General features: G+C 37.9%; 42 protein-coding genes and 1 tRNA gene (1 of these 43 running past the window's edge). 14 read left to right on the forward strand and 29 right to left on the reverse strand.

The window, feature by feature from the left end:
* Positions 1–107: 107 nt before the first annotated feature.
* Both E7Z78_RS04595 and E7Z78_RS04600 read right to left on the reverse strand, forming a co-directional pair.
* Positions 108–941 (reverse strand): undecaprenyl-diphosphate phosphatase, encoded by an 834-nt coding sequence (locus tag E7Z78_RS04595; protein ID WP_303724004.1) that lies wholly within the window; start codon positions 939–941, stop codon positions 108–110.
* 12 nt (positions 942–953) lie between these two features.
* Positions 954–1,877, reverse strand: coding sequence for a branched-chain amino acid transaminase (locus tag E7Z78_RS04600; protein ID WP_303724005.1), 924 nt, complete (start codon positions 1,875–1,877; stop codon positions 954–956).
* 118 nt (positions 1,878–1,995) lie between these two features.
* Here E7Z78_RS04600 and E7Z78_RS04605 point away from each other — a divergent pair.
* Positions 1,996–2,068: transfer RNA gene (locus tag E7Z78_RS04605), tRNA-Val, on the forward strand.
* A 271-nt stretch (positions 2,069–2,339) separates the two neighbouring features.
* Complete coding sequence (locus E7Z78_RS04610; protein WP_292804645.1) at positions 2,340–3,167, forward strand: F420-dependent methylenetetrahydromethanopterin dehydrogenase; 828 nt, start codon at positions 2,340–2,342, stop codon at positions 3,165–3,167.
* Between the two features lie 124 nt (positions 3,168–3,291).
* On the opposite strand, the gene hisB is transcribed toward E7Z78_RS04610, so the two are convergent.
* The 5 genes from hisB to E7Z78_RS04635 are packed head-to-tail and all read right to left on the reverse strand — an operon-like array spanning position 3,292 to position 7,071.
* The gene (gene hisB, locus E7Z78_RS04615; RefSeq protein ID WP_303724006.1) at positions 3,292–3,870 is read right to left on the reverse strand and encodes an imidazoleglycerol-phosphate dehydratase HisB; all 579 of its coding nucleotides are present in this window, start codon (positions 3,868–3,870) and stop codon (positions 3,292–3,294) included.
* Between the two features lie 39 nt (positions 3,871–3,909).
* Positions 3,910–4,113, reverse strand: a complete 204-nt coding sequence (locus E7Z78_RS04620) for a 4Fe-4S binding protein (RefSeq protein ID WP_303724007.1) — start codon at positions 4,111–4,113, stop codon at positions 3,910–3,912.
* Positions 4,114–4,122: 9 nt separating this feature from the next.
* Positions 4,123–4,815 (reverse strand): TOBE domain-containing protein, encoded by a 693-nt coding sequence (locus E7Z78_RS04625; RefSeq protein WP_303724008.1) that lies wholly within the window; start codon positions 4,813–4,815, stop codon positions 4,123–4,125.
* Between the two features lie 57 nt (positions 4,816–4,872).
* The gene (locus E7Z78_RS04630) at positions 4,873–6,435 is read right to left on the reverse strand and encodes a flippase (RefSeq protein ID WP_303724009.1); all 1,563 of its coding nucleotides are present in this window, start codon (positions 6,433–6,435) and stop codon (positions 4,873–4,875) included.
* 51 nt (positions 6,436–6,486) lie between these two features.
* Positions 6,487–7,071: a flavodoxin family protein gene (locus tag E7Z78_RS04635; protein ID WP_303724010.1), complete on the reverse strand. Its 585-nt coding sequence runs from the start codon at positions 7,069–7,071 to the stop codon at positions 6,487–6,489.
* 94 nt (positions 7,072–7,165) lie between these two features.
* On the opposite strand from E7Z78_RS04635, the gene E7Z78_RS04640 reads away from it, so the two are divergent.
* The gene (locus E7Z78_RS04640) at positions 7,166–8,017 is read left to right on the forward strand and encodes a phosphoserine phosphatase (protein WP_303724011.1); all 852 of its coding nucleotides are present in this window, start codon (positions 7,166–7,168) and stop codon (positions 8,015–8,017) included.
* On the opposite strand, the gene E7Z78_RS04645 is transcribed toward E7Z78_RS04640, so the two are convergent.
* The 4 genes from E7Z78_RS04645 to E7Z78_RS04660 all read right to left on the reverse strand — a co-directional run bounded on the left by E7Z78_RS04645 (position 8,014) and on the right by E7Z78_RS04660 (position 26,890).
* Entirely contained in the window at positions 8,014–8,295 is a 282-nt protein-coding gene (locus E7Z78_RS04645; protein WP_303724012.1) for a zinc ribbon domain-containing protein, read from the reverse strand. The genes E7Z78_RS04640 and E7Z78_RS04645 overlap by 4 nt on opposite strands.
* 59 nt (positions 8,296–8,354) lie before the next feature.
* Entirely contained in the window at positions 8,355–9,596 is a 1,242-nt protein-coding gene (locus E7Z78_RS04650) for a bifunctional 5,6,7,8-tetrahydromethanopterin hydro-lyase/3-hexulose-6-phosphate synthase (RefSeq protein WP_303724132.1), read from the reverse strand.
* A 52-nt stretch (positions 9,597–9,648) separates the two neighbouring features.
* On the reverse strand, positions 9,649–11,472 hold the full coding sequence (locus E7Z78_RS04655) for a threonine--tRNA ligase (protein WP_303724013.1): 1,824 nt from the start codon (positions 11,470–11,472) through the stop codon (positions 9,649–9,651).
* Between the two features lie 271 nt (positions 11,473–11,743).
* Positions 11,744–26,890 carry an Ig-like domain repeat protein gene (locus tag E7Z78_RS04660; protein WP_303724014.1) on the reverse strand — a complete coding sequence of 5,049 codons (15,147 nt, stop codon included), beginning with the start codon at positions 26,888–26,890 and terminating at the stop codon, positions 11,744–11,746.
* Between the two features lie 304 nt (positions 26,891–27,194).
* Here E7Z78_RS04660 and cfbB point away from each other — a divergent pair, with 304 nt between their 5' ends.
* Positions 27,195–28,544: a Ni-sirohydrochlorin a,c-diamide synthase gene (cfbB, locus tag E7Z78_RS04665; RefSeq protein WP_303724015.1), complete on the forward strand. Its 1,350-nt coding sequence runs from the start codon at positions 27,195–27,197 to the stop codon at positions 28,542–28,544.
* Position 28,545: 1 nt separating this feature from the next.
* The gene (locus E7Z78_RS04670) at positions 28,546–29,592 is read left to right on the forward strand and encodes an oligosaccharide repeat unit polymerase family protein (protein ID WP_303724016.1); all 1,047 of its coding nucleotides are present in this window, start codon (positions 28,546–28,548) and stop codon (positions 29,590–29,592) included.
* Between the two features lie 44 nt (positions 29,593–29,636).
* On the opposite strand, the gene E7Z78_RS04675 is transcribed toward E7Z78_RS04670, so the two are convergent.
* Entirely contained in the window at positions 29,637–30,539 is a 903-nt protein-coding gene (locus E7Z78_RS04675) for a restriction endonuclease (protein WP_303724017.1), read from the reverse strand.
* Between the two features lie 113 nt (positions 30,540–30,652).
* Here E7Z78_RS04675 and surE point away from each other — a divergent pair, with 113 nt between their 5' ends.
* Complete coding sequence (gene surE / locus E7Z78_RS04680; RefSeq protein WP_303724018.1) at positions 30,653–31,432, forward strand: 5'/3'-nucleotidase SurE; 780 nt, start codon at positions 30,653–30,655, stop codon at positions 31,430–31,432.
* On the opposite strand, the gene E7Z78_RS04685 is transcribed toward surE, so the two are convergent.
* Positions 31,421–31,564, reverse strand: a complete 144-nt coding sequence (locus tag E7Z78_RS04685; RefSeq protein WP_303724019.1) for a hypothetical protein — start codon at positions 31,562–31,564, stop codon at positions 31,421–31,423. The two genes, surE and E7Z78_RS04685, sit on opposite strands and share 12 nt — an antisense overlap.
* A 74-nt stretch (positions 31,565–31,638) precedes the next feature.
* Here E7Z78_RS04685 and E7Z78_RS04690 point away from each other — a divergent pair, with 74 nt between their 5' ends.
* The gene (locus E7Z78_RS04690; RefSeq protein ID WP_303724020.1) at positions 31,639–31,836 is read left to right on the forward strand and encodes an LSM domain-containing protein; all 198 of its coding nucleotides are present in this window, start codon (positions 31,639–31,641) and stop codon (positions 31,834–31,836) included.
* A gap of 70 nt (positions 31,837–31,906) precedes the next feature.
* On the opposite strand, the gene E7Z78_RS04695 is transcribed toward E7Z78_RS04690, so the two are convergent.
* Complete coding sequence (locus tag E7Z78_RS04695; protein WP_303724021.1) at positions 31,907–32,911, reverse strand: methanogenesis marker 12 protein; 1,005 nt, start codon at positions 32,909–32,911, stop codon at positions 31,907–31,909.
* A 99-nt stretch (positions 32,912–33,010) separates the two neighbouring features.
* Positions 33,011–34,003, reverse strand: a complete 993-nt coding sequence (gene ilvC, locus E7Z78_RS04700) for a ketol-acid reductoisomerase (protein ID WP_303724022.1) — start codon at positions 34,001–34,003, stop codon at positions 33,011–33,013.
* A gap of 205 nt (positions 34,004–34,208) precedes the next feature.
* On the opposite strand from ilvC, the gene E7Z78_RS04705 reads away from it, so the two are divergent.
* Positions 34,209–39,218, forward strand: coding sequence for a hypothetical protein (locus E7Z78_RS04705; RefSeq protein WP_303724023.1), 5,010 nt, complete (start codon positions 34,209–34,211; stop codon positions 39,216–39,218).
* A gap of 117 nt (positions 39,219–39,335) precedes the next feature.
* Here the strand turns inward: E7Z78_RS04705 and E7Z78_RS04710 are convergent, their stop codons facing one another.
* From E7Z78_RS04710 to E7Z78_RS04720, 3 genes are read right to left on the reverse strand one after another with little or no spacing between them, the layout of a single operon-like run.
* On the reverse strand, positions 39,336–39,863 hold the full coding sequence (locus tag E7Z78_RS04710) for a carbonic anhydrase (RefSeq protein WP_303724024.1): 528 nt from the start codon (positions 39,861–39,863) through the stop codon (positions 39,336–39,338).
* Positions 39,864–39,867: 4 nt separating this feature from the next.
* Positions 39,868–40,353 carry an acetolactate synthase small subunit gene (ilvN, locus tag E7Z78_RS04715; protein ID WP_303724025.1) on the reverse strand — a complete coding sequence of 162 codons (486 nt, stop codon included), beginning with the start codon at positions 40,351–40,353 and terminating at the stop codon, positions 39,868–39,870.
* Complete coding sequence (locus E7Z78_RS04720) at positions 40,354–42,048, reverse strand: acetolactate synthase large subunit (protein ID WP_303724026.1); 1,695 nt, start codon at positions 42,046–42,048, stop codon at positions 40,354–40,356.
* Between the two features lie 96 nt (positions 42,049–42,144).
* Between E7Z78_RS04720 and E7Z78_RS04725 the strand changes: the two genes are divergently transcribed.
* Together E7Z78_RS04725 and E7Z78_RS04730 are read left to right on the forward strand one after the other, a co-directional pair.
* Complete coding sequence (locus tag E7Z78_RS04725; protein ID WP_303724027.1) at positions 42,145–42,477, forward strand: DUF2085 domain-containing protein; 333 nt, start codon at positions 42,145–42,147, stop codon at positions 42,475–42,477.
* Positions 42,467–42,715, forward strand: a complete 249-nt coding sequence (locus E7Z78_RS04730; protein WP_303724028.1) for a zinc-ribbon domain-containing protein — start codon at positions 42,467–42,469, stop codon at positions 42,713–42,715. Before E7Z78_RS04725 ends, E7Z78_RS04730 begins: the two co-directional genes overlap by 11 nt.
* Here the strand turns inward: E7Z78_RS04730 and argF are convergent.
* The 3 genes from argF to purD all read right to left on the reverse strand — a co-directional run bounded on the left by argF (position 42,712) and on the right by purD (position 45,853).
* Positions 42,712–43,620: an ornithine carbamoyltransferase gene (argF, locus tag E7Z78_RS04735; RefSeq protein WP_303724029.1), complete on the reverse strand. Its 909-nt coding sequence runs from the start codon at positions 43,618–43,620 to the stop codon at positions 42,712–42,714. The genes E7Z78_RS04730 and argF overlap by 4 nt on opposite strands.
* 63 nt (positions 43,621–43,683) lie before the next feature.
* Complete coding sequence (locus tag E7Z78_RS04740; RefSeq protein ID WP_303724030.1) at positions 43,684–44,424, reverse strand: TMEM175 family protein; 741 nt, start codon at positions 44,422–44,424, stop codon at positions 43,684–43,686.
* A 118-nt stretch (positions 44,425–44,542) separates the two neighbouring features.
* Positions 44,543–45,853, reverse strand: coding sequence for a phosphoribosylamine--glycine ligase (gene purD, locus E7Z78_RS04745; protein ID WP_303724031.1), 1,311 nt, complete (start codon positions 45,851–45,853; stop codon positions 44,543–44,545).
* Between the two features lie 95 nt (positions 45,854–45,948).
* Between purD and E7Z78_RS04750 the strand changes: the two genes are divergently transcribed.
* The 4 genes from E7Z78_RS04750 (at position 45,949) to E7Z78_RS04765 (ending at position 49,018) form a co-directional block, all read left to right on the forward strand.
* Complete coding sequence (locus E7Z78_RS04750; protein ID WP_303724032.1) at positions 45,949–46,605, forward strand: carboxypeptidase-like regulatory domain-containing protein; 657 nt, start codon at positions 45,949–45,951, stop codon at positions 46,603–46,605.
* A gap of 106 nt (positions 46,606–46,711) precedes the next feature.
* Positions 46,712–48,085 carry an MATE family efflux transporter gene (locus E7Z78_RS04755; protein ID WP_303724033.1) on the forward strand — a complete coding sequence of 458 codons (1,374 nt, stop codon included), beginning with the start codon at positions 46,712–46,714 and terminating at the stop codon, positions 48,083–48,085.
* Positions 48,072–48,488: a MarR family winged helix-turn-helix transcriptional regulator gene (locus E7Z78_RS04760; protein ID WP_303724034.1), complete on the forward strand. Its 417-nt coding sequence runs from the start codon at positions 48,072–48,074 to the stop codon at positions 48,486–48,488. The genes E7Z78_RS04755 and E7Z78_RS04760 overlap by 14 nt, the downstream gene beginning before the upstream one ends.
* Positions 48,485–49,018, forward strand: coding sequence for a nitroreductase (locus E7Z78_RS04765; RefSeq protein WP_303724035.1), 534 nt, complete (start codon positions 48,485–48,487; stop codon positions 49,016–49,018). Before E7Z78_RS04760 ends, E7Z78_RS04765 begins: the two co-directional genes overlap by 4 nt.
* A gap of 148 nt (positions 49,019–49,166) precedes the next feature.
* On the opposite strand, the gene argS is transcribed toward E7Z78_RS04765, so the two are convergent.
* The 8 genes from argS to hisD all read right to left on the reverse strand — a co-directional run.
* Entirely contained in the window at positions 49,167–50,867 is a 1,701-nt protein-coding gene (gene argS / locus E7Z78_RS04770) for an arginine--tRNA ligase (RefSeq protein WP_303724036.1), read from the reverse strand.
* A gap of 18 nt (positions 50,868–50,885) precedes the next feature.
* Positions 50,886–51,311 carry a signal peptidase I gene (locus E7Z78_RS04775; protein ID WP_303724037.1) on the reverse strand — a complete coding sequence of 142 codons (426 nt, stop codon included), beginning with the start codon at positions 51,309–51,311 and terminating at the stop codon, positions 50,886–50,888.
* Between the two features lie 5 nt (positions 51,312–51,316).
* Positions 51,317–52,591 (reverse strand): glutamate-1-semialdehyde 2,1-aminomutase, encoded by a 1,275-nt coding sequence (gene hemL, locus E7Z78_RS04780; RefSeq protein WP_303724038.1) that lies wholly within the window; start codon positions 52,589–52,591, stop codon positions 51,317–51,319.
* A 9-nt stretch (positions 52,592–52,600) separates the two neighbouring features.
* Positions 52,601–53,230: a cobalt-precorrin-8 methylmutase gene (locus E7Z78_RS04785; RefSeq protein WP_303724039.1), complete on the reverse strand. Its 630-nt coding sequence runs from the start codon at positions 53,228–53,230 to the stop codon at positions 52,601–52,603.
* Between the two features lie 51 nt (positions 53,231–53,281).
* Complete coding sequence (locus E7Z78_RS04790; protein WP_303724040.1) at positions 53,282–54,475, reverse strand: aminoacetone oxidase family FAD-binding enzyme; 1,194 nt, start codon at positions 54,473–54,475, stop codon at positions 53,282–53,284.
* A 6-nt stretch (positions 54,476–54,481) separates the two neighbouring features.
* Positions 54,482–55,801 carry an aspartate--tRNA(Asn) ligase gene (gene aspS, locus E7Z78_RS04795; protein WP_303724041.1) on the reverse strand — a complete coding sequence of 440 codons (1,320 nt, stop codon included), beginning with the start codon at positions 55,799–55,801 and terminating at the stop codon, positions 54,482–54,484.
* 351 nt (positions 55,802–56,152) lie between these two features.
* Positions 56,153–56,698: a DapH/DapD/GlmU-related protein gene (locus E7Z78_RS04800; protein WP_303724042.1), complete on the reverse strand. Its 546-nt coding sequence runs from the start codon at positions 56,696–56,698 to the stop codon at positions 56,153–56,155.
* Positions 56,699–57,671, reverse strand: the 3' portion of a protein-coding gene (gene hisD / locus E7Z78_RS04805) for a histidinol dehydrogenase (RefSeq protein ID WP_303724043.1). The gene runs 305 nt beyond the window's last position; only the last 973 of its 1,278 coding nucleotides appear in the window; the start codon falls outside the window, past its right edge — the gene reads right to left on this strand; the stop codon is at positions 56,699–56,701. It lies immediately after the preceding gene.

Consider the following 57,671-nt stretch of genomic DNA (forward strand, 5'->3'; position numbering starts at 1 on the left):
CCAATTAAAACTCGATGTAACAATATTTTAAAAAAAATCAAACAAATCTGCCAAAATTTAATTTTGGCGGACACCCTAAAAAAAAAGTTAGATGTATAAGGATACATCTAGAATATGTGAGCGATTGAGCCCATGAATACTATTAAACCCATCAGCCAACAATAGTAGGCAAATATATCAAGGTTCTTATTCTGTATTAAATCAAGCATCCATTTAATAGCCATGTAACCTGCAATAATGGCCGCTACGAATCCCAGGAATACCGGTAGGAAGTTTGCATCCATTGCAGATCCAATGTCCTTAACTTGCAATATAAATGCTCCAAAAATTGCTGGAATGGATAATATGAAACTGAATTTAGCGGCAAATTCCTTGTCAAGTCCGATTGTTAAACCTGCAGCGATTGTTGTACCGGAACGTGAAAGACCCGGCAGAATCGCACATGCCTGACCCAATCCCATGAACAATGCTTCCTTTTTAGTGATTGTATCATAATTGATTTCACCGCTTGTCATTCTTTGGGACAGGTAAAGGATTGTTCCTGTTACAAATAGGAAAAATGCCGGAACGTACAGTGCACCTGAAAACAATGCATCCACAGAGTCCTCAAACAATACTCCAACAATTCCAACAGGGATTGTGGCGAGAATCACATACCATGCAAGCCTCTTGTATGGATCTGAGTAGAACCCTTCCTTGAATCTTCCCTGAAGGATGTCGCCTATGCTTAGCCACCAGGACTTGAGCATCTTGTAGATGTCATACCTGAAATACCACAGGACTGCTATCAATGTTCCTAAATGCAGGAATGTGTCGAAAGCGAGTGAGCTTTCAACACCTAAAAGATTTTGAATAAATACCAAATGGGCGGAACTGCTAACCGGCAGGAATTCAGTTAATCCCTGAACTATACCGATTATAATTCCCTGAAGTATATCCATTGTCTACACCGCTTAAATATAACTTAACCAACCGTATTTGTCTTCTGCTTTTGCTTCAACAATGTCAAAGAATGTTTTTTGTATTTTTTCTGCTACTGGTCCTCTTTTACCGATTCCAATTGTTCTGTGGTCGATTGAACGGATTGGTGTTACTTCTGCAGCGGTTCCTGTGAAGAATACTTCGTCAGCTATGTATAATCTTTCTCTTGAAATTGTTTCCTCAATAACTTCATAACCAAGGTCACGTGCAATTGTCATTACGGAATCCCTTGTGATTCCCTTGAGGTTGGAAGATGACATTGCTGGAGTGTATAGCTTGTCCCCTTCAACTAAAAAGATGTTTTCTCCGCTTCCTTCTGAAACGTGTCCTTCATAGTCAAGCATGATTGCTTCGTCAAATCCGTTGTCGAGTGCCTCGAGTTTTGCAAGCTGTGAGTTCATGTAGTTTGCACCACATTTTGCAAGTGTCGGGAAGGTGTCAGGTGCTGGCTTTCTCCAGGAGGACACTCCAATGTCCACACCGTTTGCCATTCCTTCCTCTCCGAGGTATGATCCCCATTCCCATGCAGCAATTGCAACATTGACCGGACATCCTAAAGGATTTACTCCAAGTTCTCCATATCCTCTGAATACGATTGGGCGTATGTAACATCCGCCTAGGTCGTTGACGCGAAGAGTCTCAAGGATTGCTTCTGCGATTTCCTCTTGGGTGAAAGGAATGTCCATCTTGTAAATTTTTGCTGAATCGAATAATCTTTGCACATGCTCTTCCAGTCTGTACACTGCAACCCCGTTTTCATTGGAGTATGCACGAATACCTTCAAATACGCTAGTTCCATAATGAACCACATGTGAAAGTACTGATATGTTTGCATCTTTCCAATCTACGAATTCTCCGTCTATCCAAACTTTTGTTTCTTTGTCATCCCACGCCATTTTATCACGTCATTTTTTTATATGTTATTATATATTGTTATTATTTTATAAAATTTTTTAGTTGAATTTTCAAAAATAGAAAGGTTTATATAATAGTAAATTCATAATATTGTTTGTTGGTTCCGTGGTCTAGTTGGTATGATACCTCCCTTACAAGGAGGGGATCACGAGTTCGAGTCTCGTCGGAACCACTCACATTCTATTTTTACTAAAATTTTAACTACTTTCATGATAATTTTATAGCTGTTTTACATTAATTTAATAGTGAAATTACTGCCTTTAAATTAATTTTTATGACAAGAAATTTAGCTAAAATTATGTCAACATTCAATAATCCAATAGTTATTTTATTTCACTGAACAATATTTAGAAAAAAAATTAATTATTGATTAAAATTTTTAAATAATAAAATTTAAATAGTTTTCTAATTAAAGTTTAATATATCAAATAAGGAGATTAATTATGGTAGTTAAAATTGCTATTATTAAAAGTGGTAATATTGGTACTTCACCAGTAATTGACCTATTGTTAGACGAAAGAGCAGACAGACCAAACATCGATGTTAGAACCTTTGGATCTGGAGCAAAAATGAACCCAGAACAAGTAGAAGACGTTGTACCTAAAATAGACGCTTTCGAACCTGACTTCGCAATCTTCATTAGCCCAAACCCAGGAGCACCTGGTCCAGCTAAAGCAAGAGAATTATTATCTGAAAAAGACATCCCTGCTATTATCGTTGGTGACGCACCTGGTAAAGGTAAAAAAGATGAAATGGACGAACAAGGTCTCGGTTACATCATCGTTATGTCCGACCCAATGATCGGTGCAAAAAGAGAATGGTTAGACCCAACTGAAATGGCTATTTTCAACTCCGACATCTTAAAAGTACTCGCAGAAACCGGTGCATTAAGATTAGTCCAAAAAACCATTGACGACGTAATCGCACAAGCAGAAGCAGGTGAAATCGAATTACCTAAACTCATTATTACTGCTGAAAAAGCTGCAGAAGCTGGCGGATTCGCAAACCCATACGCAAAAGCAAAAGCTATTGCTGCATACGAAATGGCTGGATCTGTTGCTAACTTAGACATGAAAGGATGTTTCATGACCAAAGGTTACGAAAACTTCATTCCTTTAGTAGCTGCTGCTCACGAAATTGCTGCATGCGCTGCTAAATTAGCTCAAGAAGCTAGAGACATTGAAAAAGCAAATGATACTGTTTTAAGAACCCCTCACATGAAAGAAGGAAACCCAGGTTGTAAAACAGACTTAATCTCAAAACCAGAATAAGTAGCAAACCGCTACTTTTTCATTTTTTCTTTTTTTTACAAAACTTAACGCCACAAAAAAACAGACTATTTCTTAAAAAAATAATTTAATTAAAAATAATAAAAAAAGATAACTAATTGGTTAGCTATAATACTCCTTTTGTAGAAGGAATCTGATCATGTTCTATTTTGATTGCTTCCTTTAAAGCCTTTGCGAAAGCCTTGAAAACGGCCTCTGCCTTATGGTGGTCATTTGCACCCTCAACTGTTCCGTAGATGTTGAGCTTTGCTGAAGCGGCAAATGACTCGAAAAAGTGAATGACTATATCAGCGGTCATGTCACCAATCTTCTCGTTTTTAAAGTCCAGTGTCATGTTGCAGTAGCTTCTTCCGCTAATGTCGATTGCCACTGTTGAGACTGACTCGTCCATAGGCACTATCGCATGTGCCATCCTTTTAATTCCCTTCTTGTCGCCGATTGCTTCAAGGAAAGCTTCACCAAGAAGGATTCCAACATCCTCTATTGTATGGTGGTCATCAATTTCAATGTCCCCGGTTGCCTTGATGTCCAAATCTATCATGGAATGCTTTGAAAATGATTCAAGCATGTGATTGAAGAAGTTGACTCCAGTGTCAATGCTGTACTTACCTTCCCCATCAAGATTCATTTTTATTGTTATATCTGTCTCTGATGTCTTTCTTGAAACATTTGAAATTCTAGTCATAGTTTAACCTATCGAATAATTGATTTTACATTAAAGGATTTAAGGTTCTTCACCCGGACGTATGATTGTAATACAGTCTGTAGGGCATTTCATTGCACATATTGTACAAACATGACAATATCTTAAATCCAATATACGTGCAACGCGACCAACCTTCCAAATTTTAGCGGATTTGGGGCAAATCTCGGCACATTCTCCGCAACCTATGCATTTCTCCTCATCAACTAAAATCTGTAACGGCATAATTATCACTTATAACTTTAAAGTTGCAACGGACATTGCTTTAAATCCAACATAGATGTCTTTTCCAATGCTGAGATTCAATTCCTTTTCAGCGGAAACTGTAATGTCAGAACATAAGACAACTCCGCCAACATCCACCTTTACACGGATGATTTCGCCTTCAAGCCTCATCTCAATGATTTGGCCCTTAAGGATGTTACGGATACTTGAAGCCTGCGGCTCAAGCATAAGGAAGATGTTGTCATAACTAATCAAGGCCAGGATATGGTCTCCAATCTCATAATTCCTGTTCAATGGAGCATTGACCTGGAAGCTTTCCATCTTAATGGTCATTACACCCTTAACGTCGTTGATGTCAACTATTTCAGCTTCAATCTCGTTGACATCCTTGTGAAGCTCCATGATGGCGTTGATCTTTTTACATTCCTTAAGGATAGAGTAACCTTCCTCGGTTAGGGCGGTTCCTCCACCTCCACCTTTTCCACCTTTTGTTGTATTTACAATTTTAACATCAAGTGTCCCTTCAATCTTTTCAATGTAGTTTAGAGCTGTCCTGTATGAAACCTTTATTTCCTTAGCAGCGCTTGTTAAGGAACCTGTTTCCAAAATGGACTCGAGCAGCTGGTATTTTTTACTGTCAAGTAAAAAAGAGTTTCCATCCACATTGATTTTATATTCGACACCTGCACTTACATCAGCCATATTATAAGTCCCCCGAAATATAATGATATTATTTATCTATTTTATATTTTAAATAGTTTAGTCTCTGAATTCCAATCTCTCAATGAAACTTAAAACCTTATTGACTATTTTAGCCAACGGCCCTAATCTTGAAGAGAAGCGTCTTAAACTTTCAATTTCCTCTTTCTTGAAGAACTTGACCAATATCAATGCAAAGAAATAAACGATTACGCAGGCGAAAATTCCAGGGAACAACCATAATGTGGTTTTTGGAATAACGAAAAATGCAAAAAGGCCCATTATCAATGATGAAACTATAATTTTGACTATGGAAGCGGTAGGTGCCTTTGTCTTGGTTAGTCTGAATACGAAATAGACACACGGTACCATCATCAAAAGACATGCAACGCTTGTAGCCAATGCCCCTCCTGCAATGCCCATGCTTGGAACCATGATCCAGTTCAGGATACCTGTGACGATAGCTCCGCCAACAAGAATGTACATTGGTATTCTAGGGTTTCCGATTCCCTGAATGATGCTTGTTGAGATTGCGAATATGGAATAGAATGTCATACCTATTGACAGTATTGCCAATGCGCTTGCACCTGCAACATAGGCAGGGTTCTTAAAGTACAGGATCCTCAATGTAGGGGACGCGAACATTGCAAGTCCAACACACATAGGAACAACAAACAGCAGGGAAAGCTTGTATGCTTCTGAAACATATTTCTGCAGGGTTTTAGTGTCTTTTAATTTAAACGCTTCAGATGATGCCGGCAGGATTGTGGTTGCAATGGATATGGAAATGATTAAAGGCAGGCGTGCAATAGGATCAGCTGCTGCGAAAAATCCGATATCGTCAAATGTCAAGAACCTTCCCATGACTATTGTGCAGATGTTATAGATGAGCATCTCTGCAATGGCTGTAATGATAACAGGGATTGAGAACTTGACAAGTGTTCCGGCAAGCTTCATCTCGTCCTTGCGGGTGAATACAAAGTCCTCGCTTGCAGGAGGTATCAATTTGCCCATGTGGAACTTGAAGATGTAAACTGCAGCAACAACAGAGAGGGAATAGCCTAGAACTGTACCCCATAATGCCCCGACAGTGGATAATCCTATGAGAACGAATGCTGTTGCAAAGAGAATCATTCCCAACTGTTCAACGGCACGGGTGTATACGATATACTCCATCTTGTAGACGCCCTGAAATGCGCCTCTGAATGCGCCGACAATTACGCTGAATGGTGTGATTAGACCAACAATCTGCAAGGGAATCAATGCTGCAGGCTTGCCAAGGTAGTTATAGGCGAGCCATGGGGCAACGACAAAAATCATGAGTACCCCAAAGAAGAATCCCAAAAAGACCATTATCTTCAAGGCTGTGTAAATCGTTTGCCTTGCCATATCCTTCTCGTCAACGGCCTCATACTCTGCAACGTACTTTGCTATTGCAGGAGGAAGGCCTCCAGCGGACAAGGTCTGGAATATTCCCTGAAACGGCAGTGTGATTCCCAATATACCATAAGCAGTAGGTCCTAAGAGTATAGCCATAAGAAAACGGTATACGTAACCTCCAATACGGAAAATTATGTTACCTATGAGAATTATCAAACTGCCCCTTACCAATTTGTTAGCCATAATATAACCTTAAAAAAAGTTTTTTAATCTATTTTAACTTGATTATAATATTTAAATATATTTATTTAAGAAATTTTCAAATTCCCTTACAGTCCTCTCCAATGACTCCATGCCGTAAGTGTCTTGCCTTATTTCATCAATTGAGTCCTGTGACCAGAAGGATGCTCCCAAATTAGATCCGAAAGGCCCTCCGCTGACAGGGATTATTCCATGTATCATGAAGTACGTTATATTTGACAGATGGGCGAAATCCTGCCCTCCTGTGCGGTCGCCTCCAACGGCAATGCTCATGCCTATCTTTCCCCTGAGGAGATTGTAGTCAACGGCCTCAAGTGCACGGGTCCTGTCCGTGATGATTGACATGTTTGATGAAACCGAACCTGACTGGACAGGTGTTGCAAGGATTATGCCGTCTGCATCCTGAAGGTTATCATAAACCTCACCCATGTCATCCTGAATCACACATTTCTTATGCTCCAGACAGTAATCGCAATGCATGCAGGGCTTTAAATCCTTTCCATGGCAATTGAAAGAAACTGTTTCAAATCCATGGCTTTCAAGTTTGGCCAATGCCTCAGATAAAACATAGTCTGTGGTGCCGTTTCTCGGACTTGCACAAATTCCAAAAACTTTCATGAAGATAATTTTAGAGAAAATAATTAAAATACTTTGGCAAATATTTATTAGATTAAAGAAACAAAGTTATAATGTTAATAATTAGGGGAAAACTATGAGATATGGGAACGGCATTGTGAAAAAGTATTCTAGGGAATACAATAGGACACTGAAAAGCGGTGAGAAAAAGAAATATACCACAGAACAAATCCAAATCACTGTGCCAAAAAATGAAGACATATATGAAAATAAGGAACCAGTTCTCATAATCCCTAGTTCGGAAATCGAGGAATTCAAAAACAGAGAGGACGAAATCGGTGCTTTAAGAGTGGCTAACTATTTATATGTTGAGGAAGTGAAGGAATTGGAAAGGAAATTAAGTGAAAACAATAATTCATCTGCTTTGGAATATGAAAAGGAAATCGAAGATTTGAAAGCGGAACTAGCATCAAAAATTGAAGCTTTATCCGAAATGGAAAACAAGTATGAATCACTCCACCAAAACAACATAGACACTCTTAAAAAGGAAAACGAAACCATCAAGGATAAGCATTCCAAACTAATTATAGAAAACGAAAACCTCAAGACAAAATTCGTCAACATCAAAACCGAAAACGAGAACCTTAAAACCAAGTACTCAAGCATCAAGGAAGAAAACAAGAACCTTAAAACCAAATGGTCCAACCTTAAAGATGAGCATGCAAGCATCCGCGAAAGCTACCACAACGTTTCAGCAAAATACGATAACCTGAAACAGGAAAACCTCAACACCAAAACAAGCTATGCGGAAATCTTTGAAATGAATGAGGATTTGGAAAAAGATTATGAAAGCCTACGCTTGGAATACAATGATCTTGTTGACAAATACAACGAGTTAAGCGATGAGCTATATAAAGTAAAAACAGAAAAAAGCCATGATGAATTCATAGCCAATAAGGTTAGAGAGTTTATATTGAACAAAAGCTAGAGAGTTTTATAATCGTCCTGAAATTCAGGATTCCACCTTTTCAAACCCGGAATGAACATGGCAGTGATTCCAGTAGCTTGAGTTTCAGCAAGGTCTGGGTTTTTCTCCATCATTTCTTTAGTTTTGCGGATAATCATCTCTTGAAGGGTTATGTCCGGTTCGGTGAACTCACCATTCTCAAAACATTTTTTACAGTAATCAGGATTTAGACTTCCATCCCTGTTTGTACCGTAATCTTCTTTTACGATTGGCTGTCCGCATGAGTTACAAAATCCCATAATTTACACCTTTTTTTAAAAAAAATAGTAAAGGTAAATTAGAAGTTAATCTAATTTACTTATTCGTCTTTAACTTCAATGTTTTCGTCTTCATCCATTGCAAGTCTCATGTTGTCTGGATCTGGGTCGAAATGTTCTAAGAAGTCTTGTGCAGCTCTTCTTACATCTCTTGAACCGATGATGTATCTACCTGCAATGATGATGTTAGCGCCTTTTGTGATTGCTTCTTCAACGTTGTTAGGTTTGATACCACCTGCAACAGCAACTAAACCTTTAGCGCCGAGTGCAGCTTTGATATCCTTAATGTTACCCCATTCGGTCATGTCACTGGTGTCTTCACCGTGTTCTGCCCTGTAGGTTTCCATGTCAACGTTTCTGTGTAACAATACAATGTCTGGTTTTAAGTCTTCAGGCAATTTTGCCAGTTTTTTCTCAAACTCAGCAACGTTCATCATATCAAGGATGGAGTAGATACCTTGTTTTTGGGTTTCATGAATTGCTTTTGCGATAGATTCAACGGTACCGAGACCGGAAATAGCTACTGCATCAGCGGTTTCATCTGCTGCCATTTTAACTTCCACACGACCAACGTCTAAAGTTTTTAAGTCAGCAATAATGAATGCATCTGGACGTAAAGCTCTGATTTTTCCGATAATTCCAACACCGAATTTTTTAACAAGTGGAGTACCTGCTTCGAGTAGGATCCTGTCGTTGTCTGGTAAGTCGTTGATGATTCTTTCCATTGCTTGTTCGTTGTCAAGGTCAAGTGCAACTTGCAAGTATGGTGGGCTCCAGAGTTTTTTGACTTTGAATCCCATGATTGGGTGAGTTCCACGGTCTTTTTCTGCAAGCACTTTTTCGATGGATGGGTATCCTTCCATTGCTCTTCTGATTGCCAATTTGGTTGCTCCGTAATTGTATTGGTAGATTTTTCTGTAATCTTCCGCTGAAGGGTCAATGAATACGCTTACGTTAATTACAATGTCTTCTACTATGTCTTTTGGGATGTATCCATCTTCAACTGCATCTGCAACTGCTCTTGCAACTGCGGTTTGTGCAGGTCCAAATATTTTACTTGCGTCGTCTAAATCTCCAACAGTTACTTTAGGAATGATTAAAGTAGCTGGTTTGGTCATTAAATTAGGTCTAATTACACTTGTTAGTGGAGTGTGGCCTACGGAAAGGTTTGATAAACCATTAGCGAAAGCTTGACCGACTGGTCCTTGCTTGTCACCGATTAATAAGTCAACGTGTGCTAATTCAGGGCCGTCTCCAATAAGAGCTTCTCCTATTCTATACATTGGGTCCATTAAATTTCCTCCATATTATACTATAATTTTTATTTTTAATAAACTATTGGAAGTTAATCCTTCTTGAGATATCTTTTGGTAAAGGTAATCTTCTGAATGGTTTTCCTTCACATTTAGCATTAATTTCATTTATTAAGTCATCAACTGTCATGTCAACCTTTTCGCCGGTTTCACGTACAGTCACTTGGAATTTGCCTGATTCGACTTCCTTGTCTCCTACAACAAAAATGTATGGTATCCATTCTTTTGATGCATTACGGATTTTCTTACCTACGCTTTCATCCCTGTCGTCAATGTCAACACGGATGTTTGCTGCATTGATTTTGCTGTATAGCTCTTCAGCGAATTCCTTGTGTGCTTCACTGATTGTCAAGATCCTTGCTTGGATTGGGCTTAACCATGTTGGAAGCATTGGAGCTTTCTCATCGAGTTCGATTGCGGTTTTTTCAAGCATTGCACACAATACCCTTTCGATACTTCCGGTTGGGGAAGTGTGAAGGATTGTTGGGTTGTGCTGTTTGCCGTCTTCACCAAGGTAGGTGATGTCGAATCTCTTACCACTTTCAACGTCTATTTGAACGGTTGGGTTTTCGATTGGGCGTCCTAATGCGTCAATGTTTGCAAGGTCGATTTTACATACCCAGTAATGGTGTCTTTCAGGTAAGATCTCCAAGAGGATTGGTTTGTTGAATTTTCTTGCAATCTCATACATCCATTCCTCGTTTTCTTCAAAGAAGTCCTGGGTTGCCCTGAAAATCACTTCAAAGTCAAGGTTCAAGTCCACACCGGTCTGCATACACATGTCGGTTTGTTGGGAGAATTCCTCAAGTGATGCATGTACGTCTGTACAGAATGAGTGGCAGTCAGGCATTGTGAATGCCCTTAACCTTTTAAGTCCGACAACTTCTCCTTTTTTCTCATAACGGAAACTGTATCTGGTCAATTCGAAGATTTTTGCCGGGAAGTTTTTCCAGGTAAGGTATGAATCGCTCATTAGTCTGAATGCACCGAAACATGCCGCAAATCTGAGCATGAGGTTTTTCTTGGTGTCGGTTCTGTATTGTCTTTCACCGAACTTGTATGCATGCTCGTAGATTGCCTGATTGTCCAAGTCATAGAAGATTGGGGTTTCGACAGGCATTGCACCACGGTCTACGGTCAGGTCATAAACGTAATCTGATAAAAGGTCTCTTATGAGTTTTCCTTTAGGGTACCATCTGAGGTTACCGACATCAGAGGCCGGTTCATAGTCACAGATTTCCTTTTCACGCATGATTTTAACGTGTGGCGGTTCGCCTTCATCGGATGCTCCACGTCCAAGCTCATAGTCTACAAGTTGCTTGAATGCATGGTTTTCAAAGTTAAAGTCATCGATTTGAGTGATTTTGTCCCCTTCAAGAATTTGCCATTTGGAAGGTTTTCTTTCGACTTTAGCCTCTTCCTTGTCGGCTGTTATTGATCTTGAAAGTTCGCTTAACGGGTGTCCTTTACAGGAAATCTCAAAAGCCTTATACCATCCGAAAGGTACTCTTTTAACGCTTAAGTTTTCAGCTAAAAGTGCCTGTTCCGCATCCTTGAGGATTTGAACGGCAACTTTTGGAGAGCTTAATGATGAAGATAAGTGAGCATATGGATATAAAACAATATTTTCAGCATTAACTTGATCATTAGTTTTTAAAACTTCTTTAACTAGATTTTCAACAATACCTTCTGGATTATTTTCGTCGTCTTTTTCAACAGCTGTAAACACTACTAGGGAATCGTCAAAGGAGCCTTCTTTTTTGGCTTCCTCAATTTCCTCGGCTACAGGTGTTTCTTTTTTCACAGTGTAGTTTAAATAATCAGAATGAATAAGAAGTATTCTCATTTAATCACCAATATATTAATGATTTAATTTCTATTTTTAATGTTATATAAAAATTAGTAATGGCGAAAAGATCGGGAAAATCGGATGAAAAATAATGTGTATTTAATTGGTTTTATGATCAATTAAATTGAAATGATGTTAACAACATTGCTAATTGTTGATTGAAAATTAATTTTAATTAAAGTATAGATAAATATTGAAATTAAGGAATCTGCTAATCTACATGAGTAGCATTAAAAAATAAAAAAAGTATAGAGATTAATGAAAATCTCTATTTTTTAACTTTGATTTTTTTGGTCACTTTATCTTTGCCATAGTAGACTTTGTATTTGTACTTTTTGCCTTTTTTAAGCTTTTGCATCACTTTCTTCTTGATAGTGAATTTAGCTTTACCTTTCTTGTTGGTTTTGGCAGTGTACTTTTTACCCTTGAATTTAAGTTTGACTTTCTTGTTCTTGAGAACTTTTCCGTCAACCTTTTTCAACTTAACGTAGAGGTTAAGTTTCTTGGATTTTTTAGCCTTCTTGTTTTTGGCCTTGATAACGTGTTTTACTTTAACCTTACTGGTTACTTTAACTCCTTTGTATGTCGCTGTGACAGTGTATTTCTTAGGTTTTACCTTAGTGTTGAGTTTCAAGGTTGCGTATCCTTTGCTGTCAGTTTTCACATTATAGTTTTTACCATTGTAGTTGATTGTCACATACTTACCAGCAGCAGCCTTACCGTCAAGGGTCAAGCGTACCTTGTAGGTTGCCTTGCCGGAGTAAACAACTTTAATGTATTTGTTTTCACTGAGTTTAGGAACAGGTTCCTTAAGTTTTAAGGTAGTTGATTTGGAAATACTGTTGTATTTGCTGTCACCAGAGTATTTTACAGTAACATTGTGATTTCCTGGAGCAAGTCCTGGAACAGAAATCTTAGCTGTACCGTTTTCAACAGGAACCACATATTTCTTGCCGTCAACGTCCACTTCGAAGTAACCTGTAGCATCGCTAGGCAAGTCAATGCTGAAGGTAGGGTTTGTAGTGGTTGCGCCTTCAGGTATTGTGATACTGTTTTCATCGGCATTTGCAGGAACTGTAAATTCAACTGTCTTGGTTGCAGGATCATAGAACTCATCACCGGTGTAGGTAACGTTAGCAGTGTAGTTTCCAGGTTCAAGACCAGGAACTGTTATGCTTGCGGTACCGTTTTCAACTGGTGCGTAGTAATGTTTGCCGTCAATGTCAACTAACAAGAGACCGGTTGCATCACTAGGCACGGTAATGTTGAATACCGGAACAGTAGTGTTTTCAGGAACAGTAATGTTAATTACTACTGTCTCATCTTCAACGTTGACCACTAATGTAGCATTTTCTGAATCTGCATAGTCATCTGTGCCAATGTATTGCACTTTGACAATGTAAGTACCGTTGTTTTTGAATTTTTCACCTGAAATGACTATGCTACCAGTGTATAGAGAAATTTCCTCATTATAGTATAACTCATCATCAATCCAAAGGGATACATTACCTTTGCTTACCATTGGGTTGATAGTGTATACTACTTCAACCTCACGGTCAACGACTGTGTTGAGTGTTTCATCTCTAAGAGTAATTTCAGTAGGTGCCTTAGCGGCAGTAAATGCTTTATCAGCAGAGCCATTAGCGTATTTGTCATCACCAAGGTATTCTACAGTAATGACTTGTGTTCCTGCTTCGGAAATGCCCACATCAATGGTTGCTTGACCGTTATCAAGTTTGTAAGCAACTTTATTGAATATGATATATCCTGTAGCGTCTCCGTCAGCAACAGTCACAGTAGCATGAACTAAGTTTCCAACAACAGGGTTTTCAGGATCGGAAATTATGATTTCAGGAGCAACTTTAACCACATCGAATGAGTTGAGGTCTGATGCGATTTCATAATTGTCATCACCAGCATATGTTACCTCATAGGAGTGGTGGCCAGCAGCCAAGCCGGTTACGTTAACACTTGCAACACCATTAGTTAATGTAATTTCACCGATGATTTCACCGTCAACAACTACAGTTACATTACCTGTAGCATCAGCAGGTGCTTGAACAGTGATTGTTACATTTTCACCAACTTTAGCGTTTTCAGTCACGTTTGAAGTGAAGGTAGGGTTAGCTTTCACTACTTTGAATGAAATTGCAGCTTCACTTCCATTGTATAAATCATTTTCGAGATTTTTAATAGTGATTGTGTATTCACCAGCAGCGAGGTCAGTCAATTCAATGCTATCTTCATCATAAGGAACGACTATCACATTACCGTTGAATGTTACGATAATGGATTGATCTTCTGTTTTATTTTTAATTTCATAAAGAACTTCGCCAGTTCCAGGATAGACAAAATCATCAATTTCAACAATGGTTACGCTTGAAGCGGCCTTGCCGACAGTGAATTCACCCATCGCAAGGCTTCCTTTATACTCGTCACTTTCCTCGTTTTCAATGTAGATTTCATAATTACCAGGTGTTAAACCTTTAATAGTAATGAGACCATCTTCAGTTACCATTTCTGGTTCAATTATTTCATCCGCATGGTAAACTATGATTTTAACATTGGTTTGATTATCAACATTGTATAAAATCATTACCTCTTCACCATAAGTCACATTGTCAATAGGATCAATTGTGACAGTGGAATCCGCCTTGCCGACAGTGAAGTAACCCATTGTATAGTTAGATTTATACTCGTCATTTTCCTCATTTTCAATCATGATTTGGTAATCGCCAGGTTTTAAACCTTTAATACCAATAATACCATCAGCAGTTTCCATTACAGGAGTAATTTCACCACTATTATCATAAACTGTGATTTTAACATTGGTTTGATTTTCAACAGTGTATAAGATAAATACTTCTTCACCATAAGTCACATTGCCAATAGGACCAATTGTAACTTTGGAATCAGCTTTATCGACCTTGACAGTGGTATTAACAATGCCGGATGCATTGTAGTTGCTATCACCATTGTATCTAACTCCAATGGTATGATTGCCTGTTGTCAATCCAGGAATTATTGCCATAGCCATTCCATAACTCTCATCAAGAGCTACGGTTTGATTTTCAACACCATCAACAAATATGGTAACATTACCAGTAGCGAAATTATCACCAATGTCTACTAGAACAACAGCATATTCTCCTAATGTTATTTCAGGTGTGCTCTCACTAATTTCAGGAGTTACACTTGATTTAGGAATGTTTAACACTTTGGTTGCATTTGACTTGAGATAGTTGTCATTTCCTAAGAAAGTTACAGTGATGTTGTAGTCACCAGCTGTCAAGTCATAGATATCAAATGAATAGGTTCCATTGGTAATTTCAACAACAGAAACTGTACCATCATTATCAATTGAAAGGTAACCGGAAACATTATTAGAAACAGTAACATTTACAGTTGCACCACCCATTACACCAAGGGCACCTTCAACTTCAATAGTTACAGTGGTTTCAGCCTTAGCAACATCGAATGAGTTGACGTCAGTTGCAGAGTTATAATTGTCATCACCAGCGTATGAAACGTCATATGAGTGGTGACCAGCAGCTAAACCAGTTACATTAATAATTGCAGTACCATTAACTACAGGAACTTCAATAGCGACAATTTCACCGTCAACAGCTAGAGACACATTACCGGTAGCGTCAGCAGGTGCAATAACAGTGATTGTTACATTTTCACCAACTTTAGCGCCAACATCCACTTCAGAAGTGAATCTAGGGTCAGCTTTCAATACTTTGAATGTTATGGATGATTCACTTTCATTGTATAAATCATCATCGAGATTTATAATAGTGAGTTTGTATTCACCAGCAGCCAAGTCAGTCAATTGAATGCTTTCATTGTCATATTGGACTTCTATTTCAGCACCGTTGAAGGTTAGGATAATAAGTTGTTCTTCTGTTTTATTTTCGATTTCATAAAGAACTTCGCCAGTTCCAGGATAGACAAGATCATCAATTTCAACAATGGTTACGCTTGAAGCGGCTTTGCCGACAGTGAAGTAACCCATCTCATAGCTTTCTTTATACTCGTCACTTTCCTCGTTTTCAATCATGATTTGGTAATCGCCAGGTTTTAAATCTTTAATACCAATAATACCATCAGCAGTTTCCATTACAGGAGTAATTATGCCAGTATTATCGAAAACTGTGATTACAACATTGGTTTGATTATCAACAGTGTATAATATAAATACATCTTCACCATAAGTCACATTGTCAATAGGGTCAATGGTTACTTTGGATCCAGCCTTGCCGACATTGATAGTATGAGCAACAATATCGGATGCATTGAAATTGTCATTACCATTGTATTTAACTCCAATGGTATGATCGCCTATTGTCAATCCAGGAATTGTAACAAGAGCAGTTCCATAATCATCAAGGTCTACTGTTTGATTTTCAACACCATCAACAAATACTGTGATATTACCAGAGACAAAGTCATTGTTCATGTCTACTAAAACACTAGCATCTTCTCCCAAGGTTACTTCAACAGTAACATCAGTGATTTCAGGAGTTGCGGATGATTTAGGAATGTTTAACACTTTGGTTGCATTTGACTTGAGATATTTGTCATTGCCTAAGAAGGTTGCGTTGATGTAGTATTCACCAGCTTGCAAGTCATAGATTTCAAATGAGTATGTTCCATTGGTAATTTCAACAACAGATATCACACCATTATTATCAATTACAAGATAACCAGCAGCATTATTGGAAACTGTAACATTTACAGTAGATCCGCCCATGACACCAATTTCAGACTCATTAACCTTAATAGTAACGGTGGTTTCAACCTTTTCAATTGTGAAAGTAACTTGAGCTCCATCTTCCTCATAGTTAGGGTCATTCACTTCAACACTGAACAAGTGGCCTACAGCATCTGAGAAACCGTCTAACGGTAAAGTGTAGACGCCAGTGGTTTCATTAACTACAAACTCATCAATAGGTACAGGAGTACCGTCCATGAATGCGGATACACTTGAAGGGTCAACATCAGCAGGTAATGTGAAAGTAATGTTGATTGGACTTTCAATTACTTTATCACCGATTACTTCAGGTTCTTCAATATCTAAAGCAGCCTTGTTTACTGTGAAGTTAATCTCTTTATAATCACCATAATACTCATCGCGTGCATCAAAGGATACAAATGCAGTGTAGTTACCAGCATCCATATCAGTGATTGTTACGAGAGAAGGAAGACCGGATTCTTCACGTGTAATGTCAACAGGTTCCATTCCATCGATAGTTATATGGTAAGTTCCTGCAGGACCGATGATGCTGATTTCAGCTTCAGGGTAGGTTCCTGTGATTTCAACATTGAATTCAGGAGTTACTAAATATTCAAATTCATCAGTTGTGATTGTTTCTAAGCTGTATCCTTCATCAGCGATGTCAACGGTTGCGTTGTAGATACCTGGCTTATCAAGAGTGATAGTGGCATTACCTACACCGTTTACGACTTCAACTTCAACAGGAGTGCCGTTGATGTTTACAGTGTATGTGCCGTCAACAGGGGAAGTGATTGTTATAGGAATAGCTTCGCCGAATTCGTTGATGTTTGGAATGTCAACAACAATGTCTTCAGGATCAATTACTTTAGTGTTTATAGTAACGTTAAAGATAGCTAAGTCATCGAAGTAGTCATTATCACCATCGTAAACAGCTTGGAAAGTGTAGTTGCCCACATCAGGTTGATTGTCGATGACAAATGTTCCAATACCGTTTTCAACTAGGACATTGATTACATCATCAACTACAACAACGCCGGTTAATGGTTTGCCATCACTGCCAGTTAAATTGATAGCGATTTCAATTACATCACCATATTCAGCAACAGTGAGTTCAGTGATGTTCAATACTGATTTTCCTTTTACAAAGAATACGGATGAGTTGATTGCAGGGTTATAGCTAGGGTCGTCAAACATTGCAACAACAGGGTATTGGCCATGAGTTAAACCTTCAACGGTTAAGTTACCTTCACCATTTTCAACAGGAACAGCATATTCCTTGTTGTTGACGATTACAGTTACAGTGGAGTTTAAACCTTGGTCATTGACACCGATTAAGGTTATCCATATTGTAGCGTTTTCGCCTTCAAGTGTGTCCATAGTCAATACAGTAAATTCGGTTATGTTTGCTTTTGGAACATCTAAGATACCAGTGAATATTTCAAGGTTTTCAGCATCATAGTTGGTTGAAACAACTTTAGGACCTGCGGTTCCAATATAATATGGTATTGTGTATAATCCGGTTTCATCATCGTATAATGGAACATCCTCAATTACAGTGCCGTCAACTGTGAATCTGAAACTAGGATCATAAATCATATTGCCATTGTCATCTGTTAATGTAGCATTAAGTATGTATATATCACCTAAATCAGTGTCATCCCATGTTTTGTTATCCAAGATTGTTGCATTGATGATTGAAGAATCAACGGTACCATCCATTACATAGATTGAGTTACCGACAGTAGCGGTATTATCTTTTATTGTGGATTGTTTAATGTCTAATTCTGCACCATCATTTACGAATATTGCTCCACCATAATCAACAGCAGAGTTTTCAGTGAAAGTGGAAGTATATACAGTAGTGTCACCAAATGCTGCGATTGCACCACCGTTTAAAGCAGCGTTTTCAGTGAATGTGCTGGCAACTGTTAATCCAGCATTGTCATTTACAAATATTGCTCCACCGAATCCATTGGCAATGTTGCCTGTGAATTCACTGCCAGCAACGGAACCAGGATTAGCATCCCAGAATACTGCTCCACCGTTAGCTCCTGCTTCGTTTTCAATGAATGTGGACTCGAATATTGAGCCTGCTGCTCTTTGCCATGAAACAGCTCCACCGTTTTGACCAGCAATGTTTTTGGTGAATGTGGATTCTCTGATTATTGCAGGATGACTGCTGTACATCGCAACAGCTCCACCCAGTTGATTTGCAGTGTTGTCGGTGAAATTGGATCCTTCAATAGTACAATCCCATCCAAACAAGAATACTGCACCACCGGATGCATTAGCAGTGTTGTCTTCAAATGTAGAGTTAATAATTTTACTGTCATCTCCAGCCAAGTAAATAGCACCACCATTGTAAGCAGTGTTATTGTAGAATCTGGAATTTGAGATTATGTGATTGGTATATGCACCGTTGGAATAGATTGCTCCACCCCAGTCAGCAGAACTAGTACTGTCCATATCTGCATAACCGTTGGTGAAAGTCACATTGTCAATAGTGATTCCATTAGTATTCAATTGTAAAATTCTAGCGGTATCGTTACCGTTGATTGTGTATCCGTTACCGCTAATAGTTATTGCTTTATCAATTACAATACCATTAATTAACGCATCGTCAATACCTTCAACAAAAGTGAAGTTATATGATAAGGACAATTCGTTATCAGCAGCATTTACTTTATTTTGCAAGTCAGTGAATGTTCCTTTAATGTTTTTAAGTGTACCTGTTTTGACAACTAAGTTTTCTTCCTCATTGTAGGTAATGTTTACTACAAAGAAACCAGCATTATCATTTTCATAAACTGCTTGGTATAAACCTGAAGTGGAATTGAATTTAGCTTCGAGTTCTGTTTCATTCACAACAAATACGAAATTGATATCCTTGATTAGGTTATTATTATCATCAGTCACTTTAGCAGTAATTAAAGTCTCGCCAGTGAATGTAACTGTTTCATTGTTTAAGATAACAATATTCATTTCTGATTCAATAGTACCGTAGTAGTTTGCTATATCAGGGCTTGATCCGCTTACAGTGTTATTGGATAAAACTAAAATACCATCGTTTGAAATAGCATTACCCCAAGGAGCAGTGTTGCCGCTGAATGTTGAGTTAGCAACAGTTAATTTTCCTACTGTGTATCCATAGATTGCTCCACCTTCACTGGATGCTGTGTTGTCAGTGAATGTACAGTTTTCGATTATTGAATCACCATCTACACGGCTTAAACTTACAGCCGCACCGACATTAGCTGAGTTTCCAATGAATGTTGAATCAGTTATTGAAACAGAAGACTGAGCAGGGTGAACGATAATAGCTCCACCTTGTGTATTGGATGTACCAGAACTACCAACACCTAAACCTTTATTGTTTTCAAAGGTACAGTTGTCTACTTCCAGTTTTGAGGATTCAACAAAGATTGCACCACCGAAGGTAGCGTTGTTTCCTTCAAATTTAGAGTTCTTAATTGATAATAAGTAAGATTCATCGTTCATGTATCCGAGAGATGAAATAGCTCCACCCCAGGAACCAGTGTTGTTAGCGAAGTATGAGTCTTCAATGAATGTGTAACCAGAAGTTACTACAACACCAACAAGCAAGTCACCATCGTTACCGTTACGGATGACAATGTCCTTAAGGTTATTGGTTATGTTACTGTTTGAAATGGATAAATCACCTTTCAAGTTGTAGATTGCTGCTCCACCGTTATCATCGTTTTTGGTACGGAAAGTAATGTCGTTACTATCCAATACTGAATCCATAACATCCACAGTACCTTCAGAGTAGATTGCTCCACCACGATAGGTTGCGGTGTTGTTGTATAGCACAACATTTTGAGTGTTCAGGAATGAATCAGCATCAACATATATTGCACCACCATAATCAGCACGACCGTTTGTTAATGTAGCATCATCTATTTTGAATATAGCACCATTGGTTACATTAAATATCCTTGCAGAGTTATTAGCGTCTATAGTGTAGTCATTACCGAGAACATATAAGTTTTTATCGATTACAACACCATTAACTAAGTCAGCATCATAATCAGAATCATATTTGAAGTCATATGGTAAGACCACTAAACCAGTTTCATCGTTATCGATTATGTATTGTAAATCAGTGAAAGTTCCTTTTTTAGGACCGATAGTCAAGTTATATAATTGTTCAATAGGATTATAATAAGTGTTTCCAGTCCATGATGCATTAATCACATAATTACCAGCAGGTAAATCTGAGATAGTTAAACTACCGATACCTTTAGTGATTTTAACTGAATATGGAACATTATTGACGGTTATTGTGAATTTTGAAGAACCAGATGGGGCGGAAATAGCAGTTTCACCTTCCTTACCGGTCAATGTAATGCCGATTACAACATCATCCTGATCGGTGACATTTTCATATTCGACTTCTAATGTAGCATTGAGTTTTATAGCGGTGATGTATGGTGACTCAAATGTTATGTTAGTGAATAAGTTTTTAGTTTCAGGACGCAAAGTAGGAGCACCTGATTTAACTACTTTCACATTGGCCTTATGATATAATCCGTCGGTTTCATCATATTCTAAATTGAGAACGCTTGTACCGAATCCTATTTTAAGTATTTTATCAGATGTGACGATGACATTTCCATTATCATCAGTTACTTGTGCATAGAAGTCTGTAATTTTATCATATATATTATATGTTGCATTCTCGTTATCCAAAACAGTGATAATGACCTTGGAAGCGATTACACTAGCACTAGTAATAGCACCTGCCTCGTCAATGTTGTTTTTAGATAATGAAAGAGTTTTTAAATTAAATATTGCACTTCCAAATACACCGTCGTTGCCTGTGAAGTTGGAATTGGAAATTATGGTTTCAGCAGCATCATTATTTACCAAAATCGCTCCACCTTTTTCGGTTGCAACGTTATCGGTGAAAATACAGTTGTCGATTTCTACTGTATTGGATGAGCTTATTACATTAGTGTTTATGGCTCCACCGTTTTCAGCACTGTTTCTTGTGAAATTGGATGAAGTGATGCTAATTGATGCAACTCCATTGGAACAGATTGCAGCACCGGAATTCTTACTTGTACCTTCACTACCAGTACCTCTTCCTTCGTTTTCTTCAAATTTGGAACCTGTTACAGTCAAGGTTGTTCCTTCAGTTCTGATTCCTGCTCCGACATATGCGATGTTGCTAATGAATTCAGAATCTGAAACTTCCAATGAACCGCCTTTTGCAAAGACTGCTCCACCATAGATACCGATGTTGTTTTCAAACAAGGTTCCGGTAATTTCAGTGTTGGAATTGATAAGGTTTACAGCACCATTGATTACTTTATTGTCGCTGCGGTCAAGAGTTCTATCACCATTGTTGGTTATGTAACTGTCTGTTATAGTGACTGTTGAATCAACAGCATGTATAGCGGCACCACCAAGTTCATTAGGGTTGCTGCCAGTTAAGTCAAATACATCGTTTGAGTCAAGAGTACAGTTATCAAGTACTAAAGTGGAAGCGTCAACATAGATTGCACCACCGTATTCGGCATAACCGTTTACTAAGCTAGCATCAGTTAATGCGAGAGTATTGCCTCCAGTCACTTTAAAGATACGAGCAGCATTATTACCGTTAATTGTGTATCCATCACCATCAATAGCAATGTCTTTATCAATTACGATACCATCGACTAAGTCAGCATCAAATTCAGGGTCGTATGTATAGTCACCATCTAAAACAATAGTCTTACCGGTTTCAACATTAGCAATCATGTTTGCTAGGTCGGTGAATGTTCCTTTAATGTATCTTAAAGTTGCAGTTTTAACGACTATATTATTTGTAGTAGTATAAGTCATGTTTACAACATATTCACCAAGAGTGGTTGGATTATATGTAGCTTCATAATATTTTGTTTCTGGATTGAATGTTGCTGCAACTTCAGTAGTGCCAACTAGGAATTTAAATCCAGAATCAGTAATGACATTACCATTATCATCAGTGACAGCAGCATAAAGCTCAACTTCAGAGTTAATGTCTTGAGTTTTATTATCCATCACAGTAATGTTGATTTGAGAAGTGAGTGTCCCTGCTTTGACGAGAATTTCTGAATCAACACCAGTAATAGTGTTACCAGATAATTCTAAATTACCTTTGTTTAATGTAATGGCATTTGCTTGACCATTAGCAGAGTTATTGTCAAAGTAAGAATTGGACACAGTATTAGTTAAAGCATAGAGTACGATTGCACCGTAGTTAACTCCAGCATAGTTGTTTTCAAATCTACAATTATCAATAGTAGCAGATACAGTTCCATCTTGTACATATACTGCACCACCATTGTATTCAGCTTTGTTTGCTGTGAAATTAGAGTTGGTTAAGGTTAATTCGTTTTCAACCCAAATTGCTCCTCCACTACTCCAAGTTTCTTTATTAGGCATTTCAGTACCAGTCACTTCATTTGCAATGAATTCAGAATTGTCAACAGTTAATGAACCAGTGGATCCTTTAGAACAGATTGCACCACCTTGATAGTCAGTGTTTCTTTCGAATTTAGAGTTAGTAACAGTTGTAGCTGTACCTTGTGAAGTGTGAACTGCTCCACCAAGCATTACAGCATCATTACCAATAAATTCAGTGTTGTCAATGTTTAAGGTGTAACCTTCAATATCGATTGCTCCACCTTGTCTAGCCTTGTTGTTTTCGAATTTGGAGTTTTTGATTGTTATAGTGCCTGAACCTTCAGCACCTATAGCACCACCCCAACGACCGTAGTTGTCGGTGAAGATACAATTATCAAAACTAGCACTGGTTGAAGTGCGTACAGCACCATAAACAGATTTATCTATAAGATCTGCTGCACCATTGTTTGTAAAGTTAGTGTTAGTTGCAGTTAAAGCTGCTGTAGCATAAATTGCCGCACCACCATAACTATCTGAATAATAACCATCAGCAATTGTTACATTATCAATAGTAGTAGCAGCAGTTACTTTGAATATTCTTGCAGTATTATTACCACTAATAGTGTATCCGTTACCATCAATAGTTATTGCTTTGTCTATAGTGATACCAGCAATTAAATCTGCATCAAATTCAGGATTGTATGCATAGTCACCATCTAAGACAATAGTGTCACCAGCTTGAGCACCAGCAATAATGTTTGCCAGGTCAGTGAATGTTCTGTAAACATTAAGAGTACCGGTTAAAACTTCACTTGTATCTTCAAGGTTAGTTGATACAACAAATGTGCCTGATTCGGTAGGTGTGAATGTAGCGGTGTATAAACCAGCTGTATCAATATCAATGCCATCAACTACTTTGTCACCGACAACAAATCTGAATTTATAATCAAAGATTAAGTTATCATTATCATCAGTTACTGTAGCATTGAGAATGAATGGACTCATATGAATATTGTAAGTTGCATTATCTAAGATTTTGACTTTCAATGGAGTTATTACACTAGTACCAGCTTTAGTTAAGATTTGTGCATCATCACTGCCAGTAATAGTATTATTGGATAATGCTAATGTGTTATCAGAAGCATATATATAAATAGCATTTGTGTTAGCTACATTAGCTTCATTATCAGCGAATACTGAATTGGAAACACTAGTATTACCACTAGATATTATTGCCCCTCCAGATGTAGTAGCAGTGTTTTCTATAAATTTAGAATCATCAACAGTTAAGCCTGCGAATCCTTCATTTTCAATTGCTCCACCATATGCAGCAGTGTTATCAGTGAATTCTGAACCAGTCACAACTAAATCAGAGTAACCACAGAAGTATACTGCACCACCGTCTGAAGCGGAGTTGCCTGTAAATGTTGAATCGGTGATTTCTAAATCAGTTGTTAATGTATTGGACCAGTAGTATACTGCACCACCATTAGTAGTCGCAGTGTTTTCAATGAAAGTACAATCATCAATTATTGAATCTTCATCAGCACCAGCTAAACTTACAGCACCACCCAAATCAGCAGTGTTGTTAATGAACTCTGATCCTTTAATGTCAGCGGAAGCATTAGTGCCCATCACTAAAATTGCACCACCTTGACTGTTTGAAGTACCTGGACTTCCAGGACCGATACCACTATTATTGTAGAATTTACAATCTTTTACAACAAGAGGCGCACCACTATCATAAATAGCGGCACCAAAGATTGCCACATTGTCTTCAAAAGTAGTGTTTTCAACAGTTAAAGTTTTATCTGTTTCAGTTTGAGTTATAGCTCCACCATAACGTCCATAGTTGTTAGCGAAGTAAGAGTTAGTAATTGTGGTTTCGCCCATAGCGACAACCGCTCCATCAAGAACATTACCGTTAACATAGTCCTTAAGGTTATCAATAACTTGAACGTTGTCTAATGTTGCGATTCCTCCGTTGTTAAATAGAGCTGCTCCACCTTTATCTTCTGTACTTCCTCCATCTCGTTTACTGATGTAATTTTCTTTAATGATGGAATCGGTTATTTCAACAGTACCTTCAGAGTAGATTGCTCCACCACGGTATACAGCAGTGTTATTAATTAACTCAACATTTTTAACAACTAATGCATTTGCGCTTTCTACATAGATTGCACCACCATAGTCGGCATTACCGTTTTTGAGAATAAAGGTGTCAACTGTTAATGTGGCACCGTCATTTACTGAAAAGATTCTGCCGCTGTTAGCAGCATCAATGTATGAAATAATACCATTAGTGTTAGCAAAACCACGGATGGTTAAATCATTTTCAATAATAATACCATCGGCAAATGCTTCTTTTTCCTTATCAGATTTAGTTATTTTAGAAGATCCAATGTATACATCTCCACCATTTACCAATGCAATAAGGTCGGCTAATTGAGTGAAATTAGTTAAACTTGCTTCATAAACGGTACCTTTGTTATCAATAGCATATTCACCTACATTAGTGAATGTGTAAGTGTAATCTTTACCTAGAGTTACTTGACCCTTGTTATCGATAGCGGAAGTACCATCACCAACAATATCAGCACCCCTTAAAGTTAATGTTTTATCTTCATTTACAGTGAATACTTTACCACTGTTGGAAGTTATAGTATAACCATTAGTGTTTATAATTACATTACTATTGATGATTACACCATCAGCAAAAGTATCATATTCTGATTCCAATTTGGTAATGTCATTGGTTAAAAATATTGCACTTGTAGTTCCACTATCAACCATAGCTTGCAAGTCAGTGAAAGTAGCAGCTTGAGAATAAACACTACCTGAAGTCACTTTAGGCACTTGACCTTCACCAATATAAACATTAGAACTAGAAACACCTGCAATATCTTTTGCATCATTATCATAAGTGTTATTGGCCACAGTGAGTGTTCCTTTGTTGTTTAAATTGATGATAGTGTTTTCGAATGAAGAGCCAGTGATTTCAGCATTTTGAATATGAACACAGTCTTTTCTTGTATTGAGATTGTCTTTGAATTCAGAATCTTCAATTACAATATTTTCAGTGCTGTATATTGCAGCACCAAATCCTCCACGGTTATTAGTTTTACCGTTGAATGTTTCAGAGTAACTTGCTTGTGCAGTGTTATTGATAAAAGTACAGCGGGTTACTTTAGAATCTGTATTGGATATAGCTCCACCAATTACACCGGAGTTGTTTTCAAAAATACAGTCCACAATTACTGAATCACCGTTTGACTCTTGTGCACAGATTGCACCACCGTTAGCATAGTTAGAAGTAGTACTTCCACTGCCTCTAGCCTTATTGTCCCTAAAGGTACAGTTGGAAATAGTGTAAACATTACCTACAAAGTCTATAGCTCCTCCGTTGAATGCAAAGTTATCCACGAAAGTGGATCCAACAACACGCAATATTGCATTTTCGCCATTGCTCAATATGGCTCCACCGTATGAACCGCTATTCTTTTCAAAGTATGAATCACTTACTGTTAGAGAACCTGTACTTGAAACAGCAGCACTGCTTAAATCACCAGTGTATGTTCCTGTTCCTCCACGGTGAACAATATCTTTTAAGTTGTTGGTTACTGTAGCACCTGACAAGAGGATTGTACCACCATTAGAGTAAATTGCAGCTCCACCATATCCGTTTACAGTTCTGTCAGTCAAATCGTTTCCCTCAAAGGTAGAACCAGTTATACTCATTGAACCTGCATTATTGTATATTGCCCCACCACTTTTCTCAGCAGTGTTGTTTAGGAAATATGAGTTAACGATTGTAGCAGATCCGCCATCGTTATAAATAGCTCCACCGTATTCTGAGTTACCGTTAATCAAGGTCACACCAATTAATGTCAGAGTGTAACCTGAATTAATTCTAAAAATTCCACCAAGATTGTTAGCATCAATTTTGTGATTGTTACCGAGTATGGTAACATCTTTTGTAATTGATATATCGTTTTCTCCCTCAACACGGGCATAGTCCTTGTCCATCATGACCATACCGGTGTTAACTGAGGTTTGAAGTTCGGTGAAATTACCGTCTCCATCTGCAGACAGCACTTCTGCGTCATTGCTGGCCGTTGCGACTTCGTCAACAGCGTCAGCTGAAACTACCTCATCGATAGTAGCTTCTTCCACAGACAGTACGTCTGAGTCTGAAGTATTATCTATATCCGCTGCAGAAGCAGCAGAAATTCCTAATATCATTACCATTGCTAGTAACAATATTATACTTTTCGATTTCTTCATTTACGCAACCTCATATTTAGATTTAATCCATAATTGATTATATAACAATGATAGATTAACCATATATATTTAACTTCCACATTATATTTAAATTATACTAAATGATTTTCAACTTTTTGTGTTAAAGATAATGATTTATTTTAAAAAAAAGGTATTTTTATTAAATACATTCATATTTTTAGGGCAAGGTTTCTAAATTGTGTTTAACAATAGGCTAAAAATGAGTAAAACTGTTTACATCGACAAATGGGTGTAAAAAATAGTATACATTAAAGATTTATTTATTACTATATAATATATTATTATGAGAATAATTTTAGCAGGAACCGGAAGTGCAGTGGGAAAGACCACAATCGCAACCGGAATAATGAAGGCCCTAAGCGAAAGATATGATGTCCAGCCATTCAAGGTCGGACCCGATTACATCGACCCATCATACCATACATTGGCCACCGGAAACACTTCAAGAAACCTCGACTCATTTTTCATGAAGGAAGGCCAGATCCGTGACTCCTACCTTAAGGCAATGGAAAAGAAAGACATTGCAGTGATTGAAGGTGTCAGGGGATTGTATGAGGGAATAGACTCAATCAATGACATTGGAAGCACTGCAAGTGTTGCAAAGGCACTTAAGGCACCGGTCATACTGATTATAAACTCAAGAAGTTTAGTGAAAAGTGCAGCCGCACTGGTATTGGGATTTAAGGCACTTGACCCAGAAATAAACATTGCCGGAGTGATCCTCAACAAGGTCAAAAACAGGGCGCACTATGAGAAGACCAAAAGGTCAATTGAGGAAATAACAAAAACCGAAGTCATCGGAGGAATCATTCGTGACGACGGCATCTCCATTGAGCAGAGGCACTTGGGCCTTGTTCCTGCACGTGAAAGGGAAACCTCAATCAAGTTCATTGACATCTGGTCAAAAACCATTCAAGAATCCATCGACTTGGACAGATTGGTTGAAATAGCCAAATCAGCACCTAAACTGACCTCTGAAACGATTCCAATTTGGAATAAATTAAATAAGCAGCCCGTCAGGATTGGTGTTGCCTATGATGAGGTGTTCAACTTCTACTATAAGGAAAACATTGAGTCACTGGAGGCCAACAACGCTAAAATAGAATATTTCTCACCACTGAACGATGAAAACCTTCCGGATGTTGACGGATTATACATAGGCGGAGGATATCCTGAACTCTTCTCCAAGGAACTCGCCGCAAACACACAAATGCTTAAGGACATCAAGCAGTTCCATGAGGAGTCAAGGCCGATTTTTGCCGAATGCGGAGGTCTAATGTATCTTATGAACTCAATACATGATGATAAGGTGGTTGACATCTACCCCTACAAGGCAGTCTTGACAGACCGTGTGCAGGCACTCAAATACACAATAGCTGAAGTGCAGGAGGACAATATCATCTCCAAGAAGGGAGAGGTCTTCCATGGCCATGAATTCCATTACTCAAAGGTCATCGTTGATAAACTAGAAAATCCACTGGCATTTAAGATAACAAGAGGAAAGGGTTCATATGAGCTTCAGGACGGTTTTATGGAGAAAAACACACTTGCAAGCTATGTCCATACACATGTTGCCGCAATGCCTGACTTTGGGGGAAACCTGACAATTTCAGCCAGTGACCTTGGGGATTAAAATGAAAAGCAAAATCGATTATTTCAATCCGCTGATACTTGTAGTGGGGATACTGGCGTTTCTTGCAATGGGATATGTGGGATCATTCAACTACCGGTTTGAAGACCCGTTAAAGCTTGAAGTGATACTGACAGTCATTTTCGCATGCATAGTGTTCATTGCCGGCTACTTCATCGTTGAGCGCAAGATTGACATCAAAAGCCATTATGACTTTGATTTTTTAAGCGAAAAGCTGATATTGGGATTGGCAGTCATTGCACTAGTTCTACAGGCGTTAAATCTTGTCTTACTTGGCGGAATACCACTTTTCAACAGCACCCTAAAGGCCAATGCCACAACAAACATCTGGAGAATAGCCTATCCATTATTTTTAATCATGATTAACCTGCTTCTTGCAAAACACTACAACAGGAAATATTTAGGTCTTGTACTTGCAGGAGCACTTATTTTTGGCCTTAACGGATACAGGACATCAGTATTGGGAATCATGGGAAGCTCATTCATCACACTTTACTACTTAAATAAAATATCAAGAAAGGTTGGTGCAGCGTTCATTGCATTGATTGTCATCGGACTGATGGCTGTCGGCTATATCGCCTCACAGTCAATCACTACCCAGCACTGGACACTCAACCCATTGGAACTAGTCTTTTACCGTGCCGCTTTTACATTGGAAGTGTTTGAAAAGATAATACCATTGGCAGGAACTACAAATGGGCATATATTAGGCATGATTTTCTCATCAGGAAGTCCAAGAACATTTGTCGGCGAATACGTCCTGCACTATACAGTGTGCCTTACTTCAACACTGTTCGGACCGGTGATGCTTGATTTCGGATACATCGGACTTGCCATTCAGATGATTTTTATGGGAGCATTTCTCGGATTGCTCAACAAGCTAAAAAAAGGATTTGGAATCGGAATATACTCAATAATACTGACTCACACCATAATATGGATTGAAACCGGACCTACAGACATCATGATCTGGTTCTTGTACCTGATAGGACTGATTTATGTAATAATTTCCTTAAAAAAAAGAGAGTGAAAATGAGAAATTAATCTCATTTAACTTTTAAACCACAATTTAATCTAAACAAAGATTAATAAAATCAATATGATTAATGAAATGAAGAATATGAATGTTCCTTTTACAATAAAGTCACTGTTCCTGTCGGTGTAAAGGGATAAACCGTAGGACAATGCCAAAGCAACAACCATCTCAATCAAACCGGTCATTCCGGAATCCATTCCAAGCAGGCTGCCTGCAATGAATGATATTATGTATGAGAACACCACAACCAGTATGATTAAAACTATAGGGTTTTGGATAAGCTTAAACACCAATGAGTCAGGGCCGAAACTGCTTGCTCTTGCATTGTAATTGTAGAGATTGGTCTGTGCGTAAGGGTCCCTTGCAGGAGCTCTAAACCTGTTGAGCAACTGGGAGCTTATTGGGGTGTGGACCTCATCAACCTGCCTGTATAAAGTGTTCTTGTAAACGTGAGGCTGCGCATCCCTTCTCTGCATAAGATATTCCATGTCAGAAGCGTCATAAGTGTATTCAGGATATTCATCCTCGATGTATTGTGATGCTCCGCCGTCATAAGGTGTGTTGTCCAGTGTTGTCTGGTTGGTCCTGTCCTGGTACTTGCGTGCAAGCTCAAGCAAACCGTCCCTGTCAACCAGTTTGATATTTTTCCTCAAGGCATAGTTCTTGGCCTGCTCTGAGAAATAGGATGAAGATACAATAAGCACTTTGGAAGCCTTGATTGTTGATTGAACGTCTTCCATTTCCCTCAGGACATCGACACCTATCTGAAATTCCTTGTCATAATTTTTACATGCTACAACTACTCCAAAATCCCCAATTGTTGTGGGTAGAATAGCATATATGTCAATAACTTTTTGTGAGGTTTTAAAATTCTTGTAAACCTTAAAACCTGAATCCTCCATTACTTTTGCTACGAAATTAATCAATTGTGGTTTTTCCAAGTTTCCACCCTTAGTGTTTTTTTACAATAATATTATATTTTATAAATGAAATTGTTATTAAAGTTTTTTATAATGCAAAAATTATTTTAACAAAGTGCTATCTTATTAAATATATGAAAGCATTAATAAGCAATGATGATGGAATAACCGCTTCAGGAATACTTGCATCAAAAATGGCGGTTGAAGAGATATGTGAAACCTATGTGATTGCTCCTGAAACTCAGCAGAGTGGAATAGGTCATGCATTAACATTATATGAACCATTAAGAGTGAATGAACACACATTGAAAGATGGAAGTAAAGGCTATGGTGTTACCGGAACACCGACAGATGCCGTGACACTTGCTCTTTTTGAAATCATGGACGAAAGGCCTGACATAATGATTTCAGGAATAAACACAGGATTCAACATCGGAAAGGCGGAGCTTACAACATCAGGAACCCTTGGAGCTGCAATTGAGGCGGCAAGCTTTGGAATTCCAACCATTGCAATATCACAGGAAGTGACCCGTGATGACATCAAGTTTGAAAATGGTGAAAATCAGGTTGATTTTGATTTTGCGGGAAAAATGCTTAACAAACTGGCAAAAATAGTTTTAAAAAAAGGTTTGCCTGAAGGAATTGATCTTTTAAATGTCAATGTTCCTGCCAATCCTTCAGATGATAAATTTGAAATAGCCAACTTAAGCGAAAGGATGTATATTCCAGATATCGACAAGCGCCTTGATCCTCGCGGAAAGCCATATTATTGGATTGGCGGAATCCCCTACGATTCACATGCGCCAGGTAGCGATGGTCATACTTTAAGTGAATTGAATAGAACTACAATAACTCCCATCAACATAGATTTGACAGGAGACATGAAAAAATTTAAGGATTATCTAGAGATTTAAATCCTTAAGGATTTTATCCCTTTCTTCACGAAGTTCATTTAAGATTTTCTCATCAGTGCATCCATCTTTTTCAAGTTGAGCTAAAGTTCTTGTTATAGCTTCTAAGTTGCTTTCTAATTGATTAATTGCCATGGTATAATATTAAAACATTAAACTATATAAAGTTAGAATATAAATTATTATATACTATTAAAGGACTGAAAATCATGACAGATAAAAATCAAGTAAACAAGTTATTCAGACAGTTTAAAAATAAAAACGTAGTAGTGGAATTAAGAGACAACAATCAAGCTGAAGGAAAAATAATAGCTATCGACAATTACTTAAACATCGTTTTAGAAAATGATAACGGTATTGAAACCTTAAAAGGTGGAAATATAGTATACGTTAGCCTAAACGAATAGCATCACCCTTTAAAACACCACAAAAATAATCTATTGTAGATTAAAATTTATAATATATTGTATATTTAAATCAATAATCTACTTCAACACCTAAAATATTATCGGCACCATCATACACGTCTTTAGCAATCTGTGCGGCACCTATTGCACCGGATTCCTTGGAAATTACTTTCAATTCATACTTGTTTTTGAAATACTTATTGATTTCATCCTCAAAGCTGAACGGTTCGGTTGCACTTCCAATGGAACCTGTAAGGACGATTCCTTCAATCTCATTTTCACATACTATATCCAAACCGGCGATTTCCATTGCAACAGTCATTATCAGTGTGTCAATGGCCAGTTTTGCCTTTTCATCACCGTTTCTGTAGTTTTCAAGCAATTGGTCTTTCATGTTAGCGACCTTGCCGTCAATGCCTGCAATCTTGATTGCACCGCCATGTGAAAAGCACTCATTTGCTGTGCGTCTTCCCTCATCAATGTCACGTATCATCTCAAGATCCAAAGGACCATGGACAACGCCCATTGCTCCAATGCAGGCATCCATTGCTCCTTTGATTTTAGAATCCTCAATGAGAATGTCAACACTGTTGGAGGATATGTCTGCAACTATGAAATTCTTCCAGCCGGTTTCCTTGACTGCATTATATGAAATGCTGACTTTTTCAGGACTTGCCTGATGGGAATAGGCTGCATTGAACAGTTCATTTAAAGAAGTGGAATCCTTGTGAAGACCAGGTATCATTATTGTTGGAATATTTGAGCTTTCCAGTTCTGAAAATACTGATGTTCCACCACCGGTGACCTTTCCTGCACCGTTGATTGACAGTATTCCCCTGTCTTCAACCTTTTCAATCGGCAATATCTTGTTAAAGCCGTCACCCATCGCATAAGTGATAGCCATCAATTTGACTGAGTCCAAATCGACTCTTTTGGACAGCTCTTCAATTGCGGATACCTTTCCGCTTTTTGAATCTTCCCTATCAATTTTAAAAATATCGATTATCTCTCCATCATGACCCATGATACAAAATGATATTCCTGTTGTACCGTGGTCCATTCCTATAAAAACCATATAACTCCCCTCAATTAGATATAGTTATTAAAATCAATAGTTAAAAAAGATTATGTTAATATTAATAGAATTAAAATAAAAAAAGTTTAAAAGATGAATTTAATCATCTTTTTGTAATCCACAAGCTTTTCTTAATCTTTCACCGACAATTTCGATGTCTTTCTTACCTTCAGCTGCTCTCATTTCTTTTAAGTTAGCGCCGTTGGTAACGTTTTCATCATGCCATTGTTTTTTGAAAGTACCATCTTGGATTTCTTTTAAAACAGTTTTCATACCGTCTTTAGCTTCTTGGGTAATGATTCTATTACCTCTGGTTAATCCACCGTATTCAGCAGTGTTACTTACATCTGTCCACATTCCAGCAAATCCTTTTTCGTAGATTAAGTCAACGATGAGTTTTACTTCGTGACAGGTTTCGAAGTAAGCGATTTCAGGTTGGTAACCTGCTTCGACAAGAGTGGTGAATCCAGCGTTGATGAGTTCAGTGATACCTCCGCATAATACGGTTTGTTCACCGAAGAGGTCGGTTTCGGTTTCTTCCTTGAAGGTGGTTTCCAATACACCAGCTTTGGTTAAACCGCAAGCTTTTGCCATACCTAATGCTAATTGTAAAGCGTCACCGGTAGCGTCTTGTTCAACTGCTACTAAACCAGGGATACCGAATCCTTCTTCGTAGGTTCTTCTTACCATGGATCCAGGTCCTTTTGGTGCAAACATTACAATGTTTACGGATTCATCAGGTTTAATTAATTCAAAGTGGATGTTGTAACCGTGAGAGAATGAAATGGTGTTACCAGCTTCAACATAAGGTGCGATTTGTTCATTGTAGACTTTTTCTTGGATTTCATCAGGAAGCAAGATGTGAATGATGTCTGCTTCTTTAGCTGCATCTTCAATGGATTTTACATTCATTCCATCTTCTTTTGCTAAGTTCCAAGAACTACCATTTTCTCTTAAACCTACAATAACATTAGCTCCACTATCAGCCATGTTTCTAGATTGTGCTCTTCCTTGAGAACCGTAACCGATTACTGCTATGGTTTTTCCTTCAAGAGCATCTGTATTTACATCGTCGTCGTAATACATTTTCATTAAAATCATCTCTTAAATTAATTAATAAAAATTAAGATATCTTAAATATCAAGTTATAAATATGATTTTTTATCTTTATAAAAGTAACTTTTTATTATTTAATATTAAAAAACAATTGTTCTATTTTTCATCAAATTAATAAATCATGATTAACATATCTTATAATGTAGTAAATATTATACAGATTATTTTGGTGTAAGATATAATGAAATTCAAAAGTAAGATTTTTGTTATTGCTTTAATGATGTTGCTTCTGCTATGCGTTTCCTGTGTAAGCGCTAGTGAAAATGAAACATTGCTAAGCGATGATGGTGGGGAGGTTTTAACCTCAAATGAAGATGAAATCCTATTGGATTCGCAAGAAAATGAAGTGGTGAGCAGTACCGATGAGGATATGTTAGCAGCGCAATCATTTGATAAGTTACAAGAGTTTATTGATAATACTGAAGAAGGAGGCACTCTTAACCTTGTATATGATTTTAACAGTAATAGTGGAGACACTACAACAGTACATATCTCCAAAAGTATCACGATTGATGGGAGAGAGAATCACATTTCTAGTAGTGGAGAGCATGGTCTTTTAAAAATTGATGATGACAATCTTAACCATGGCATTTCAGTTACTCTTAAAAATATTAAGTTTAGTGAGGGAGTGGCTAATGGTGGTGCAATTTCTGTTGATAGTGACAACTATAAGGTTGATTTGACAATAATTGACTGTGAATTCACTAATAATAGAGGTCACGTGTATGGTGGTGCGATTCTTTATGATCCAGGTACTGAAGATTCCAGATTAACCATAAGCGGTTCAAGTTTCATAAACAATCAAGCAACCTACAAAAGCTTCTTTACAACTGCGGTGGGAGGCGCTATTGCGGCAAGGAATGGTGTCGTGAAAGTGGAAGGTTGTAGTTTTGCTGGAAACAGCGCAACCCGTTCAGGAGGAGCAATTTATAGTTTATGTGAGATCACTATTGACAACTGTTATTTTTATTTAAACCATGCCCCAGATGATGGTGGTGCAATTTATAGTAAAGGAACCTTGAAATGGGGAGAAAATCCATCTGAATTTAAAGAAAACTATGTTGATACGGATAATAAAATAGAAGCAAATAAAGGTGGCGCAATTTATGCAGAAACTATTGAAAACACTGTAAAAGGTACTTTTATAGGCAACAAGGCATGGTATGGTGGAGCAATATATGTTAATTCAAAAGGTCATGTCAATGTTGAATCCAGTAAATTCGAAGGCAATACCGCTAAAAAATCAAGCGGCACCTCAGGCTGCGGAGCTGCAATCTATATGGATTCCTCAAGTGCATTGTTGACTTTAAGATATAATATTTTCATTAACAATCAGGCTTATGACGATTATGGTGTTTATAATTGTGGAAAATATGAATCTGTAGAATATAACTGGTGGGGAACCAATAATCCTGATTTCAGCCAGCCTTACCTTGTGGAATGGCACAGAATCGGATCAAATGTCAAACACAGTGACGGCCATCCGTTAAAAATTGTTCTCACTAGTGATAAGGACAAGATTATGCCATCTGATAATGCAACTTTGACCTTGAAATTTATGGCTGACGGAACTCTAGACCTGACTGACAGGTTAAATGGTTTTGATGTAGCTTTCAAGTCCAATAAGAAAGCATCCTTTAAATCCGTTGGTGACAGTAAAACATCTGCTTATTTCATGCCAAGTGAACAGGGCGATCATCTAATTTCCGCTCAAGTAAATGACCAGGCGGCAACAACACATGTATGGGTTATGGGCGATTTTGAAGTATTGCAGGAGTTAATAAACAATGCTAGTGAAGTTCTTAAGCTGGAACGTGATTTTACTTATACCCTGGGTGTGGATAAAATAACTGAAGGACTCTTGATTAACAAGCCTTTAACCATAGACGGTAATGAACATACAATTAACGCAATGTCAATGTCCAGAATATTCAATATAGCCTCAGATGATGTTGTCATAAATAATATTGAACTAAAACATGGAAAAGCCAGTTCTGGCGGTGCAATTCTTTTAAGCAATGCAAATAATTTCATTATATCCAATTCCGAAATATATAATTCCGATGCAAATATGGGGGCTGCAATATTTTCCAGTGAAGGAAATAATGCCCAAATCCTGAATTGTACTTTTGAAAGCGATATTTCAAGAAGCAACGGTGGAGCGGTTTATATTGCAACACCAAATTCCAAAATAGACAATAGCGAATTTAATAAAAATATTGCGGAATACGGTGGAGCCATATATGTAAGTTCTGAAGCTTCAAATCTTTTAATAAGCAACTGTAAATTCGATGAGAATTCCGCTAATTATTATGGGGGAGCTATGGTATGGAATGGAACAGCCGGCCGCATTGAAAATTCAACATTCCGTCTAAATAAAGCAAGTAGTAGAAGTTTTGTCATTGATAATGAAGGATATTACTTGATTGGAACTTTCAAGGGTTATGAACACTATGTTAATGCAATTTACTCTGATATGGATTTATCATTCTCAAACATTACTTATGAGGACCATGGTCAGTGGAAAAACACCGACAATCCGATTAAATCCTATTTGATGGTTAATGAAACAATAAGCATGGTTGTCTACGATGCATATGGCAGCCATGTGGTCAAGCAGGTAAGCTTCAAAACCAATGAAAGCGGCCAGATTAAATTTGAAACCTATGAACTCGAGGATGGAAATTACACATATTGGATGACCAATCCTGATAGTGATTATTATCATGCAAAAACTATTGTAGGTCGCTTCAATGTTACAAATGATGCATATATCGGAAGTTCCGTTAAAATCAAAACTGAGAATGAAAAAGAGTTTGAATACGATAATATAAAGATTGACTTTACTTTTGAAAATAAAACCGAATTCAGAGTGCTTGTTAGAAATCAGGACTGTACCAAAGTCATATATGACCAGAAATATTCAAGAGATTCAGATGATTATTTCGACTACAATCTGCTTCCTAGCAATGAATACTACAACATTACTGTCTATAATCTTGGTAATTCCACTTGCAAGCCTAGCCATGATTCAATAGTATTTAAGGTGAAAAAAGATAAATCATATATTCATATAGAGAGTTCTCCTACAAACATTACCTATTCTTCAAATGCCAGCATTAGCTTTAAGGGAGAGGCCAATTGCAGTTCCTACAAAATCACTATTTATGACGAGACCAATGATGTGGTATATAGTGAAGACATAAGGGCTGAAAATATCACCGGATCAGTGAACATTCCATTGTTGAATGTCGGAGAATATAATTTCACCATAACCAACCTTGGAAATGAATTTAAATCTGAAAACAGCACTTCTGGCAGTTTCAGAGTATTGAAGGCGACTACTAACTTTAACGTCACTGTTAATAATAGCAGTTTCAATAATGAAACTAACGTGACTGTTAATGCTGAAATTGATGGAACATACACTGTAATAATCAACTCCACCGTTGAAACACGCATAACCATTGAAGTTGTTAATGGAACAGGCATGAGTAAAGTTAAACTTAATGCAGGACAATACTCAGCCAATGTCACATTCGAACATGAGAATTACAAGAATAATGCAACAAATACAACATTCACTATTGATAAGGCCAAATCCCATGTTGGAATAGAGGACTTTGGAGATATGATTATCAATCAAAATAGAACAATACATTTTACTGACGTTTATATAACCAAATTCAACGTAACAATCTATTATGAAGGAAATGTTATTGTAAGCAGCGAAAATACCACTTCCTTGGAATATACTATTCCTAAATTGGCTAATACCGGTAACTATAACATTACCGTGACCAATTTGGGTAATGAGAACATATTGGGAAGTCAGGCATCATACATTTTCCATGTAGACAGCACCAACAACGTCGAAATCATCGTTGATGATGAATATTATGGAAGGGAACTTCTAGTTATTGTGATTGCCGAAGCTGACGGCTATTATACAGTGGACATTAACGGTACCGAGTTAACTATTGAAGTGGTTGATGGAATAGGATTTGATGATACCTTACAGCTGCCTGCAGGAGACTATTATGCAAATGTCACATACGACAACCCTGATTATACAAATAACATTACCAATACAACATTTACCATATTCAAGGCTGAGTCCAATCTCCAGATTTATGAGATAGGCAACGTTACATATGGTGCCGATGTCGTAGTCAGGTTCTATGATGACTATCCAACAACATTTTATATCGAGGTTGTAGATCCAAATGGAGCTACTGTAATGAATGCTACCTTCGAATACGAGGACAAAAATCCTGAAATGAGCGTAATTTTCTCAGGTCTTGATGTCGGCGAATATGCAGTCATTGTTTATAACAATGGGGATGAGAATGTTGAAGGTTTTGTTAATGCAATTGATTTCAATGTCACTGAACTTCAAGGTTCAATCGTTGCATCAGACATGACCCGTGTATACAACAGTGGAATGGATTTCACCGCAAAATTGGTTGACAATAACGGAACAGGAATAGCAAACACTACTGTCACATTCGTTATTAAAGGTAAAGAATACACAGCAGTAACAGATGCAAATGGTGTTGCAATTATCAATCCTAAACTGGCCGTTGGAACATATAAAGTCGAGATTGTTAACCCTTATAATGGCGTTAAAACCACCAAAACACTCAAGATCGTTAGCAGAATCACAGGAAACAAGAACGTCAAGACATACTACGGCAAGAACTACAAGTACAGGCTCCGCATAATCGGTGATAACGGCAAGACCGTAGGTGCAGGCGTTAGCGTTAAAGTGACAATCAACGGAAAAGCAAAAACACTTAAAACAGACAAGAACGGATACATTACAGTGAAATTCACTAAAAAATACCTTCCGAAAACATACACAGTGAAAGCCGAATACAAAGGAATCAAGGTTTCAAACAAGATTAAGGTCAAAAAGGTCTTGAAACTCAAAAAGGTTAAAGTGAAAAGATCTGCCAAAAAACTTGTGCTTAAGGCAACTTTAAAAGAAGGTAAAAAGGCACTTAAAGGTAAAAAAGTAGTCTTCAAATTCAAAGGCAAAAAATACAAAGCAAAAACCAACAAGAAAGGTGTTGCTAAAGTAAAAGTTAAAAAGAACGTGCTTAAAAAACTCAAAAAAGGCAAAAAGGTCAAATACCAAGTGACTTACCTTAAACACACTGTAAAAAGAACCGCTAAAGTTAAAAAATAAGGATTATTTTCCTTATTTTTCCTATTTTTTTTGAATCTATAATAATCTAAAAGGTCAAAATTAATTTTAAAGAAAAATGAGAAATAAATTTTAAAAAAAAGAATAGAATAGATGGACTTAATAGCCATCTACTAAGACTTTTAACTCACCTGTAACAATATCGATGATAAGACCGTGTACAGGCACATCCGGGATTAATGGGTGGTTTTTGATTTTTTCCACAACATCCTTAACGTTTTCTTCTTCAGATTCAAATCCACCAATCCATTCTTCAAGGTCATATTTAGCGATGTCCTCTTCCTTAATGCCTCTTGCAAGCATCTTTTCTTTCAATGCTTCAGCATCTGCTCCAGCCATACCACATTCAGTGTGGCCTACAACCATCACTTCTTCAGCACCAAGGTTGTATAAAGCTGCACCAATGGATCTTATTGCATCTTCTCCAACAATTGAGTTTCCTGCATTTCTGACGATTTTAGCATCTCCTCTTTTAAGACCGAGTGCTGGTTCAAAAAAGTCAATTAGTCTGCAGTCCATACAAGTTAGGATAGCTAATTTCTTAGCTGCATGGTGAGACATTTCTTCGCCTTCAAAGTTATCTACGAATTCCTTATTGTCTTTTAATACATCTTCCAAAATAGTCATTTTCTTATACCCCCCTTGACATAGCGGTAAGGCCAGTTCTGGCTATTCTCTTAATTCCATAGCCTTCTAATAAAGATATGAATGCATTGATTTTATTCTTATCTCCTGTAAGCTCCATCATCAGTGTTTCTTCTGTAACATCCAATATATGTGCTCTGAAGATATTGGAATATTGCATTATTTCTGCTCTTGCTTCCGCATTAGGAATACTTACCTTGACAAGGCACAATTCCCTTTTAACAGCTTTTTCAGTGATATCTTTAATCTTGATAACATCAATTAATTTATTTAATTGCTTCATTACTTGTTCCAAACCTTTTTCGTCTGCATGAACAGTTATTACCATACGAGAGAGTCCTTCTACTTCTGAACTTCCAACAGTGATTCCGTCAATGTTGAATCCTCTTCTGTTGAACATTCCGGCAACTTTCTGCAAAACCCCTGGCTTGTCTTCTACCAGTGTTGAAATAACGTGATATTTCTCATCCATCTAAATCACATCCTTTTCAAGTTTGTATTCACCAATCATCTCATTGATTCCTGCTCCAGGAGGAAGCATAGGCAATGCCTCTTCGGAATCAATTACAACATTTAATAATACAGGTTCGTTATCTTTAATTGCACTGGATAATGCCTCTTTTGTCTCTCCAGGCTTGGTGATTCTAACTCCATTTACACCGAAACTTTCAGCAAGCTTTACAAAGTCAGGACTGTTTCCAAGTAATGTTTGTGAGTGTCTTTCATTATACAATAGGCTTTGCCATTGATATACCATACCGAGGGTCCTGTTTTCAAGGACAACTGCAATGACAGGTATGTCATATTCACGTACAGTGGCAAGCTCTTGGCAAACCATCAGGAATCCGCCGTCACCGTTTATTGACACGACAGGATCATCAGGGCATGCTACTTTAGCACCAATAGCTGCTGGGAATCCGAATCCCATGGTTCCAAGACCTCCTGATGAGATGAACTTACGTGGTTTTTGAGTGTCAAAGAAATGTGCAGCCCACATTTGATTTTGACCTACATCAGTTGTTAGAATAGCTTCAGGGCTTAATGCCTCTGCAATTTCCTTAATGACGCTTTGCGGTTTTAAAGGAACATCATCATAGCTAACACGAGGAAGCAATTCCTGTTTTTTCTGTTTAATCATGTTAGTCCAATCATTCACATCTGATGATACCTTATAATCTTTTAATACCTTATTTAAGGATGATAAAACATTTCTTGCATCTCCCACAATCGGCAGGTCAACCTCAACGTTCTTGCCTATTTCTGCAGGGTCTATATCAATATGAATGACCTTTGTATCCGGAACGAAACTGTCAAGTCTGCCGGTAGTCCTATCTGAAAATCTTACACCAATAGCTATTAATAAATCGGACTCGTTAATGTAATCGTTTGAAACCTTTCTTCCATGCATTCCAAGCATTCCCAATGCCAGGTCATCAGTTTCGTCAAATGCTCCTTTTCCTAAAAGTGAAGTCATTACTGGAGCGTTAATGGTATTTGCAAGTTCTTTCAACTCACAGCATGCATTTGATATGATTACACCTGCACCGGCCAGAATCATTGGCTTTTTGGCCTGCTCAATCAGTTCACGAGCCTTCTTGATTTGCCTGATGTTTCCCTTAACGGTTGGACTGTAACCTGGTGTCTCTATTAATGAATCGTCAAATCCTGTAAGTTCCCCTTCCTGAACTTCCTTAGGAACATCAATTAAAACAGGACCTGGCCTTCCAGTTGAAGCAATTTCAAAACTAGATTTAAGGATTGAAGGTATTAAATCTGGGTCTTTAGGTTGGTAACTGTATTTTACAATAGGCATTGTAATTCCAACAATGTCCGCTTCCTGAAAAGCATCATTTCCAATTAAATGAGTAGGAACTTGACCGGTAATAGCTACTATTGGAGAAGAATCCATATAAGCTGTTCCAATACCTGTTACAAGGTTGGTTGCACCAGGGCCTGAAGTGGCCAAACACACTCCCACACGACCGGATGCCCTTGCATAACCGTCAGCTGCATGAGCTGCGCATTGTTCGTGTCTTACCAGTATATGATCGATGTCCGCATCATATAGCATGTCATAGAATGGTATGGTCTGTCCACCAGGATAACCAAATATTGTTTTAACCCCCATATTCTTGAGGGATTCAATTATCGCTTCTCCGCCTCTCATTTTAAAAACCTTTTTATATATTATAAGATTACTTATGAATACAAAAATATATATAATTATTGAATTAATACTATTGTTAGCAACTTGTGTGATAAAATGGAATTCACTAAATACTTATGTCACAGAATCCCTGAAAGGAGTTTTTTCATTAACGGCCATCAGTTTCCAGTATGTGCAAGATGCACAGGTTTTTATACCGGACTGGTCGTTTATTTAGTATTTAACTTCTTTTACCATCATCCTTACGATTGGAATATGCTATTCATCTCCATGATCCTGATGGTTCCGGTTGCAATCGATGGATTCACACAGTACTTCGGCCCAAGGGAAAGCACCAACACCTTAAGGTTCGCAACAGGTTTCATTGGTGGAGTAGGCCTTATAATCTTTTTTAAAATAATAATCAGGTGGATTTTATATGTATTGTAAAAATTGCGGTGAGGAAAATCCGGAAAATGCAGTTTACTGCAGAAACTGCGGTACAAAATTAATAGAAGAAGTTAAAAAAACAGAAATAATAGAGGAACCACAAACATATCAAAATCAGCAAAGTACAACAACCACCTCAACAGGAAATAATGATAGTTCCGACTGGATGAACTGCTGCATTTGCCTTGTTGTAATATTTATTGTGTTTGGAATATTTGGAGCAATATTCCACATTTAATCTTTTAAATAATAGTATAAAACAGCTTTTTGGGCATGCATCCTGTTTTCCGCCTCGTCATAGATTACGGATTGCGGCCCGTCAATAACCTCAGCGGTCACTTCCTGACCTCTAATGGCAGGTAGGCAATGCATGAAAATAGCTCCATCATTGGCGAGACCCATCAAGTCTGAATTAACCTGGAATGGTGCGAAATCTATTTCTCTTTGTTTTGCTTCCGCTTCATCACCCATACTTACCCATACGTCAGTGAAAACCGCATCGACATTCTGCAATGCCAATCCTATATCATCGGTTATTGTTATTTCAGTATTATTTTCATCAGCGTATTCCTGAGCAGTCTTTAAGATGTTTTCATTAGGTTCATATCCTTTAGGACAAGCAAGGGACATGTCCATTCCGAGTAACGGAGCAATGAGTAAAAGGGAATTTGAAACGTTGTTTCCGTCACCTACAAAGCAGATTTTCTTACCTTCCCAATCGCCTAAATGTTCTTTTATTGTTAACATGTCAGCCAATGCTTGGCAAGGGTGTTCCAAATCAGTGAGTCCATTGATTACAGGCACATCAGAGTGTTTAGCCAGTTCCTCAACATCACCGTGTTTGATGGCACGAATCATGATTCCATCAACGAAGCGGCTCAATACCTTAGCTGTATCGGAAATCGGTTCGCCTCTTCCCATCTGAAGATCATTGGAGGATAAAAAGATTGCTCTTCCACCTAATTGGTACATTCCAACATCAAAAGAGACTCTGGTACGGGTTGATGACTTTTGAAAAATCATTGCTAAAGTCTTTCCTTCAAGAGGCTTTTCCTCAACTTCGCCCGCTTTAATTTTACTAGCTAAATCTAAAATGTATTTGACATCGTCTTTAATATCACTAACTGATAACAAACTGCTCATTAAAATTCCCCTAAATAATCATAAGAAAAATAAATATATTTGATTTATATATATTAAATGTTTCTATGATTTCATTTTATATCTGATATCCCTGAGAGTTGATATCACAGGAACCAAAAGGAACAGGTAGATGAACTTCCTTGAAACATTGAAATCCAAAAGATTCACAACCACAGTTAATGCCATGATAATGATAAGTGTGTTGAATATATATCTGTTTTCCTTTTTTGAGGGTTTGTTTTCCAGAAATCCCCTATTATATGCATACATGTACATCAAAAGGAAAAATACTAATGTCAAGAATACATTTATTCCAAACACGACTTCCGCTAAGAAATAATGGGAATAAGAACCTATGAGTGATGTTGAAAATGGAATGAATGAAATTGAAGCCAGATACAGGATATTTATCCATAAATATGGCATGTTTAAAGAATTTATTTTAATAAATTCATGGTGATATATCCAAAATGAACTGACAAGGATGAAACTGACGATAGTTACGCCAACGGTAGGAAAAATAGACTGTAAAAAGGCCGAAAAATCACCGGAAGTCAGCAATTGTGCTTCAGGCAATGCTATACCGAAAACCAAAAGGGTCATTACCATACCGAAAATGCCGTCTGTCAAGCCCAGCACCCTTCCGGGATCAATATCCATATCCCTTTCAAATGATTGCATGAACCTTTGATAAAAACCTGTTTTGATATTATCCACTTTTTTTTCAACGGAAGGTTTGCCTGAGTACTTATCCTTTAGTTCACGAGTGAGATTTCTGATTTTTTCAATATCCTCATCATCCATCTCTTCATTTATCTCTGAGAGTTCTTTATTGATGAATTCTTTTAAATCAGAATTTCCTACAAGATTTTCAAGCTCTTCCTGTTTGATAATATCACCTAAAAAAAGAGAAAAAGAAATTTTAGTTTAAAATTTCTTTCATGTGTTCTACACGTTTGTTTACAAGTTCTGTTGTACCGACATCCCTTCTGTGGTAAACATTACCTTTAACAAACTCGCATGCCTTTTCAGCTATTTTTTCAGCTTCTTCAATGGATTCACCACTGGCTACAATGCCTAATGCCCTTGAACCGGACAGGTGAATACCATCATCTTCTTGAGATACTGCCGCATAGAAGACTTTTGCACCTAAATCTTCAATAGCTTCCTCATCAACTTCAATCAATTCACCGGCATATTCGGTTTCAGGATATCCGTCAGGCACAATGTATTTGCACACGCTTGCCTTGTCTTCAAATTCAACCTCATCAAGGTTTCCGTCAACAATAGCTTGACAAACATCAACGAGAGGTGTTTTAAGTAAAGGCAATACGTTCATTGCTTCAGGGTCTCCGAATCTTGCATTGTATTCAATGAGTTTCGGTCCGTCAGCGGTTAACATGAATTGTCCATATAGAATACCTTTGTATGGTTCTGCTTCTTCAGCAATGGCTTTAATAGTTGCTTTCATGATTTCTACTGCTTTGTCATAGTCATCTTGACTTAAGAATGGCAATAATCCTCCAACATCAGAGTATGAGCCCATTCCACCAGTGATTGCTCCGACATCGCCTTCAAATGCATGAGGATGGTCCTGTGCTGCAGGCATTGGTGCCAAGTGTTCACCGTCACAGAATGCCTGGATAGTGAATTCTTCACCGATGAGTCTTTCTTCTATGATAACCTGTGCAAATCCGCCCATGACATTATCGATTACTTCACAGGAGTATTCTTTTGCCTCTTCATTGTCTTTTAAATGGTCACCGACGATTTTAACTCCTTTACCACCAGTCAATCCGACAGGTTTGACCACTACATCACGGTCGAATTCATCCAAGAATGCGGAAACATCATCGGAATTGTCAAACACTTTATATACGAGTGATCCTTCGATTTCATAGTCCTCGAAGAGTTTTCTCATGAATGACTTGTCGGTTTCAATGCGTGCGGCACTTTGGGTAGGTCCGACACATTTGATTCCATTTTTTTGAAGCTCATCGACTATTCCTTTTCCAAGAGGAGCTTCAGGACCGATAAATGCAATGTCAATGCCTTTTTCAACGGCATATTCAGCTACTTTTTCTACTTCTCCCTCATCACCTTGTTTGAATTCAGCGATTTTGGACATTCCAGGGTTTACTTTGCTCATGTAACAGTAAAGCTCCACATCGTCTTTCAATCCGTCAGCGATAGCATGTTCACGAGCACCAGTTCCAACTACTAAAACCTTCATGATTAAGTCTCCTATTGTTTTAAGTTATATCTTTAAAAATATTTAACACTATCTTAAAATATTATGAATAACATACATCATATTGGTGAATGGCTATGAATAGGAATAACATATTAATAGCATTAATCATTATCGTTGTTATCATTTTGGGAGTGTTTGTATTTACACAACTGCACAGCGGCATCAACGATGATGGTAAAGTAAGTACAGAAATTAAATTCTTAAGTACTGACGCTTTGAAGAATGGTGAAGCGGTCCAGTTCCAACTTAAGGATAAAGAAGGTAACGCACTATCAGGTCAAAACGTCACAATCATATTTACAGAAGAAGGCACTAATCAAACTTACGCAATAATCACTGACAATGATGGTAAGGGGTCACTGGTCTTAAACAATGAAGCTCCCGGAAGCTATGATGTTAGAGTATATTATAAGGGAAACATTAGATATGATGGATGCAGTGCAAAACAAACAATAAAAATTGAAGAAGGAACCGCAGAAACAAGCAGTTCCTCCGATTCAGGCGAACAAAGCACTTCAACACCTGTACAAAGCAATTCAAGTGCAGGAACTTCATTATATAACGGAAATTCCAGTTCCCAAGGACCTCTACACTACGATAGCCAATACAATTTCTATTATGACGACAACGGCATTATTCGTGGTGGTCAAAGCGACGGAATGTCTGCGGACTATGTGAGAAACTCATACTCCTCAGGCGAAATGATTGACGCAGATGGCAACTTACAATAGCCATCTTTTCTTTTTCTTTTTTTTAAATCATATCATCATCAATATCTTTAAATACTAACACTTGCATATACAAGTGTATTATTGCATATGCAAGAGAGGTTAATTTATGGAAAAGAATGATAACATTGAAATGATTACTGGAGACCCGAAAAAAGCTATCAACAAACTGTCAGTACCAATCATTGCAAGCATGTTTCTAATATTTGCAAACAACATCATCGACAGCATATGGGTGGCTGGACTCGGTGCAGAACCATTAGCTGCATTAGGATACATCACACCATTATTCATGGTTTTAATTGGAATCGGAAACGGTATTGGAGCAGGTGGTAACTCACTGATATCACGTTACATCGGAGCTGAAAACACCAAATCAGCAAACAATGCTGCAATACACAACCTAATTTTGGGAATAATACTGTCAATAGTCGTTTCAATAATTCTTTTGACATTCCTGGAACCTTTGCTTAAGGTAATGGGAGCAACAGACGTTTTAAGTTATGCAATGGAATATGGAGTGATCATCTTTGCATTTGCATTTGCAATGCTTCTTCCGCCAATCTTCGGAGGAGCGTTCAGAGCTGAAGGGGACGTTAAAAGGGCAACACTGCCTATTGCAATAACAGCAGTTGTTAACATGGTCATTGACCCAATCTTCATCTACACATTAAATCTTGGAGTTGCAGGAGCCGCATGGGCAACAGTGCTTGCACATATACTCTCCATTGCTGCAATGCTTTACTGGATGCTGATTAAAAAGGACACATACCTTAAATACGGAAGGGAATATTTCCACAATAACCTAAGCATGTATAAGGACATTCTGGTTGTAGGTATTCCGGCAAGCCTTGAACAGCTCATCCTCTCTGCATTGACCATTGTGGTTAATTTCATGCTCACACTGGTTTCAGGACCGGTTGCCGTGGCAGTTTATACTGCAGGATGGAGAATAATCAACCTTGGAATGCTTCCAGCAATAGGCGTTGGAACCGCTTCAATTTCAGTGGCAGGAGTTGCATTCGGAGCCCGCAAATATGAAAACCTAAGGGTTACAGCAAGATACGCAGTTAAAATAGCTTTGGCAGCTTCAATTATTGTCTGCATAATCCTTATAATATTCTCAAACCAAATTGCATTGATATTCTCATATTCCGAAAGCAGTTCCCATCTCGCACCAATGATTGCCGGATTCCTGCAAATCATGAGCCTGTTCATCTTATATGTGCCGTTTGGAGCAAGTGCCGGTAACGTCTTCCAAGGGGTTGGAAAGGGAACAATCTCATTTGCATTGACCACATTCAGGGAATTCATACTGGTATTGATCTTTGCATATGTTCTCGGATTCGTATTCAACATGGGAGAATTCGGAATATATTGCGGAATGCTTTTAGGAGGAGGATTAGGTTCCCTCATCTGTTACGCATGCATTGAACTTTACATAAATAAACTGATAAGGGGCCGAGACAATGGCATTCGATGATGACATTCCAGTATCCCCATTGCTTTCCCTTCTTCATAGGAAACAGACAACCTTCCTGAACAATAAGCTGAAGGATGTGGAGTTGGGTTCAGGACTATACCCATTGCTTGTAAAATCATACAAAAACAAGGGGATAAGTCAGGAGGAACTGGCTGAAGCCCTTCACATAAATGAAAGCACAGTTACAAGAAACCTTGAAAAGCTAGAAAACAAAGGTTTGATAACCAGAACCCCTCAAAAAAGGAAAAAAATCATAAACGTTACCTCAGAAGGTGCCAAAATAGCTCAAACAGTAATGAATTATGATAATGAGTGGGATGACATACTAAAAAAATCATTGGATGATGAAGAATTTGACAATTTCAGAAATATGCTTATAAAAATCTGTGAGGATTTAATATGAACGAGACAATCGAAAACCTAAAGACAAGAAGAAGTATCAGAAAATTCAAGGACGAACAAATCTCAGATGAAGATTTAAAAACCATATTGGAAGCTGGAACCTATGCTCCAACCGGAAGAGGACTGCAATCACCAAAAATAGTTGTGATTCAAAACCCTGACACCATCAAGGAACTTTCCGCTTGGAACAGGAGCTTTTTCCCAACTGAAATGCCGGAGGATATGGATCCGTTCTATGGAGGCAAAACATTGCTAATCGTTTTGGCCGACAGTGAAGTGCCAACCTGGAAAGAGGACGGAGCTAGCGTATTGGCTGTTCTAGTGAACGCTGCCCATGCAGTTGGTGTCGGATCTTGCTGGATTCACAGGGCATATGATGAGTTTTCAAGCGAAAAGGGTAAGGAGCTCTTGAAAGAATGGGGAATTCCTGAAACCTACGAGGGAATTGGCCATGTTGTGTTAGGCTACAGTGATATGGAATCACCTGAACCACTGCCTAGAAAAGAGGATTACATCCACTATGTGGACTGAATTTGAAAAAATATATACTATTCAATCTTAAATACATTGATGAATTGGAAGCAAGGAATACTCACCTATTCCGATTCATAACAATGTCTATCTGACATTTTAAAAATTACTTAAAAAAAGAAGTTAAAGATGAGTTAAATTTACCCATCTACATTTTTTCAGGTGCTGCTACACCTAAAATATCTAAAGCGTTTTTAATTGTTGTTTTAGCCCTGTCAACCAAGATTAATCTTGTATCTTCTACATCAGAACCAATAACTTGTTCGGTTTTGTAGAACTTGTTGAATGAGCCTGCTAAATCTTGACAGTATTGTGTGATATTGTGAACCCTTTTCTTGTTTGCACAATCTTCAACAACTTGTGGGAATTTAGCGATTTGTCTGATTAAGTCTTGTTCAGCCTCATCAGGAACCCAATCATCACTGACTGTCAATGAAGAGACATCCTTACCGGATTTTGCAATCAATTTGCATGCTCTAGCATGTGCGTATTGAATGGAAGCACAGCCTCTTTCAAAGCTTAATGCCTCATCCCATTTGAAGGTCAAGTGTTTTTCAGGGGATAATTTTGCGATGAAGAATCTTACAGCACCAACACCGATATCTTCAGCCATTGGAGCGATTTCCTCTTCGCTCAAATCAGGATTTCTTGACTTGATTTCATCATGAGCCCTGAGAACCGCCTCATCAATCAATTCATCAACAGACACGAATTTGCCTCTTCTTGTTGACATTGATCCTTCAGGCAATGTGATGAATTCATAGAATATTACTTCAGGAGCTTCCTGTCTGAGGATTTCTTCAAATATTACCTTGATTTGTTTTGCAGCCAATTTGTGGTCGGAACCTAGGATGTCAAGAACTGTATCTCCCAAGGTGGCTTTGTATTTGTGATAAGCCAAGTCCCTTGTGGAGTATAGTGAAGTTCCATTGGAACGGCGTAAAACAAATTCCTTTTCAATGTTGAAATCTGTCAGGTCAATGTAGAGTACATCGTTTTCACGTGTGAAACCTTCCCTTTGAATATAGTTCACAAGGTCATCAACCTCACCGCTTCTGACAAACTGTCCTTCCCATACAAAATTGTCATGGTTTATATTGATTCTTTGAAGTGATTCCTTCATTCCAGAGATACAACTTGAAACTACTTGCTCGAATATTGCATTTAATTCATCGTCACTTCCTTCTTCATATTTTTGAATCAATTCATCTACCTTTGCTGCTAAATTTTCATCTTCTTCGACAGCTTTGTTGGCATCAAAGTATAATTTTCCGATTTTGTGGTCGATTTTATCTCCTTCATAATCCTCAATCTTCAAACCACATTCGGTTATTCCGCAAACGATGATTGCGATTTGTCTTCCCATATCATTTACATAATATTGGGTTTCAACATCTCTTCCAGCCAATTTTAAAAGTCTTGCAAGGGAATCTCCGAAAATGGAGTTTCTGATGTGACCAATGTGCAATGGTCCATTTGGATTAGCTGAAGTGTGTTCCAATACGATTTTTTCACCGTATTCCGGAAGCTGTCCATAGTTTTCATCTACTTTCTGTAACAATAATTTTGAGAACTCGTTATAGTCAATGAAGAAATTGACATAAGGTCCGAAGTTTTGAACTTTTGAAAATATTTCAGGAACTTCAATCTTTTCAACCAAGTCTTTTGCAACTTCAGGAGGTGAAGTCCTTAGTTTTTTAGTAAGTTCAAAAGCAATGGTACTTGCAAGATCACCTAATTTAGGATTAGGAGGGAATTCCAATTTAAAATTCCTATCAATTTCTACATCATATTGATCTAATGCCTTATTGATGGCATCAATAGCTTGTTTTTCAATTTCGAAATACATTAACTCACCTTATAAGTATTATAAACCTCTTAACCAGAGGGAAAGATAACCGACTTTAGGAATGATAACCAGATTATCGCCGAATGTAACAACCTTTTCTTGAATTTGGTCTGCTTTAACATAATACGGGTCGGCACGGTCATTGTTATCTCCCTTAATCACATACATCGTAGTTCCATTAATATCAGTTATATTAATAACTCTATGAATTACAGGCTGGTCATACCATGCCGCATCATAGACAACAACATCCCCCACTTGAACATCTGCAGGGTTGAACTCATCTATGCCAAGGAAATTTGCCTTTTGAACAAGGACAATATCCCCCCTGTAGAATGCAGGTTCCATACTTCCTGAAACAACCACATTCAAGTGTTGTGCGGCAATTAAAACAATTATAAGAATTATTGCATAGGATGCAACTTCTTTCCAATCAATTTCCATTTATATTACCTTCTTCTTTTTCTAAACGCTTCTCTTAAAGCTAATTCAATAGCATCAGAGGTATTCTGTAAATCTTCCATGCTGTGAGCATTGGAAATAAAATTACATTCAAATTGTGAAGGTGGAATGAAAACACCTTGTTTTAATAAGCTTTTAAAGTATCTTAAGAATAATTTTCTGTCTGATTCCTGAGCATCGGCATAATTGTATACCGGTGCAGGATTGAAATAAATCTGAAACATTGAAGCAAGTCCTACAGGCTGAATGGCATATTCCTCATCGTCAATTATTGATTGGATGTTTCCTCTTAGGTAATTGCCTTTCCTTTCCATTTCCTTATAAAAGGCATCATCCAATTGTGTCAATGTGGAAATACCCGCTTGAACTGAAACAGGGTTTCCTGAAAAGGTACCTGCCTGATAGACCGGTCCTTGAGGAGCAATCAATTCCATAATCTCTTTTTTACCACAGAATGCTCCCATTGGAAGTCCTCCACCAACAATCTTACCGAGAGTTGTCAAGTCAGGAGTTACACCATAATATTCCTGTGCTCCACCGCGTGAAGCTCTAAAACCAGTGATAACCTCATCAAATATGAGAACAATTCCATATTCTTCAGTAATTTTACGGATGAATTCCAAAAATCCTGGTTTAGGCTCAATACATCCTACATTACCCATGACCACTTCCATAATGATACATGCAATGTTTTCGCCTTCTTTTTCAATTAACTCTGTAAGTGCCTCTTCATCATTGAATGGTACTGATAAGGTATTTTTAGTAGTGTCTTGTGGAATACCTGGACTGTCCGGTAATGTTGCAGCACCGGAACCTCCTTTAACAAGCACGTAATCGTGTGCTCCGTGGTATGCTCCTTCAAACTTGACTATCTTATCCCTGCCAGTGAAACCACGTGCCAATCTTATTGCACTCATGGTGGCTTCTGTTCCACTGTTACAGAATCTTACCATTTCAGCAGATGGAATTCTATCAATAACCTCTTTTGCAAGAGTAATTTCATTTTCTGTTGGAGTACCATAGGCAGTACCCATTGTCAATTGATTTGAAACTTCCCTTACAACTTTAGGGTCAGCATGACCCAATATCAAAGGACCATAAGCCAGACAATGGTCTATATAAGTTTTACCATCAGCATCTGTGAGTTTGGATCCTCCTGCACTTTTAACGAAAAACGGATAAGGCTTAAAAGCTCTTACAGGAGAGTTTACCCCACCAGGGAAATATTTTTTTGATTCATTGAATAAGTCTTCTGAATTCATATTATCACGTTATAAATGTTGTATTAGTGAATTTACACAAGCAACAGCAATTGGTGTTCCTCCTTTAGGTCCTTCAACAATGATATTTGGAATATCTGAATTGTGCAGTGCCTCTTTTGAATCGGCGGCTCCTACAAATCCAACTGGAACTCCGACAATTGCCTTTAGATTCATTTCGCCTTTGGCATATAAATCCATTGCTTCAAAAACAGCGGTTGGAGCATTACCTGAAACGACAATACCTTCAAAATCATTGCTTGCAGCATATCTCATTGCCGCAGCTGCCCTTGTGATTTGGTTTTCTTTTGCGATTTTAACTACTTCATCGTTTTTTATGTAACACTCAACTTCCCCTTCATATCTAGTAATACCATATTTTACCATGTTAATGTCGGTTAGAATGGTTTCATTATTCTTAAGGGAAGCCATAGCTGCATCTACAAAATCAGCACTGATTTTAACCAATTTTGCATACTCAGGATCTGCAGTTGAGTGAACAATCCTTTCAACGATGTCTCTTTCTATAGGTTTTAAGTCTTTGACATCATCTCCAATAAGGCCACGGATAATTTCTCTACTCTTGTTGGCAATATCCAAGCCTTGCTTAGTTGATGCACCCATGAACATTTTGTCTGTCATATTATAATTTTTGAATTATATATATGTTAAATATTTTGTTATTGGGAAAAATCATTTTTCACTTGCAGACAGACCGGCCAAATAACCTGTTGAAAAAGCGATTTTCAGATTGTAACCGCCGGTTGGACCATGCAAATCCAGGACCTCTCCCGCAAAATATAGGTTAGGTGTTGTTTTCGATTCCATGGTTTTCGCATTTACATGCTTCAGGTCAACTCCGCCAATTGTCACCTTGGAGAGCTTTTCATTGAATCCGGTTATTTCAAATGTGAATCTTTTCAACTTTTCAATCAGCCTGTTCTTGCTTTTCTTGTTGATTCTGGACAGTTGGGTTTCGCCATCAATTTTACATTCCTTCAGGAAATATTCAATGAAACTGTTTGTCAAAAATAGCTTGAGGTAATTCTTAATCATTGTTTTTCCCTTATCCTGGAATTCCCTGTTGAACTTGCTTGCCAAATCCTCTCTTGTAAGTTCAGGGCATAGGTCTATGGCTATCTCCAGGTCGACTTCGGGTTCGCTTTCCAATAAGTTATAACTTATACCTTCTGATATCTCATTGCTCAGGTTGATTATTCCAGGCCCGGTCAGTCCCACATGGGAAAAGAGCACATTTCCCCTGACGCTAGTTTTCTTATAACTTATAACAACATCATATAATGTTACGCCTGCAATGTCAGACAAGTCCTTTTTGGTGACGAGAGGCACCAAGCCGTATTTTATGTCTGTCAATGGCTGTGAAGTCAGGGAATAGTTTTTTATGCTGCAACCGGTTTGCGGATATGTGACTCCTCCGGTGGCAATGATGATCTTATCGGCTTTTAACTTATCATTTATAATAAAGTCATCACTTATGCTTTTAACTTCGAAGTTATAACTTATACTGACATCTTTTAAGTGACGAGTTAAACCTTCCAGGATATCACTTGACTTTCCGCTTTTTGGAAAAACTCGATTGTCCTCTTCTGTGATGAATTCCAAATCAAACAGTGACAGTAGGTCCTCATTAGTCAATGAGTAAAAAGAGTGTTTTAAAAAATTTTTTTGAGAATATGAATCCAATAGCTTTTTGATTGGTTTGGAATTGGTGATATTGCATCTTCCACCGCCGGTAATGAGCAGCTTACGACCCAAACTTGGATTTTTTTCAAGCAATATCACTTTGGAGGAATTTTTACTGGCTGCAATTGCAGCCATAATTCCTGCAGGTCCTCCACCAATGACAGCTATGTCATATTCTTCCATAGGTATCTAAGGAGTTAATCTGTGTCTGTCCCTTGGGAAGAGCACACATTCACGGATGTTTTCAGATCCGGTAAGCACCATGGTTAATCTGTCGGCACCTACACCCCATCCTGCATGTGGTGGCATACCGTATTCGAATGCTTTCAAGTAGCTTCCGAATCCAGCAGGGTTTAATCCTCTTTCTTCGATTTGTTTTACGAGTAAATCGTATTGGTGTACACGGGTAGCACCAGAGGATAATTCTAAGTTATTGTACATTAAATCGAATGCGTGAGAGTATTGTTCTTCTCCGTCAACAGGCATTACGTAGAACGGTTTGATTTCAGAAGGCCATCTGGTTAAGAAGTAGAATCCTCCCATTGTGTCTCCTAAAGCCTTTTCAGCTTCACGGGATAGGTCTTCTCCCCATTCCATACTTACGTCTTTTGAGTTTACAATGTCAACAGCCTCATCATAGGTTACTACTGGGAAATCTCCAGTTGGAACTTCCAATTCATGACCTAAGATGTCTAATTCGTCAGCGCATTTTTCATTGACGTCTTTCAATACTTGAATAATCATGTCGTTGAGGATTTTCATTACGTCCTCATCATCTGCAAATGAAGCTTCTGCATCGATGGATACCGCTTCATTCAAGTGTCTTAATGTATCGTGCTCTTCTGCCCTGAAGATTTGGCCGATTTCAAATACCTTATCCATTCCTGAAGCCATCATCATTTGCTTGTATAATTGAGGGGATTGTCCTAAAAATGCCTCTTTTTCAAAGTAAGTGATTGGGAATAATTCTGTTCCTCCTTCAGTAGCTGATGCTACAAGTTTAGGAGTGTTGATTTCATAAAATCCATTGTCATAGAAGAAATCACGGATAGTATGGAACATTTGTCCCTTGATTTTGAATATTGCTGAAACGTTTTCTTTTCTGATATCTAAGAATCTTGAATCTAATCTTGTGTCGATTCCAGCTTTAACTTTTTCAGTTGGATCCATTGGTAAAGGTTGGTTAGCTAAGTTGAGGATCCTTACTTCTTTAGGAATGATTTCAACACCATTAGGTGCTTTTCCTGCTTCTTGCACTAAACCTTTTATTGCTACAACTGATTCTTTTCTTAATTCTCTTAATTCTTCCATTATGTTTTCGTCTACTTTTTTACTTGGAGCGGTTACTTGAACTCTGCCGGTGACATCACGAATGATTACAAACATGATTCCACCAAAATCACGGATTTCGTGCACCCAACCCATGATTGTGATGTCACTTCCTGCTATTTCAGGAGCACATTCACTAGCATAGTTTGTTCTTCTCCAATCTTTTAATAAACCTTGCAAATTTATTCACCTCGAGGTTGTAAAAATAATTTAAATAAAATTAATATTTAAAAAAAGTGTTGCCTAAGTTTATAGAGCTTAAATCTATAAACTACGTCAGATTAGGCAACTGTTTATTACCTGATTTCTTTCTTGTACAGAAAGCATGAATATGAAAAATCATATTCTAAATATTAAATAGATTAACATAATATATAAAGTTAACCTATTTATTAAAAAATAGATTGTTTTTAAAAATAAAGAGCATATATTATGTTTTTAAACAAAATAATGATTTAAAATGAGATAAATAAAAAATAAGGTTGGGAAGAGTTACGCAAAACCTCCAACCAGTAACTTAAAATACAAAATTTATTTCCTGAATTTCTCCTTATCCAATGTCTTGACTATCTTTGCAGGAACACCCACTGCAACCTCATAGTCCCCAACATCCTTGGTTACTATTGCACCGGCACCGACAATGGCATACTCTCCAATGGTTACACCAGGTAAAATGCTTGCTCCGGCTCCAATCCATGCTCCTTTTTTAATGTGAATAGGTTTGCATAGAAGAACGTTTCTTTCATACTCATCATGGTTATTTGAGAGCAGCTGAACATTGGCCGCAAGCATAACGTCGTCTTCTATGGTGATTCCGCCACGGGCCATTGCAAGACAATTTGAATTGATGAAAACATTGTTTCCAATAACCATTTTGTCCAATGCGGCTCCTGCAAGAGGTGCCTGAATTGTTGAGTTTTCACCAATATTGTCGCCGAAGAGTTCCTTTAAAACATTTTCATATTCCGGAGTCATCGGCATTGTGTGATTGAGCTTAAATAACAACTGATTCATGCGGAATGCTTCCTGCAATTCCTCTTCAGACAAATCATTAACATCTACTCGTTCAAAATCCATCTAATCATCTCTTAATCTTGTTTTGAATGAATTTGCATGTGCAAAGAATCCTTCATATTCCGCTATTGGAACAGATGTTTTGGACAATTCCTTAAGGCCATCTTTAGTGAGCCTTTGAACTGTAGGCTTTTTGATGAATGCCTCTGTGGACAATCCTGAATACATTTTGGCTCCACCACCTGTCGGAAGAACATGGTTTGTTCCTGATCCATAGTCTCCAGCAGCAACAGGAGAATAGCTACCTAAAAAGATTGATCCAGCATTGTTAATGTGTGATAATGTTTCATCGTCATCCTTTGTGGATATGATTAAATGTTCAGGGGCATATTCGTTTGTAACATAAATTGCCTCTTCGAAAGTGTCTGTGATAATGATTTTTCCACTTTTAGACAATGATTCCTCAATAATCTCACGTCTTGGAGCTTCAAGTGTTAATTGCTTAACAAACTCATCTGTTTTAAGAGCCAAATCTTCTGAGTCTGTGACTAAAAAGCATGATGCATTAGGGTCGTGTTCTGCTTGAGCTAGAATGTCAGTTGCCAAAAATTCAGGATTAGCGGATTCATCAGCCAATATAAGAACTTCTGACGGACCTGCCGGAAACTCAATGTCTACTTGACCATAGACGAGTTTCTTTGCGGCGGTTACGAATATGTTTCCCGGACCGACAATCTTTTCGACACGAGGAATGGATTCTGTTCCATATGCAAGCCCAGCAATAGCTTGTGCGCCTCCAACCTTGTAAATCTCATCGGCACCTGCAATGTCTGCTGCAACAAGAATAGCGTCAAGAATCTTTCCATCCTTTTGAGGAGGGGTTACGCAAACTACCTTTTCAACACCTGCAATCTTTGCAGGGATTACTGTCATCAGTATTGATGAAGGATAAGCCGCACGTCCTCCAGGGATATAGCATCCTGCAGAGTTGATTGGCCTTACGATTTGACCTGCAACTACACCTGGATTGACTTCC

It is taken from the genome of Methanobrevibacter thaueri (assembly GCF_015062915.1).
Lineage (GTDB): Archaea > Methanobacteriota > Methanobacteria > Methanobacteriales > Methanobacteriaceae > Methanocatella > Methanocatella thaueri_B.

Coding starts and splice junctions, on each gene's coding strand:
- E7Z78_RS04655 (WP_303724013.1), bottom strand. CDS start 11,472: ATGAGAATACTTCTTATTCATTCTGATTATTTAAACTACACTGTGAAA.
- E7Z78_RS04760 (WP_303724034.1), top strand. CDS start 48,072: ATGGCATTCGATGATGACATTCCAGTATCCCCATTGCTTTCCCTTCTT.
- E7Z78_RS04595 (WP_303724004.1), bottom strand. CDS start 941: ATGGATATACTTCAGGGAATTATAATCGGTATAGTTCAGGGATTAACT.
- E7Z78_RS04710 (WP_303724024.1), bottom strand. CDS start 39,863: ATGACTATTTTGGAAGATGTATTAAAAGACAATAAGGAATTCGTAGAT.
- E7Z78_RS04640 (WP_303724011.1), top strand. CDS start 7,166: ATGAGATATGGGAACGGCATTGTGAAAAAGTATTCTAGGGAATACAAT.
- argS (WP_303724036.1), bottom strand. CDS start 50,867: ATGTATTTCGAAATTGAAAAACAAGCTATTGATGCCATCAATAAGGCA.
- E7Z78_RS04690 (WP_303724020.1), top strand. CDS start 31,639: ATGACAGATAAAAATCAAGTAAACAAGTTATTCAGACAGTTTAAAAAT.
- E7Z78_RS04730 (WP_303724028.1), top strand. CDS start 42,467: ATGTATTGTAAAAATTGCGGTGAGGAAAATCCGGAAAATGCAGTTTAC.
- cfbB (WP_303724015.1), top strand. CDS start 27,195: ATGAGAATAATTTTAGCAGGAACCGGAAGTGCAGTGGGAAAGACCACA.
- E7Z78_RS04685 (WP_303724019.1), bottom strand. CDS start 31,564: ATGGCAATTAATCAATTAGAAAGCAACTTAGAAGCTATAACAAGAACT.
- E7Z78_RS04750 (WP_303724032.1), top strand. CDS start 45,949: ATGAATAGGAATAACATATTAATAGCATTAATCATTATCGTTGTTATC.
- ilvN (WP_303724025.1), bottom strand. CDS start 40,353: ATGGATGAGAAATATCACGTTATTTCAACACTGGTAGAAGACAAGCCA.
- E7Z78_RS04775 (WP_303724037.1), bottom strand. CDS start 51,311: ATGGAAATTGATTGGAAAGAAGTTGCATCCTATGCAATAATTCTTATA.
- argF (WP_303724029.1), bottom strand. CDS start 43,620: ATGAGCAGTTTGTTATCAGTTAGTGATATTAAAGACGATGTCAAATAC.
- E7Z78_RS04695 (WP_303724021.1), bottom strand. CDS start 32,911: ATGGTTTTTATAGGAATGGACCACGGTACAACAGGAATATCATTTTGT.
- E7Z78_RS04720 (WP_303724026.1), bottom strand. CDS start 42,048: ATGAGAGGCGGAGAAGCGATAATTGAATCCCTCAAGAATATGGGGGTT.
- E7Z78_RS04790 (WP_303724040.1), bottom strand. CDS start 54,475: ATGGAAGAATATGACATAGCTGTCATTGGTGGAGGACCTGCAGGAATT.
- E7Z78_RS04705 (WP_303724023.1), top strand. CDS start 34,209: ATGAAATTCAAAAGTAAGATTTTTGTTATTGCTTTAATGATGTTGCTT.
- E7Z78_RS04635 (WP_303724010.1), bottom strand. CDS start 7,071: ATGAAAGTTTTTGGAATTTGTGCAAGTCCGAGAAACGGCACCACAGAC.
- E7Z78_RS04660 (WP_303724014.1), bottom strand. CDS start 26,890: ATGAAGAAATCGAAAAGTATAATATTGTTACTAGCAATGGTAATGATA.
- E7Z78_RS04800 (WP_303724042.1), bottom strand. CDS start 56,698: ATGGATTTTGAACGAGTAGATGTTAATGATTTGTCTGAAGAGGAATTG.
- hisB (WP_303724006.1), bottom strand. CDS start 3,870: ATGACTAGAATTTCAAATGTTTCAAGAAAGACATCAGAGACAGATATA.
- E7Z78_RS04600 (WP_303724005.1), bottom strand. CDS start 1,877: ATGGCGTGGGATGACAAAGAAACAAAAGTTTGGATAGACGGAGAATTC.
- surE (WP_303724018.1), top strand. CDS start 30,653: ATGAAAGCATTAATAAGCAATGATGATGGAATAACCGCTTCAGGAATA.
- E7Z78_RS04785 (WP_303724039.1), bottom strand. CDS start 53,230: ATGACAGACAAAATGTTCATGGGTGCATCAACTAAGCAAGGCTTGGAT.
- E7Z78_RS04725 (WP_303724027.1), top strand. CDS start 42,145: ATGGAATTCACTAAATACTTATGTCACAGAATCCCTGAAAGGAGTTTT.
- E7Z78_RS04610 (WP_292804645.1), top strand. CDS start 2,340: ATGGTAGTTAAAATTGCTATTATTAAAAGTGGTAATATTGGTACTTCA.
- hemL (WP_303724038.1), bottom strand. CDS start 52,591: ATGAATTCAGAAGACTTATTCAATGAATCAAAAAAATATTTCCCTGGT.
- E7Z78_RS04645 (WP_303724012.1), bottom strand. CDS start 8,295: ATGGGATTTTGTAACTCATGCGGACAGCCAATCGTAAAAGAAGATTAC.
- E7Z78_RS04630 (WP_303724009.1), bottom strand. CDS start 6,435: ATGGCTAACAAATTGGTAAGGGGCAGTTTGATAATTCTCATAGGTAAC.
- E7Z78_RS04740 (WP_303724030.1), bottom strand. CDS start 44,424: ATGGATGATGAGGATATTGAAAAAATCAGAAATCTCACTCGTGAACTA.
- E7Z78_RS04620 (WP_303724007.1), bottom strand. CDS start 4,113: ATGCCGTTACAGATTTTAGTTGATGAGGAGAAATGCATAGGTTGCGGA.
- E7Z78_RS04755 (WP_303724033.1), top strand. CDS start 46,712: ATGGAAAAGAATGATAACATTGAAATGATTACTGGAGACCCGAAAAAA.
- E7Z78_RS04650 (WP_303724132.1), bottom strand. CDS start 9,596: ATGTATAGAATAGGAGAAGCTCTTATTGGAGACGGCCCTGAATTAGCA.
- E7Z78_RS04670 (WP_303724016.1), top strand. CDS start 28,546: ATGAAAAGCAAAATCGATTATTTCAATCCGCTGATACTTGTAGTGGGG.
- ilvC (WP_303724022.1), bottom strand. CDS start 34,003: ATGAAAATGTATTACGACGACGATGTAAATACAGATGCTCTTGAAGGA.
- E7Z78_RS04625 (WP_303724008.1), bottom strand. CDS start 4,815: ATGGCTGATGTAAGTGCAGGTGTCGAATATAAAATCAATGTGGATGGA.
- E7Z78_RS04765 (WP_303724035.1), top strand. CDS start 48,485: ATGAACGAGACAATCGAAAACCTAAAGACAAGAAGAAGTATCAGAAAA.
- purD (WP_303724031.1), bottom strand. CDS start 45,853: ATGAAGGTTTTAGTAGTTGGAACTGGTGCTCGTGAACATGCTATCGCT.